The organism is Sphingobacterium litopenaei (genome assembly GCF_014692495.1).
Classification (GTDB): Bacteria; Bacteroidota; Bacteroidia; order Sphingobacteriales; family Sphingobacteriaceae; genus Sphingobacterium; species Sphingobacterium litopenaei.
Map to the genome: position 1 here is coordinate 173,014 of NZ_JACOIJ010000001.1, position 57,671 is coordinate 230,684.

Consider the following 57,671-nt stretch of genomic DNA (forward strand, 5'->3'; position numbering starts at 1 on the left):
AAAAAAATAATTGATAAATAGTAGAAACGTAGATAAATGAGCAAGGGAAGATATTTATTTCCAAATGACTATATGGCTGATCCATCAGCTCACGTCTTCAATGGTAAGATTTATATATATCCGTCGCACGATTGGGAGAGCGGTGTACCTGAAAATGATAATGGCGATCATTTTAATATGAAAGACTACCATGTCTTTTCGATGGAAGATATTGAATCTGAAGTGGTGGATCATGGTAAAGTATTAGGTGTAGAGGATATAGCTTGGTCGGGTAGACAATTGTGGGATTCGGATGTAGCACAAAAGGATGGAAAATACTATATGTATTTTTCTATGAAAGACAAGACGGATATCTTTCGTCTTGGAGTTGCGGTTAGTGACAAACCAGAAGGACCTTTCATTCCACAAGAGAATCCAATTAAAGGAAGCTACAGTATTGATCCATGTGCTTTTCAAGATGATGATGGTTCTTATTATCTTTATTTTGGAGGAATTTGGGGGGGGCAGTTGCAATATTACCGCAATAATAAGCTGATTGATGGTTCGGTATTACCACACTTTGATGAAGATTCATTGACAGCAAAAGTTGCAAGACTAACAGATAATATGTTAGAATTTGCTGAAGAACCAAAAAATGTACTGATTCTTGACGAAGAAGGCAATCCATTGAAACAAGGCGATACCGAAAGACGTTTTTTCGAAGCTTCGTGGATGCATAAATACAATGGTAAGTATTATTTTTCTTATTCAACGGGAGATACTCATTTGTTGTGCTATGCGATTGGCGACAATCCATACGGTCCCTTTACCTACCAAGGGGTTATACTAACACCTGTTGTGGGATGGACAACACACCATAGTATTCTTCAATTCAAAGATAAATGGTATTTATTCCATCATGATTCGGTGCCTTCGGGTGGTAAAACATGGCTAAGAAGCATGAAAGTTATCGAACTGCAATACGATAACGAAGGGAAAATTATTACCATCGAGGGTCAATAGTGATTCAAAATTGAGTAGAAGAAGTAAGCCTGCTTACTTTTTCTACTATTTATTATTTGCATTTTCTTTCTGTAAGAAAATTAACCAATCTAATCTACCTTTTTTATGTCGTTGCGCAGAGCTCATATTGTATATATTCTTTTTATTCTAATCTGTACCCAAACTTTTGCGGAAGATGGAAGTCAATTGTGGCTACGTTTTGAAAAAGTTTCAGCAGAAATTTCAGCTAAAAGAACTATTAAAACAAAATCCGTTGATCCTACAGTTTTACTGGCCAAACAAGAATTGGAAGATTATTGGAAAGGAAATAATGTAGAACTATTGATAGACCGAAAATTAACGAAACTGAAAGACGGCTTTAAAATCACTTCATCAGGAAGTAAACTGCAAATCGTTGCTAATAAGCCTGCAGGTCTTTTATATGCAGCGTATCATATATTGCAAAAGCAAAATGAGGGTGCTGAAATAACCCATTATAATGTAGAAGAAATCCCATCTTATGATATTCGTATTCTAAATCACTGGGACAATCTCGATCGTACAGTGGAACGTGGTTACGCAGGATATTCTTTATGGAAATGGGCTGAATTACCACAAGTTTTGAGTCCTCGCTATGAAGAATATGCACGTGCCAATGCATCAATTGGTATTAATGCGACGGTCTTAAATAATGTAAACGCGTCACCTCAGATATTGACGCCCGAATATTTAACCAAAGTCAAAGCCCTAGCCGATATATTTAGAAAATATGGCATCAAAGTGTATTTGTCTGTGAATTTTTCTTCTCCTAAAGTCATTGGAGGATTGGAAAATTCAGATCCGTTGAACAAAGACGTTCAGTTGTGGTGGAAGAATAAAGTGAAAGAAATTTATCAGCTGATTCCCGATTTTGGCGGGTTCTTAGTGAAAGCCAATTCAGAAGGTCAGCCCGGACCTCAAGATTATGGACGTACACATGCGGACGGAGCGAATATGTTAGCAGATGCGATTAAGCCTTACAGCGGAATGATTATGTGGCGTGCTTTCGTGTATAATCCAACGAAAGAAGATCGTGCAAAACAGGCTTATCAGGAGTTTGTTCCTTTGGACGGACAGTTTCGAGATAATGTAATTATTCAAATAAAAAATGGTCCAATTGATTTTCAACCAAGAGAGCCGTTCACACCTTTATTTGGAGCAATGCGAAATACAGCGCAGATGGTTGAATTTCAGATTACGCAAGAATATTTAGGGTTCTCCAATCACTTGGTATACTTAGCACCATTATTCAAAGAAACACTGGATAGTGATGCGTATGCAGATGGTGCGGGAACTACTATTGCTAAAATTACAGATGGTACTGTTCGTAAGATTTCGAAATCAGCTATTGCTGGAGTTGCAAATATTGGAGAAGATGTGAATTGGACAGGACATCATTTTGCGCAAGCCAATTGGTTTGCGTTTGGAAAATTAGCCTGGAATCATCAACTGAGTTCAGAAGATATTGCCAAAGAATGGCTGAAGCTCACTTTTACAAAAGATGAAACTTTTGTAAAAGATGTCACTGATATGATGTTGACTTCTCGTGAGACTGTAGTGAATTATATGATGCCACTAGGTTTACATCACATTTTTGCTTTCGATCATCATTACGGTCCCGAACCTTGGGGCAATATGCCTGGGGGAAGAGCAGATTGGATGCCTTGGTATTATCATAATGCTAATGAGAAGGGGGTAGGTTTTAATCGAACTACCTCAGGTAGTAATGCTGTAGTGCAATATAATGAGCCTTTGCGATCCTTATTCAATGATATTCAAACCTGTCCCGAAAACCTCATATTATGGTTTCACCATGTTTCTTGGGATCATAAAATGAAAAGTGGACTTACTTTATGGGAAGAGATATGCACACATTATGATCGCGGCGTGCAAGATGTGCGAGCGTATCAGCGTCTTTGGGACAAGATGGAGTCCTATGTGGACGCCCAAAGATTTAAAGAAATACAAAGCAAACTTAAAATACAAATTAAAGATGCTGTTTGGTGGAAAGATGCCTGTTTACTCTATTTTCAGACGTTTTCGAGAAAGCCTATTCCTTATTATATTGAAAGGCCTATTCATGAGCTGGAAGAGTTAAAGAAAATAAAACTTCCTCTAAAACATCATAACTAATCAACCATGAAAAGACTTAGTTTTATTCTTAATATCTTTTTTGCCTGTGCACTATTGCTAGGTTGTGCAAAATCTTCCGATGAAACTCAAAATGTAGATTTGAGATTCAAAGAAGAAGAACTTTTGTTAGATTCCCAAGCAGGAATAGCAGCATTGACTATCATTTGGAGCAATACAGAATGGGAAATTAGTACGCCAACAGATGGTTTTCTTTCAGGATTTAATTTCTTAAAAGGGGGGAGTTTTACGCATAGTAATCAAACTCGTGTTCAATTCAATTTTTCTGAAAACAATACCAATTCGGAGCGTGTGCAGACTATTCAGCTTAAAAATGTCTTAACAAGTGAAACTACGCAGATTACAGTAAAACAATCGCCTAAACCGCCGATTGTGCTTGAAGTAAAGTCGTCTACAACTTATCAACAGATAACAGGTTTCGGTGGAATGCTTAATCCAGCTTTATGGCAAGGAGGAAACCAATTAACTAACGCAGAGATAGAAAGATTGTACGGGGCCAATGGTCTTGGATACAAAATGCTGCGTATGATGATTTATCCAAACTCCAATGATTGGAGTAGAGATTTAGCTGTTGCACAAAAAGCACAATCTTTGGGGGCAAGAATATTTGGTTCTCCTTGGTCGCCACCAGCTCATATGAAGAGCAGTAAACAGCAGGGAGGTGGAAATGGCGGTTATTTATTGCCTGAATATTATGCGGATTATGCCAAACATTTGAATGCTTTCGTTGATTATATGGCTGCTAATGGTGTGACCATAGAAGCTGTTTCTATACAGAATGAACCAGATTGGGATCCAGAATATGATGCATGTGTATGGACAGGTCAGCAAATTTTGGATTTTATAAAAAATCATGGAAAAGATATCAAAGTCAAAGTAATAGCTGCGGAAGCGGTGAATTTCAAAAAGGAATTTACGGATCCTGTATTAAACGATCCTATAGCGCGTGAACATTTGGATATTGTTGGAACACATCTTTATGGTGGGGGAATTGGCGATTATCCTTTGGCAAGACAGTACAATAAGGAAATCTGGATGACAGAGCATTTGTTGAATAACAATTCTGCGAATGATTGGAGCTGGAATGATGCCTTGATTTTTGCTAAAGAATTGCACGATTGTATGGAAGCTAATTTTAATGCCTACATCTGGTGGTATTTGAAAAGACATTACAGTATGCTTGGAGATGGCGAATATGGCACAACAAAAAGTGAAGTGTTGAAACGTGGCTATGTACTGTCGCATTATGCACAATATGCTTCAGAGCGTAAGAGAATAGCTGTAGATAAAGTTCCAAATAATAACAATATTCTTTTGACAGCTTATGAAAGCGTTAACGATTATACTTTGATTATTCAAAATCAAGGTGACGCTATCATACCATCTGTTCAATTTGATTTTCCACAAGCGTTTAATAGTGTGAGTGCTGTGGAAACTAATTCTACCAAAAATATGGAAGCTGTAACGGTCAGCGCGATAAAAAATAATCAAGCTGTATCGTTGACAATTAATCCTAAATCCATTCTCTCCGTAAAAATTAAGAAATAAATTATGTATAATCTTCGATTTCTATTTACACTTTTAATCCTATGTAATTATGCTTTTGTAAAAGCCCAAGTGGCCATTATAGAAAGCCCTGATAAACAATTGCGGGTGGATGTACACGTGGATGCAAATAAAGCTTTCTATACCGTAATATTTCAAGGAAAGACTATTTTGGAAAAGTCCCCACTTGGCTTTAAAACCAATGAAGGCGATTTTTCTTCAGGTATTACCTTTGAAGGAAGTAAATCTTCGGTAGTAGAAAAACAGTATGCACAAGATCGAATAAAGGTTTCAAATGTAAATTATAAAGCCAATTCACTAACGGTTAGTTTTTCAAATACGGATAAAAAATCCTTTGCTGTCACATTTCAAGTAAGTAATAATGATATTGCATTTCGATATGATCTGCCTACTTGGAAAGATACGCGAAGTGTAGTCATTCACGAAGAGAACACAGGTTATAAATTTCCATCGACTACAACAGCATTCATTTCTACGATGATGAAACCAATGACAGGTTTTGCACGTACGGCTGTGAGTTACGAAAGTGGATATAGTATTGATTCGCCCATTTCTGCAGCTAAAAGTCAATATGGTTTTGTTTTCCCAAGTTTATTCAAAGTCGGAGAGAATGGCTGGGCTTTACTTTCGGAAACGGGGGTAACAAGTGCTTATTGTGCCTCTCATTTAAGTGAGATTTCTGCCGAAGGCATCTTTTATGTGGCTTATCCACAACAAGAACATAACAACGGTTTTGGTAGTACTGGAGCAGCACTTTCTTTACCAGGATCGACTCCTTGGCGGACAATTACAGTAGGTAAGAATTTAAATCCTATTGTGCAGACCACCATTCCTTTTGATGTGGTGGATCCCTTGTATGCCCCATCACAAAACTACAAGTTTGGTAAATCTACATGGAGCTGGATTGTATGGCAAGACCAAAGTATGAACTGGGATGATCAAGTAAAATATATTGATTTAGCATCGGCTTTAAACTATCCTTATATATTAATTGATGCACTTTGGGACACAAATATTGGAAGAGATAGAATGGAGAAATTGATTCAATATGCTAACTCCAAAAATGTAGATGTGTTTTTATGGTACAATTCCAATGGTACTTTCAATGATGCACCACAAGGTCCTAGAAACCGTATGCATACAGCTATCGCGCGGAAGCAAGAAATGAAATGGCTTCAGAAAATCGGCGTGAAAGGATTAAAAGTAGATTTCTTCGGTGGAGATAAACAAGAAACTATGCGTCTGTATGAAGATATTCTTTCCGACGCAAATGATCATGGTTTGATGATTATTTTCCATGGAGCTACTTTACCGAGAGGTTGGGAACGACTGTATCCAAATTATGTAGGGAGCGAAGCAGTTCTTGCCTCGGAAATGTTGATATTCTCACAATATGCTCGCGACAATGAAGCGATTTTTGCCACCTTACATCCTTTTATTCGCAATGCAGTGGGTAGTATGGAGTTTGGAGGAGTCTTTTTCAATAAATTTCTGACTAAGGATAACAAAAGTAGAAATAAGCGACTTACGACGGATGCCTTTCAAGCAGCGACAGCGATTTTATTTCAAAATCCTATACAGCCTTTTGCGCTTACACCAAATAATTTGACAGATGCGGAGCCTTTTCTCATAGATTTTATGAAAGAAGTACCGACTACTTGGGATGAAACATTATATCTCGATGGCTATCCCGGTCAATATGTAATTCTTGCCAGAAGACATAAAGAGAAGTGGTATATAGCTGGGGTGAATGCTAAAAAAGAAGTAATCAAACTGAAAGTGAATGCGTCCATGCTAAAAAGTAAAACACTAAAACTGATTACAGATGATCAAAATAATAGCCCTAAACATCAAGATATTAAAATAGATAAAAATGGTCAGTTTGAAATTTCTATTCAGCCAAATGGAGGTTTTGTAATTCATTAATTAATATAAAAAATCGTCACTATGAATAATTTGAGAAGATTGTTAAAATATATTCCTTTGCTATCAACCGTATTTGCTTTCGGTTGCCAACAATCTAAACACGGAAATTCTAACACAGAACCTGGAGAACCTTTATTTAGTAATTTCACCTATGTCGGAAAAGATAAAATTTACGAACAAAATCCACTTCAAGAAGGACAATTTTATAGTCCAATATTGCAAGGATGCTATCCAGATCCTAGCATTGCTCGTAAAGGAGACGATTATTATTTAGTGAATTCTTCTTTCGCAATGTTTCCTGGAGTACCTATTTTTCATTCCAATGATTTAGTTAACTGGAAACAAATAGGTCATGTTTTGGATCGTGAATCGCAATTAAAAGTGCAAACAGCAGGAATTAGTGAAGGCATTTATGCACCTGTAATTCGTTATAACCCGAACAATGACACATTCTACATGATTACCACTCAATTTGCTGGAGGTATTGGCAATATGGTGGTAAAAACGAAAGATCCTAAAGAAGGCAATTGGTCTGATCCAATTAAACTTAATTTCGAAGGTATTGATCCGTCATTGTTTTTTGATGATAATGGTAAAGCTTACGTAGTTCATAATGACGCTCCTGATCCCGGAAAAGAATTATATACTGGACATCGCGTAATTAAAATTTGGGATTACGATGTGGAAAAAGATCAGATTATAGCAGGAACAGACAAAATCATCGTAGATGGAGGAGTCGATATTTCCAAAAAGCCGATATGGATTGAAGCGCCACATATTTATAAAAGAAATAATAAATATTATCTTATGTGTGCAGAGGGAGGCACAGCAGATGATCACAGCGAAGTTATTTTCGTGAGTGATAATCCTCGAGGTCCTTATAAACCTGCTGCCAAAAATCCAATATTAACTCAGCGTCATTTGGACAAAAGTCGCCTTAATCCTGTAGAATGGGCAGGTCATGCTGATATTGTCGAAGGGCCTGACGGAGGGTTGTATGCTGTATTCTTGGCCATCAGACCTAACGAAAAGAACCGAGTAAATATAGGACGTGAGACTTTCATGTTGCCAGTAGATTGGTCAGGTGAATTTCCTGTTTTTCAAGGAGGTTTGGAAGCATTCAAACCCACTATTCCTATGCCGAATGGTGTAACAAATAAAATGAATACTTCTGATTATTTTCCGAATGGAAATTTCATTTTCAATGAAAAGTTTAATGATAATGCTTTTGATCATCGTTGGGTGGCTTTAAGAGGACCTCGAGAATCATTTTCTGAATTAACGGAAAAGGGTTTAAAAATAAAACCTTTCGAAGTTTCGATAAAAGAGAAGAAACCAATTTCGGCTCTATTCCATCGTCAACAGCACAATAGTTTTTCTGTGGAGGTAGAGATGGATTATACCCCAACTTCGGATAAAGATCTTGCAGGTATTTCAACATTACAAAGCGAGAATTTTCATTATGTATTCGGAGTTACCAAATCGGGTAACGATAGCTACATTGTGCTCGCTAGAACAGAGAAAGGCGAAACAAAAATTTTGGCATCTAAAAAATTTGATAATAATTCTCCTGTAAAATTAAATGTTAATGCTGCTGGCGATTATTATACCTTCAATTTTTCGCAGAATGGTAAGGAGTACGAAAATCTAGGAGGTACTGTTTCTGGCGACATTTTGTCCACCAATATAGCAGGCGGATTTACTGGTGCTTTAATCGGTTTGTATGCCACCAAAAACAATGATATAAATCTCTAATTCATAATTGTTAGTATAGTTAAGCTCGCGATTCATTTGATTCTTAAGTCCCCTAAGATGAAAGTGAATCGCACTTTTTTGTGAATTACTCTCAACTTTTCAGGCTGTCTATAAATTTTTCAAACTCATTTTTTCTATTCATCAACACAGGTCCATGACCAAAACAAATAATCTTTGGATGCAAAGTATTCAGCTTTTGCAGGGATTGAATATTCTGGTTTTGATTAGATGTGAAAAGGGAAGGCGGAAGTTGTAACCCTACTACCGTAGTTAATAAATTCATATTGCAAAGAGCATCTCCAATTATTAAAGTACCATCTCTTTCTCTATAGAAGGACAAATGTTCTGCTGTATGACCAGGTGTCTCTATTACTTCAAAATCGCCAATAACATCCCCATTTTGGAGTATTTGTGTAACAGGATAACCAGCTCCTGCCCAGTATTTTTGTTGAAGTTTTGCTATCATTCCGCTAGGTGAAGGATAATCCGCTACGACGAAACCAGTCTCGGCTTTTTGTACTTCTTCTTTATGGCAAAGTAAAGGAACGTTTAATTCACTACATATACGTGCGCTACAGCCTTGATGATCTGCATGCGCGTGAGTTAAAACATGTGTATGTATTGGGTTTTTATCAAAGGCTTTACGGATCTTTTTATATCCGCATTGTATGCCAGAATCGAATAGTATGCCATCCGCTATATAGCAATTGATACTATTTCTGGGCAGAACAGAAATTTGTAAGAGATCTTGGTTGATTTGATTCATTTGGTTTTAATTTCAATAACAATATAAGTGTTTTAAGGTGAATTACTGTTTCTTGCGGTAGGTACTTGGCGTTTCTCCAGTGAGTTGTTTAAATAACCTAATAAAATAGGAAATATTATCAAAACCTAATTTATAAGCTATATTCTTGAGGCTCATATCTTCCACTAAAATAAGTAATTGAGCTTTCTCAATTTTCTTCTGATTGATGTACTTTGCTGGAGTACAGCCCATTTGTTTTTTAAATAAACGAATCAAGTGGTCTTTTGTGAGATTCGCTAAGTTGGCTAACTCTTCAATGCTAATGGAATGCTCTATTCTTTCATGAATATAAGTTATTACGCGATGTATTCGGTTGTCATGTATATCTGTTTTAACCGTTGCATGATCCAAAAATCTAGAAAGTAAGATATTAATTATGGATTGAGATTCTAGTTTGATGGCTGGATGATTTTCGTAATTGAGCGAAATATTCTTAATGAGTTCTTTTGAACTTTCGTAAGAAGAAGGATCATATTTTGTCAATTCTCGATTTGGGTTGATAAAATATAACCTTTGAATTAATTGCGCAATTAAAGGATCTGCTTCTATTTCAACAGGGAATTTATATAGGTCGAAAATGCTGGAATAGTGTTGTAAATTTTCATACAAATGGATATAAAAAACATGAAATTCCTGATCACAACTATAACTATGCTGTGTATAGGATGGAGTGAGATACAGATGATTTTCTCTGAGTTCGATAGATTCTTTATGGTGCAAAATCACCGCTTTTCCTTTGACAACAAAATGTATGCGAACAAAAGGACTATTAATTCCTTGATAATTCCAGTCAGCAACATGCTCTGCATATCCAATATTTAACAAGATGAAATCTAAATTATCAATAGCGCCTTTAAGAGACATTGTTCTTCTGAGTAAGTTTCTATGGTTTGCTCTAATTTATATATAATATCTCAGAAAGTCGATATAGTGCAATTATTAGTCGATAGTATTAAACGATTTAACGTCTTTAATACCTTACTTTGAATAGCGACATTTACTTATATCCAATTATAAAATCAATAATATCCAACAGTAACAAAAAAAGATATATGTTTTGCTTTTAATTCTAATTCAAGACCATATCGATATACTGTAATTAATGGGAGAAAAATGATTTGAAGAAATTAAATTATGAATAGAAGAACCGCAATAAAATCATTAGGAGCAATACTACCAACCTTATTTTTAAGTAAATCTTTTCCCTTATTAGCGAATGATAATTGGGGAAAAGCACCTTTTAATCCTACTTGGTCATCGTTAGAAAATTATAAAGTACCTCAATGGTTTCGTGACGCTAAGTTTGGCATTTGGGCACACTGGGGACCACAATGTCAGCCTGAACGTGGGGATTGGTATGCGCGGGGAATGTATCAGGAAGGATCGGATCAATATAAATATCACGTGGAGAAATATGGACATCCGTCTAAATTCGGTTTTAAAGATGTGATTAATCAGTGGAAGGCTGAACAATGGAATCCAGAAGAGCTTATGGATTTGTATAAGCGCACCGGAGCACAGTATTTTATGACATTGGCAAATCACCATGATAATTTGGATTTATATAAAAGTTCTCATCACCGTTGGAATAGTCTGAATTTTGGGCCTAAAAAAGATATTGTAGGAGGATGGCAAAAAGCAGCTCGCAAGCGAGGGTTACGCTTTGGGGTGAGTGTGCATGCTGCACATGCTTGGACTTGGTATGAAACAGCACAAAGATCAGATAAGGAAGGTCCATACAAAGGAGTTTCTTATGATGGTAAATTGACTAAGGAAGACGGTAAGGGTACTTGGTGGGAAGGTTACGATCCGCAAGAATTATATGCACAAAACCATGAATTGAGCAAAGATAGTTTGAATGACCACTCGGTTCATGAGCAATGGCACTGGGATGTCAAGACTGGAGTAAGTGTCCCAACTCCAGAGTACTGTGCTAATTTTAAAGACAGAACAATAGAGTTAATAGATAATTACAAGCCTGATGTGGTTTATTTTGACGACACGGCCTTGCCGTTATGGCCAGTAAGTAATGTGGGACTCGAAATTGCAGCGCACTTCTACAATAAAAGTATAAAAGATAATAAAGGTAAACTGGAGGCTGTTATTACCGGGAAAATTCTAAACGAGCAACAACGTAAATGTATGGTTTGGGATATCGAACGTGGACAAAGCAAGCGAATAGAACCCGAACCTTGGCAAACTTGTACCTGTATAGGATCCTGGCATTACGACCGTCGTGTATATGATAGAGGAAATTATAAGTCTGCAAAAACTGTAATCCATATGCTCGTGGACGTAGTCAGCAAAAATGGTAATTTATTATTAAGTGTTCCATTACGTGGTGATGGTTCTGTGGATGATAAAGCACGCAAAACTGTAGAGGGAATTGCCGATTGGATGCAAGTAAATAGTGAGGGTATTATCGGATCACGACCATGGCATACATTTGGTGAAGGGCCAGCTATAGCACATGCTCCTGAATTACATGCGCAAGGATTCAATGAAGGTCGAGGAAAACCGCTTACTGCTGAAGATTTCCGTTTTACGCAAAAAGGAAAATCCTTGTATGCTTTTATTATGGGTGAACCCAGCACAAATCAGATTAAAATACAATCATTAGGAACAAATTCTTCAAAAGGATTAAAAATTAAAAAAGTCGAATTGCTGGGCTATAAAAAGTCGTTAGCATTTAAACAAGAAGGTGATAACTTACAAGTAGAATGGCCTCAGGATATTAAGAAGAATGAAATTGCACACGTGCTAAAGCTTTCATAATGAGTAAGAGAGAAATTATTTTTTATTATCTTCATGTTTTACCAATAGACCACCAACATGAAGAACATAAATAATAACATATTCCTTGTTTTAGTGTTTATTTTAATTCAACTTCCAGTTTTTTCGCAACAATCTAAAAAGGAAAAGCTGGAGGTGGAAGTATTACATGAAGCTCTTCATAGTATTTTAGATGTTAATACTCAGGTGGAGGTTCTTGTCGAAGGTTTGCGTTGGACAGAAGGTCCTTTGTGGGTAGAAGCAGAGAAAATGTTGTTGTTTTCTGAAATTCCTTCCAATACGGTCTATAAATGGACTGAGCAAAAAGGGAAAGAACTTTATTTGAATCCGAGTGGCTATACTTCTAATGCTAATCCTTCTACACGAGAACCTGGAAGTAATGGTTTGTTACTGGATAAAGAGGGAAACCTAGTATTGTGTCAACATGGAGATCGTCGAATTGCACGGATGAAAGGTTCGTTGAAGACTCCAATTCCTATTTACAAAAATGTGGTGGATTCATACGATAATAAACGCTTAAATAGTCCCAATGATGCGGTTTACAATCCTGATGGCGACTTGTTCTTCACCGATCCGCCTTATGGCTTACCCACTCAAAGCGATAATGATCCATCTAAAGAAATTCTCTTCAATGGTGTTTTTTTATTTCAAAAAGATGGTAAATTAACGCTTCTTACCGATAAATTATCACGGCCTAATGGTATAGCATTATTTCCTAATTCTAATAAATTGCTAGTAAGTAATTCGGATGTTAAAAATGCAGCATGGTATATCATAGAAACTGAATCAGATACCGTACGGACGTCAGTTTTTTATGATGCCACACCCTTATTGGATGGCTCTCCTGGTTTACCTGATGGTTTAAAAATTAGTAAGAATAATATCGTGTTTGCCAGTGGTCCGGGCGGTGTTTGGATTTTTGATTCTACAGCCAAATTACTTGGAAAAATAAAATTCAAGATGCCTGTTTCTAATGTGGCTTTGTCAGACGATGAAAAATATATGTATTTAACGAATACAGGACGTGTCATTCGAATTGCTTTAAAATAATTGTTTATTACTCCCTAAATCTTTATGAAACTGCTTAGTTGCGAAAACCCGCATAACTTCCAATTCCACGAAACATCAATTCCTTCTTTAGAGGATGGACATTCACTACTTCAAATAAAGAGAATAGGGGTGTGCGGAACGGATATTCATGCTTTTGAAGGCACACAGCCTTACTTTAATTATCCGCGTGTCTTAGGGCATGAACTAGCTGCTGAAATTGTTGAAACTACTTCTGATAATTTAAAAGTAGGCGAATACGTAACGGTTATGCCGTATAAGTCTTGTGGCAAATGTGTAGCATGCAAAAGGGGTAAAAATAATTGTTGTGTTTCGATGCAAGTATTAGGGGTTCATATTGATGGCGGAATGGCGGAGTACATTACTGTGCCTAATGATTTGATTATAAAGGGGCAAGGATTAGAATTGGATGAATTAGCTTTGGTAGAGCCTTTTGCAATTAGTGCGCATGCTATTGCCCGGGCAGATTTGCAAAAAGATGATTTTATTTTGGTAGTAGGAGCTGGACCAATAGGGCTAGGTTTAGTTGAGTTTGGTCGAATTACAGGTGCTATAGTTATTGTAATGGATGTGAACAAAGAAAGGTTGGCTTTTTGTAAGGGTAAATTAGAAGTGAAGCACACTATTCATATTGGAACGGATGATCCTTATGAGCGATTAAAAGAAATTACAAACGGTGATATGCCCACAGCAATCTTTGATGCAACTGGTAATCTAAATGCTATTGAACAATCTCTGGAATATTTAGCTCACAGTGGTACTTATGTGCTTGTAGGGATACAGAAAGAACGTTTTAGCCTCAGCCATCCAGAATTTCACAAAAGAGAATCTACGCTTATGAGCAGCCGCAATGCAACCAAATTGGATTTTGATTTCGTGATGGAGAGTATAAAAAATAAAAAAATAAATCCGTTATTATTTATAACCCATCGTATTCCTTTCGAGGAGGTAATAGAAAGGTTTAGTATTTTTAATACTCCTTCAGAAAATGTAATTAAAGCGGTTATAGAACTATAAATAGACTTACTTTAGTTTTTTAGCTGATTTGGTAAGTAAGATAATTCCTAGCCAATAAGAAGGAATAAAGGTCATCGCTATATTTATAAAAATCGAATTAAATGTGTTCATGCCTAAGATTATATTGGGCAAGCAAAATAGTACACCAATTAGGGATAATAAAGTTACGGCATAAAATTTCCAAGACTTGATTTTTCCTTTATAAACATAGGCTAATCCGATTAGTACAGGAATAAAATAGATTAAAGATATGGTCAATGTTTCCAATCTACTACCATTCGTTTCGGAAAAGGATTTAGCATGAATTAAGGTCATCAGATTATTTCCAATATGATAAGCTAATAAAAGACTGCCTACTGTTAGTATTGATCTTACAATAAATGTTTTGAAGGGGAGAAGTGTTTTAACAAATACGAATAGGAGTGATATAAGTGCTATAATAATATATCCTTGTCTCAGATAAGATACTAATACTAAGTTATAATCTTTGGGATTGTGTGTAGAAATTTCCAAATAAAGAGGCAGCATCATGCATAATCCACATATAAAAAGCAACCATCCTTTTTTATTAGAATTGTAGGAACGATGTGACATGATTAATAATGTAGAACAGATAATTTTAATACTAGAAATTATCAGAATTAAACAAAAAATATCATCTAATACATAACCTTTGGGTACAATTATATCTGCGATAGGTATAAAAGGAAGAATTATAAGTAATACGATTATTAAATAATTTAAGCGTCTCTTCATATGATTGAATTAATTCTGAATACTATTAAGTACCCAAATATGATCCCTAATGGAATTTATGTTTGTTTTATTAGTTTTTAAAGTATTAGTTATCGAGGTTCTAATGTAAATGATTATTAATACAGTAGAATATTTTTAGCGGGTTAAATATAAGGATAGAAAATATCTTTTAATTAAATTAAAAGGGCGAAAGCTAAGGTTTTAATAATTTTGTAGAATATTATCCATACTCCTAGTAGAGGAATATTATTTTTACTTGGATAATTTTTATCTTAAAACAGCTTAGTTGTAATAAAGGGTGAGAAAATTATTTTTTTATTAAACTATTTAATTCGTTGTTGATTTTTACTAAAAAGGATTGTTTTATCTAATCGAGATAGTCTGGTCTTATCCTGTTTTGCGCTCATAATCCAATGCGTAATAACCTTCCGATAGGATGGTGGTTGGTTATTGAAGAAGTTCCAAGCCGAGTGGTCTTGTTTGAATAAATTCTCATATTCTTCTGTTAATACGGATAGCTCTTTTTCATGAGAATATATTCGGGAGTTTTCTTCCTTCCTTATCTCAAAAATTTTTAAACCAGCTGGTTGGAGTAAACCTGCTTTCTTTAGTTTTTCGATTTTTGCTATATTGATATTGCTCCAGATGCTATTAGGCTTTCTAGGGGTAAATCTGATGCTATAACTTTCTTGATCTATGGATTTTCGAATACCATCGATCCATCCATAACACAGGGCTTGATCAACAGATTCAGACCATGTCATACTTGGTTTTCCACTTTTCACCTTATAGAATCCGACTAATAATTCTGTTTGCTTTTGGTGGTTTTTATCCAGCCACGCTCTGAATTGTTCTTGATTTTCGAAGAAAATGGGCGTCATAAGTAAGGAGTGCTGAAAAATTTCTTTTAATGTTGAGTTGCAAATAAGGATATTATACTTTCCCTTTATATCTAGGGTCATAATCCAGCATCCACTCAATGCCATATTTATCTCTAAACATTGCAAAATAAGAGCCCCAAGGACTTTCATCCAAAGGCATTTCTATTTCTCCTCCTTCGGATAGACCCTCATAAATTTTCTCCGCTTCTTCTTTGCTTTCTGCGCTTACCACTATTTTACTTCTATTTTCCCTTTCATTGGTTCTTCCCAATATTTCGGGTACATCGTTAGCCATTAAAACGCTCTCACCAATAGGTAGCGCAATATGCATTATTTTGTTTTCCTCATGTGGAGCTATGGGAAATGTTTCACTAGCCATATCCTTAAAGCGGGTGATATTTGCAAATTCGCCTCCAAAGACAGATTGGTAAAATAGAAAAGCTTCTTCAGCATTTCCATTAAAATTAATGTGAGGATTGATGTTTGCCATAGTTAAAGCTTTTAAGTCGGAATTAGTACGATAAATTTAAGGAAAAATAGGGATCAAGCAGAATTCTTGGGGGGAGTGTTAAAAATTTCTTAGTTTAGCATCCTTAATACAGATATCCCTTGCAAGAAGCCGAACGTAAATTACTATCTTTATTGCTGCCCGAAGGGCTTTTGGAATACTTTCAGATTTTAGAAGTCGATCAAGTTGACAATCAACTCCATATTTATTTAGATGAGCTTAATATTGCTCCGACAGGCTATGAGAACAGCAAGTTGGAATCAAAGGGGTTTATGCCTTCCACTGAAATTTCAGACTTTCCCATTCGAGGTCAGAAAGTTGCGCTACATATCCGCCGTCGTCGCTGGACGGTACTGGATACCGGAGAGATCACACGAGATTGGAACCTGGTGCGTGAGGGTGCTCGAATGACGACGGAATTCGGGATTTTTTTAAAGAAGATATTTGGATAATCATCCTGTAAGCGCCCAATTGGTCGGTCTTTTCTTCCAGATGGACGGCAAGCAACTACAGGATCAATACAAGAATCACCTCAGTGATTTCCATGATTGGGACCAAAAGTCTCATGCCGAGAACTGGACATTGTTCCCTGAAAACATCTCGGAACACCTGAGCATCGATGAGACCAGTTTCAGCAACGGCTATACCGTGCCGGACAAGGGCGGAGCAAAGCCGACTGGCTTGTGGGCATCAATGCCTCGCAGGCATTGAGTATTTCGGCAGGGCGTGGCGTTTACTCGCTTGGTAGAGTACAAACGCCAACGCTTGCCCTCATCTGCAAGCGGTATTTGGAAAACAAAGACTTTGCCGTCAAGAAATACTTTCAAATCCAGTTGGAACACCGCAAGGAATTTACAGACTTTAAGAGCCTTTCAAAGACCAAATGGGATGACAGGAAACTCGCTGACGATACGCTGAAATCTATTCAGCGTAACGGAACAGCAACCGTTACGGCAGTGGAAACCAAAACAGCTACGGAGCAACCGCCTTTGCTGTTCGACCTTACGGGATTACAGAAAGAAGCCAATAAAAGAGCATCCTACACTGCCGAGGAAACATTGAACATTGCCCAAAGCCTATATGAAAAGAAATTTATCACCTACCCCTGTACAGGGAGCAAGTACATCCCCGAAGATATGTGGTCGGAAATCCCTGCACTGGTAAGGAATTTGGAAGCACGGGCTTCCTGCAAAAAAGCGGTCGGAAAAGTGAAATGGGGGCGTTTCAACAAACGCATCGTGAATGATGTAAAGGTCACAGACCACCACGGTCTGCTGATTACCGAAAAAATCCCGTCCGAATTAACGGCACACGAAAACGTTATCTATGATATGATTGCGTACCGCCTGTTGGAAGCCCTTTCGCCTGCCTGTACCAAAGAAATAACCGACATCGAATTGCAGGCTCTGCACTATGACTTCACATTGAAAGGGTGTAAAATCCTCGAAGCCGGTTGGCGTGGCATCAAAGAAAAATTTACCGATGAGGACAGCGAGCCTTTGCAGGAACTGCCGGAATTAAAGGTCGGCGATGAGCTGAAAATCAAAGAGGCATCCGTACTGGAAAAGAAGACCAAACCGCCCGTGCTTTACACCGAGGCAGGTCTGTTGTCCGCAATGGAAAATGCCGGAAAGGAAATTGACAACGAGGACGAACGGAAAGCCCTAAAAGACATCGGTATCGGTACACCTGCCACAAGAGCCTCTATTATAGAAACGCTTTTTAAGAGGGATTACATTCAGCGTGAAAAGAAATCCCTTATCCCTACCCATAAGGGATTGCAGGTTTACGGGGCTGTAAAGGACAAAAAGATTGCCGATGTAGCCATGACCGCCGAATGGGAAATGGCATTGCAGAAAATTGAAAACAACGAGGCGGATGCTGGTGCTTTTCAGCGTGAAATGGAAGCCTATGCCACTTCCATTACACGGGAGCTTTTGGACACGGGCATTGTCAATGAAAAGCAACCCGAACTGACCTGCCCCAAATGCAAGAGCCGTCAGCTATTGGTTTGGAACAAGGTTGTAAAATGCCCCGATGAGGCTTGCAACTGGCTTCAATTCCGTACCGTGTGCGGAGTGCCGTTGAGCGTTGCCGATATAGAAAACCTCGTGACCAAAGGAAAGACCAACCTTATCAAAGGCATGAAAAGCAATTCGGGCAATAAGTTCAATGCCTATATCGTCATGAACGATAAAGCCGAAACTTCCTTTGAGTTTGAAAACAGGAAACCAAACAGGAAATAAAATAAATGCTTTGTTTTCTGAACGGCATACAGCGTGAGGGATAGAAGCGACATCCTTTTGCGGTCCTGCAAGATCCGCAAAAGATATAGCGGATAGCCCGACCCGTCTGCATTTTTTCGTTAGCCTGGGCATGAGGCTAAAATGCAGACGGTGGCACGCCCAAATCCTACTTTTCGTCCTGCTCGTCCATTCTACGCATAAGTTCTTCCCGAAGCGCATCAAGGAATTTTGTACGGTTCATCTTCCGGTTTCTCAACTCCAAATAAGCCTGATAAAAATTGCCCAAATCAACATCAAATGTGCTTTCAAAATATAGGGCTACTTCCCTTATATCGTTGTTCCCGTTGTCAAATACATTTTGATAGTGCAGGGCATAAATCAGTTCTATCAATGCCACTTTACTTCCTGTCCATTTCAGCTTCTTTTGGATTTTCGATTTATCTTTTTGGAATTTGTTATACAACTGGTCTTCGATGTAAACCTGTATCAAATCATTGGCTATTATCTTGGCGACCTTATAATCATGTGAAGTGGAAAAGGACTGGTCAGATTGAAAATAATAAGTGTCCAACCACAGCTTTATATCATGCTTCCCCCTTAAAAACATTCTATCGTCAAGTAACGAATTGTTGCTACGGTAATACTTATAGAAATCGAGGTTGTTGTTAAAGAACCTCTTAAGTTTTTTCAGTTCTTTGTTGAGGTATTTCCTTATGGGCTTTGCTCCATAGGGCTTTTTTGTTTCGATTTTGTAGATGGCATTGTAGTAAATGAGTTTTGCTACAAAGGCAGGTTTCTGATACTTGAAAAAACGGATTTCCTCATCCGTGTTCCTAAACCCTCTTTTCAGAACATACTCTTTCAGTTTGGACAGGCATTCAAGGATAAGGTGTATAACGGCTTCTATCCGTTGTATGGAACAATCGGTTTCAATCTCCAATTCGTTGATGGCTGTTTCCAGTTTATGTAGGGTTTCATTATAGAATTTATTCATCTGTTTATTTTGAAATAGATGTTATTGGTTAATACAGAAAAGCTAACACTGTTCGTATTAGCTTATGATGCAATTACTGCTTAAAAAAATTTAACCTCTACCGTATTGATGATGGAACGATAGATAGATTTTTGTTGCATACTTTAAAGGGTTGTAGTATGATGCAGGTTAGTCTTTGCGAATTACACCTGCATCACCTCCTTTTTTTTACCGATATTTTTTTACGGTTATGCAGTTTACAACCCTTAGTTATTTAATTTTAATAAGTCAATGCCAGCCCCACACCAAAGCCCATATCGCTATCATAGTGGGTACGTATACCTATATTCTTATTAATGATATACCTAAGTTCTCCCATATACTCTAAGTCGGTATTCACCATAAAACCACCTCTTAGTCTTTTTGAAATTGGTATATCTTCACGCATTAACTGCAATCTCACAATTCCATCATGATATACTTCTGCCTGAAAATTGACGAGCATAGGTAACGTATACATAAACCCTAAACTGAACGCCCTGCGGGTATCTTTCTTGTTGGTTTGTCCAAATATGTTCTTTTCGTGTTCATCTTCTCCCATTTTACGGTAGCGGTAATCAAAACCTACAAAGGGCATGAACCATTGCATCTTTCCAATGTATCTACCTAAATGGGTTTCTACTTCATAACCGTGCATACTATTATAGCCTAAACGCCATTCTGTTCCTAATTGGTAGCGTGCATTCATTAGCATAGCTTCTCCATCATTACCATTGGTTGCAAAATCGTTTTGTGCCATAAAATGAGGCATATTACTTTCTCTTTGCAATTCTTTATAGGCTTTTGCCTTGTCGGGTAGATAGGGGTTATTGTAGTCTCCAACTTCAAAGACCCTGTTCATTCCCGCCATCATGTGATATAATATATGGCAATGAAAGAACCAATCACCTTCCTCATTTGCTAAAAACTCAATGGTATCTGTTTCCATAGGCATGATATCCAACACATTTTTAAGCGGCGATTTTTCGCCTTTTCCGTTTATCACCCTGAAATCAAATCCGTGAAGATGCATTGGATGCCGCATCATTGAATTATTATAAATGGTAATCCGTAGAATTTCTCCTTTTTTTACAGGTATTTTGTCAGTTTCCGAAAGTATTTTATTATCCATGCTCCATACATAGCGGTTCATGTTGCCAGTAAGTGTGAATTTCAACTCTTTTACAGGCGCATCATTTGGAAGAGAGGTGTTATAAGGTGATTGCAACATAGCATAATTTAATGTTTTGATGTCTCCCAAGGCATTAGCGTTGTAACGGTTAGCGTCGTTATCCATATCCATACCCTCATGCTTACTGTGGTCTGCTTTTTTTGTTGCATCTCCGGTAATTTCGGGATACATCACTACATTCATGTCCATTTGGTTAAGGCTCATCTTCATGCCCATATCGTCCAAATCGCCATTCATTTTCATCATATCGTTCATCATCTTCATCCCCTCGAAATACTTCAATCGTGGGAGTGGAGAAATAAGCTGTTTGACCCCATCACCTATAAAGTAACTCGCAGATTGTGTCCTGTCTTCGGTTGTTGCTAAGAACTCGTAAGCCAAACCATCTTGAGGGATAGTCACTACAATATCGTAAGTTTCAGAAACGGCAATGATTAACCTGTCCACCTCTACAGGCTCAACATCATTCCCATCATTCGCTACTACTGTAATTTTTCCTCCAGCATACCGTAGCCAGAAATAGGAAGACGCCCCTCCATTGGAAACACGCAATCTGACTTTGTCGCCTGCTTTTAGCTTTTTACCATCAATTGTTTTCAAATCGGTGCTATGGCTACCATTTATTAGGATTTTATCATAGTAAACGTCACTGACATCCATCGCCAGCATCCGCTTCCACTCGTTTTTTACCTTTACCCCTAATTTTCCCTCCTTAATAGCTTCAACATATGATTGTGTTGCGCCTTTCTTAATGGCCGCCCAATCATTTGCATTGTGTAGCATACGGTTGATATTATCGGGGTTAAGATTTGTCCACTCACTTAATATAATTGGAACGGTCGGCAAATCGTCAATTCCTTTTCTGAATGTCTTATCATCGCTTCTTTTCTTCATGATAAAACTTCCGTACATGCCAATCTGCTCCTGCAATCCTGAGTGGGAATGGTACCAGTGCGTACCATGCTGGATAATCGGAAAACGGTAGGTGTAGGTTGTGCCCGGTGCGATGGGTTTTTGTGTAAGCCAGGGCACACCGTCTTCTTTATTGGGCAGGAACACGCCATGCCAGTGAAGTGATGTGCTTTCTTTCAATTGGTTGTGCACCACTATTTCGGCAGTGTCGCCCTCGGTAAAGGTAAGGGTGGGCATGGGGATTTGCCCGTTTACGGCAATTGCCCTTTTTTGCTTACCTGCATAGTTGACAAGCGTATCTTTTACATACAGCTCGTAATGCACCACTCTCTGTGCAAACAGCGTTTGCGTGCAAAGCAGTATCAGCACTGTTTGCAAAATTCTTATAGGTATTTTATTATATCTGTTCATGATTTGAAAAATTTTATTTAATGCTGTCTTCCATTGTGCTAAACCACGCTATCAAAACCTGCTTATCCTCCGGTGACAATACTGCATTGCGATGAATTAGTGTGTATGATGACAACGGCATTTCCCCGTCCTTAACCTGCCCGGCCATAGCCCTGAACTTGTTTCGCTGCCTGCGGACAGAATAGTCGCCAAATTCGCTAAAGTTGAGTTCCTCTTTCCCCTTTTTTATATGCTCTGCCATGTACCATGCGCCGGGCTGGATACGGCTGTACCACGGATAATGGGTATTGTTGCTATGGCAGTCATAACAGGACTGAACAAGGATAGTCTTTACATTTTGGGGTACGGCGTACACCCTTTCGATATGGGTGGCTGGCACTTCAACCGCCTGGTTCCGTAAGGGCTGAAAGAACTGTATGGCAATCAGGACGACAGCCAGCCCCAATATGATTTTCTTCTTTATGGTCATAATTATTTTATTGTGGCTTCATCTTTTTGTGTCTACTGTTTTTTCACATACTTGGCATAATTCTCCTTGTTTTCAAAATAAGAAACTTCACCGTTATTTCCTGTCACAGCAATCACCGCATTAGCTTTGTCTACCTGCTTATGGGAATAGGGGTCTATCGCCATCCGCACGGTCACATCTTTTGGAATACGTTCCTTACACATTTCGCAACATCCGTAATAGGTTTTACCATCAAATTTTACTTCAAACTGCTTTTTGCCGATATAGGCATCGTTGACCATGCAGACTTCATCCGATGGAACCAATTCACCTGTTTGGGTAGTATGTCCGTTGCTTTCCGGAGTTGCCTGCGAATGCTGCTGTTCCGCTTCATCCTTATTTGACCCCGCCTGACCGCAAGCGGTGAATAGCAGGGTTAATAAGGAAATAAAGCCAATTATTATTTTGTTCATGTCCAAACTTGTTTTTTTAAATTTTATTATTTACTTTCTTCAAACTCTTTTAGCTTGCGCTTCATTAGTTCAATTTCTTCCGCTTGGGTTTTAAGTATATTTTTTTGCAGCTCTATCAGTTCCGGGTCGGTCAGGTGTGCCTTTTCGGACATCAATATGGCTGCTGCGTGATGGGGTATCATACCCTTTGCAAACTGCTTGTCCCCGACATTGATTTGTTCCCTGATACCAAACCATGAAAAGATGCCAACAGCAACCGAGATGATGGCAATCGCCCAATTCATCTTCCTGTTGGGGTACATTACTTTCATTATCGCTAATTCGATAAGCAGCATTGCCGAGGTCATCAGCAGGGTCATGTACAAATTGTTGATATTGGGTATCAGGTTCTGCCACCCGTCAATCATGGCGTACATGATAAAATACATCACTGCGAACATTGCGACAGCCATCACCGCAAAGCGTTTGTACATGGCCGAAGCATGTTTTGTATTGTGCGTGCCATGCTCCGAGGAATGACCCGCATGGTGACTGTTTTGCATATTTTCCATAACCCGAAATTTATTTGCTGTTAATTGTTTTTTCCACCTTACCGCAGGTCAGCATTTTAGAACCGTAGTAAGGGTTTTTGATTTCCTTGTTTTCGCTGAACCAAACAGCACCCTTACCGTCATTGAACATCGGGCAATGGTCCTGATACAATGTTTGCGATGTACCGAACAAATCAATCAGGTCTTTCAAATCTTCGCCAAGCGAGGCCAAATGTTCCCGCTGGTGGTGAATGTTGCCGACATTTTCCCCGATATGTTCTGCGTGTTCTTTAGCATCGTCCGCTATGTCCATGTACTTTTTGTGCTTATCAGCAGGAACGGCTTTCATGTCCACTTTATTCAGGGTAGCTAACAGCTTTTTCCCTGAACTGGCGGCAGCTTTGTCATCGTCCGAAACAAGGGCGTTCTTTAATGACAGATAATCGGTAACTATGGGCGCAATAGAAAAGTTTTTTGCTTCTTCTTTTCCTGTTGCTTTTGCTTCCTGACCGCTCGGAGTTTCACTCACAACGTGCGCAGCTACCGTATCATCCTCTTTTGGTTGGGAAGCTGACTGTTCTTGTGATACAACAGCAGTATCACTTGAAGACTGCTCGTTTTTGTTGGATGCCTGATTGCATGATACTGTTACAAATGCCATGATAACAGCAATGATTGATAATGTTAGATTTTTCATTTTTATTTATTTTTTGATTTTTAAAAAACTTGCGTTAATAGCCACTACAATGGTGCTTACACTCATCAGCACAGCACCCATAGCGGGACTTAAAACAAAATTCGGATAGAGTACGCCTGCCGCAAGCGGTATTGCCACCACGTTGTAGCCAACCGCCCATATCAGGTTCTGTACCATCTTTTTGTAGGTAAGTTTGCCGAAGTCAATCAGTTTGACCACATCCCTCGGGTCGCTGTCTACCAATATGATATCCGCTGTTTCGGCAGCCACGTCCGTACCGGAACCCACGGCAATTCCAACATCTGCCTGTGTCAGTGCAGGTGCATCATTTACACCATCACCAGTCATTGCTACGATTTCGCCTTTTGCCTGAAACTCCTTTACTTTCTCCTGCTTGTTATGCGGAAGCACATTGGCCAAATACCCGTCCATACCCAATTTTCCGGCTACGGCAGCAGCAATCCTGTCGTTATCCCCCGTGAGCAGAAAGGACTTGATGCCCATTTTTTTGAGTTCCTCAATCGCCTGTGCCGACCCCTCACGGATGCTGTCTGCCAAAGTAATGAGTCCGATTACCCGGTCATCAATGAGAACAAAGTTTACTGTTTCGGCTACCTGATTAATTTCGGCTGGAATTTCCGGCAAAGAAAGGTGGTTTTCGGTGAAGTAATTCGGGCCACCAGCTACAACACTCTTTCCGTTTACAACACCTTTTACACCTATACCCTGCATATAGCTAAAGTTTTCAGACTTCCATAACGCAAGCCTCTTTTCTTTCAATGTAGCCATAATGCCTTTCGCGATATGGTGTTCCGAATTTTGCTGTACTGCGGCAGCATACTGGATAACTGCATCGGCATTGTATTCGTCCGTAAAGGGAATAACCTTTTCCACGGCATGGGAACCTTTGGTGAGCGTTCCGGTTTTGTCAAAAATGATGGTAGATAGCTTACGGGTGGTTTCAAATGCTGTGCGGTTGCGGATGAGCAGACCATTGGTCGCCGATAGCGTTGTGGAAATGGCGACCACCAACGGGATAGCCACGCCCAATGCGTGCGGGCAGGCCGTTACCATTACCGTCACCATTCTTTCAAGCGCAAAGGCAATATCTCCACTGCTTGCATACCAATAGGCAAATGTGCCTATGCCCACGGCAATGGCAATAAAGGTGAGCCATTTGGCAACTTTGTCCGCAAGGTTTTGCGTATTGGACTTAGTAGCTTGTGCCTCCTGCACAAGATTGATAACCCTGTTCAGGTAGCTGTCTTTTCCAACGGCTGTTACCTTAACTTTCAGCGCACCATCGCCATTGATAGAGCCTGCGATGACCTTTCCGTCCTTTTCCTTTTTTACGGGAACACTTTCTCCGGTAAGCATACTCTCGTTGATATATGAAAGCCCATCCAGAACCAATCCGTCGGCTGGAATTTTTTCACCCGGTTTTATGATAGCCGTTTCACCGCTTTGCAGGTCTTCGAGCTTTATCTTTACAGCTTCTCCGCCTCGTTCCACGGTAACATCGTTGGGCAGTAACGCTACCAATGACTGTAATGCCCGTGAAGCAGCCATTTGGGAACGCATTTCCAGCCAATGCCCTAACAGCATGATGTCAATTAGGGTTGCCAGTTCCCAAAAGAAATCCATACCCTGCAAGCCAAATACAACGGCTACGGAATAGACATAGGCTACGGATATGGCGATAGCAACAAGTGTCATCATCCCTATGGCTTTGGCTTTCACCTCGCCAATCATTCCCTTTAGGAATGGTAAGCCTCCATAGCAATAAATCACCGTACCCAATGCCAGCAACACATATTTATCGCCATTGAAAGCAAGCGAGAAACCTAACCATTGCTGTATCATGTGCGACAGGAGCAGTATAGGGATTGTAATGACAAGGCTTATCCAAAAACGAGTGAGGAAATCACCTGTATGATGTCCCTCATGTTTATTAAAGTTTTCGTCAGCATGGCCATGTTGAGAATGCCCGGAATGCCCATGTTCTGATGTGTGTTCATGAGAAACTGACGCACCGCCAACGGGAACCAATGCCATGCCACAGAGCGGGCATTTGCCCGGTTCGTCTTTTAGCACCTGTGGGTGCATAGGACAGGTATATTTTTTCATAACAAGGGGTTTTAAAAGTTATGTTGCACTTAATTTTTTTGCCATCTCATGGGTCATTTCTTCGGCATAAGTACCATAGGCATCAACAAGTACGCCTTTATTCTTACTATCATTAGACGATATGGCATAAATTACGGCATTGTTATCAGGACTGCTGTCGAGGCTTTCAAACCTATGAGTTTCCGTAACCGTAAAATCCTCCGGTTTTAGTTTCAGGCTCCTTGACGCACAGTAAAGGCAGTCCGGCAACAGACTAAAGTCCATACTGTACCCACGCTGTCTTAGGTCTTTAAGTGCCTGCACCATGTCATTGTACTGTACCATAGCTTTCAGACCTGTTATTTAATGGTTTCGACCGTACTTCCGCAGGTGAGCATCTGTGAGCCGTAATATGGATTTTTAACCGCATTCTCTTTACTTAGCCAATTGGCTCCCTTACCTCCATTGTACATAGGACAGTGCTGGTAATAAACGGGGGTGTCCTGTTTAGACACTTTAGCCAGTGTGTAGATGCTTCCCGAAAGTGCCGCAAAAGCACTTCTTTGTTTTGCAACGTCTTTTGATTTTGAAATGCTTTCCGCATTGGCCGTTAAGTCCTGCATTACTTTCATCCAAGCCGTATGTTCCTCTGCCGATAGCTTATTCATATCGACTGCTTTAAGGGATGCGGCCAATTCAGCGGCATTGGCAGATGCGGTCGCCGCATCGGTTTTTATCAAAGCGTCTTTCACTGAAAAGTAGTTGTCAAATACAGCTTTTAGCTGTGATCGGTTTTGGGCTGCATCTTTGTTAGCGGATGCTGCCATTTGGCCATGGTCGTGATTGCCATGTCCGGCATTCATGTCCATTCCCGCCTCTTTGTTTTTGGCAACCGTCTTCACGGGTCTATCATACTGGCAGCAACCAGCCAGTTTAGCATATACGTCATCCGGCGCACGGAACTTCTCACTGTCATAACCAGCCAAAGCAATACGTTTCAGAATTTCATCCTGATTTGTTTTGTCGCCGTCATAGGTGAGCGTAGCCATCTTGGTATCTTTGTTCCAGTCCACGCTGGCTACCTTTTTTACGTTACCTGCTTTTTCGATGGTGGTTTTGCACATACCACAATTGCCGTAAATCTTTACGGTTTCTGTTTTCGCATTCTTGATTTGTGCGAAGCCGTTTATTGATGATAGTAACACGGCGATTACCATCACTATTTTTGATAATGATTTCATAATAATTGCATTTTGAGAAACGGGGGATTGATAAACCCGTTTCTGTTTTAAATTTTAAGTAAATGATACAAATAGGGGATTTGCAAAAGCCGGAACAGCTTCTGACAGGACACACCTATGGCTATCAGGCCATAGTTTTAGCTTATTTTAGGCGGTAGCCAAATGGAGAAAAAGCCCGAAGAATAGTAGGCTTCTTTGAAACCGAATTTTTGCTTTTTAACTGCTGCTAAGTGATTTTTTGCCTTTAATTCGATTATGGTTGGGACATTTAGGGAAGTGGTTGAAGCACCGCACCTGCAAGAGCTGTGTGAACAGCCGCCCCCGCATTTGTCACTTTTGCATTTTTTACAGGATTTGCCCTTGCAACCTTTTTTATGTTCTGATTTTTTGGATTTCTCCTTTGAGCAGGAAGACTGCTCGGTCTTTGTTGAATTTTTGGAACAGGCATAGCTCTGACTTGGCATCATAAAGAAAACCAAACAGAACAATGTCAAAATGCCTATATGTATTCTATAATTTTTCAACGCAACAAAGTTACAAATTAGATTGGTTTTTTATGTGATTTTTAAGATTTTTTTGCTTATCTGAGCAAAACCACCTATCCACTTTTCCAGGATTTACAAAATACCCTTTTTTCGCCAACCACAATAAAAAATTGGCCGGAAAAAGGGCATTTCTAAAACAGCTTGCTTATCACTTGAAAATATAACGACTTATTCTACTAACTTCAATATCCTATATGCCCCTCTTGCCACAATTACAAATACAATTGCTCCGATAATCAAATCGGGGTAGCTTGAATTAAGCCAATGAACCAAGAGACCTGCAACGATAACGCCCGAATTGATAATGACATCGTTCGATGTGAAAATCATACTTGCCTGCATGTGGGCTTCCTTACTTTTGTTCTTTTGTAACAGGTAAAGACAAAGCACATTTGCCATTAGTGCCAAAACTGAAACGATAATCATCGTTTGAAAATCGGGCATCTTTTCAAAACCTAAAAAACGTCTTATTACTTCCACAAAACCGATAACAGCCAACAAGATTTGGAAGTACCCTGCAAATTTGGCTATGTTGTTTTTTCTTGCGACCGTACCCCCTACAGCAAACAGAGCCAAAGCGTAGACGATACTATCGGCAAGCATATCCAAGCTATCCGCTACCAATCCCATTGAGTTGGAAAAAATACCGAACAACATTTCCACTCCAAAGAAAACGAAGTTGATAACCAGTACCGTCCAAAGTAGCCTCCGTTGTCTATTGCTTGTATCCGTTTCAATAACTCCGTCAGTTTCTTCGGTTGAAATCAACGTTGTATTTAGGTTCAAAGTTTCCAAAGCCGATAAAATCGGCTCGGGGTTTCCACTATGATAAACATTCAATTCCCTATTGGGAATATCAAATTCCAATGACTTTACCGTATCAAAATCCTGCAATTTCATACGGATTAATTGCTCCTCACTGGGGCAATCCATTTTGGTAATATTGAATATGGTTTTGTTCATATTTTAAAGTTTAAATTTTATTCCACCATTAATTACAAATCCGTCCAACGGTGCATAGATGTCTCTAAAAACAGGGTTGGTTATTGTGCCTGTATAGATGTTGTCAAAACGTGTCTGCCTTGTATCAAGGAAGTTTTCAAAGTTGATATACAAAGAGAAACGTTCCCAAATCTTTTCAGCCATAAAGCCACACATCCAATAGTCCTTTCCAGTTGTACCGTCATTCAACTTTTGAGGGCTGAAATAATAGGCTTCCAAACCAATCTTCCATTTACCCTCTATTTCGTACATCAGTACGGAATTAACACGGTGTTTTGGGGTCAATGGATTTTCGGTACTTGTTCCGTTTTCCAGCAATCGGGTATCGGTAAATGTGTAGCCCAAAAATAGTTTCAAATCATCATAGCCGATTTTCACATTGGTTTCTGTTCCCTTGGTATGGATGTAACCCGATGAATTGATAAACTGATAAGTATTTGTTGCCATATTTTGAAGCAACAATGGATTGTCTAAATAGGTGTAAAAGAATAAATGGTTGATGCTGAACGTCCAGTCATCGCCCATATTCGTGCGGTAATTGATGTCTGCATTTGCACCGTAGCTCTTTTCTAATTTATTGGTATTATCATCAATAGGCATAACGTTTTGATATTGTATGCGTTCGCTTTCTTCGGTAAAAATGGTTGGTGTTTTATACCCAAATCCACCCCCGATGCGTGAAGTCAATCCGTTTGCAATATGGAACAATGCCGATACTCTTGGTAGAAAAACAGCCCCGTAATCCACCACGTAATCCGTTCTTAAACCTGTTTCCAATTGAAACCAGTCCGTAGCCCTAAAAGAATTTTGAACGAAAGCCCCGAATGTCGTTTGATTGTAATCCCTTAACGGAAATGAGGTAATTTGTTTTTCTTTGAAGTTATCCGTCCAAATATTAACACCTGTTATCCATTCAGACTTTTCTTTGCTGTGGGTATAGCTCGCTTCCGTAAAAGTGGCTGTTTGCGTTCCCTCAAACTCGTAATTGGGAATAGCTGTATTACGGTTAAAATAACTTACGCTGTTTTTGACTTGGACAAAACTGTTTTCATTTACTGTATGGTCAAAAACAAATTGTGTGGAATAACGCTGTGTTTTGTTTTCCTCGAAAAACTGGTGTGTGTTGTCCGCTTTGCCCTTTATATAAAGCATGTCGCCACCCAAACGGTTTTCAATGGTGGCGTTGATGCCAAAGTTCATTTTAGTTTTATCATTGAAGTAAACAAATAACTTGGGGTTCAATACATACCTTTCAAATTGGGGAATGGCAGAAAGTCCGATTTGTGCAGGGTCGTAAGCTACGTTTCGGTTGTGCGAAGCGAATATTGTTGTTCCGATTTTATTAAACTTTTGTCCGTAAAAACCGTTGATGTCCAATCCTCTGCCCGATGTTCCGTTTAAATGAAAACGCAAATCCCTTTCTTCCGTTGGTGTCTTGGAAATTAAGTTTACCAAGCCTGCTATTGCTCCACCACCGTACAGCGTAGATGTTGAACCCTTAATAACTTCAACCTGCTTTAAGTCAAGCGGTGGAATTTGCAACAAACCTAACCCACTTGAAGCACCGGAATAAATCGGGAAACCGTCTTTTAAAATTTGCGTATATCGCCCGTCAAGTCCTTGAATACGAATACTTGCATTGGCACTTGTGGGTGAGGTAGTTTGGACATGAATACCTGTACTCTCGCTCAAAAGCATACGAATATCCCCTGCTTTCATATTTCCTTTTTCGTCCAATTCTTCACCTCCGATAAATTCAATACGGGTAGGAATATTTTGTATGCTTCTCGTGCTTCTGGTAGAGGATATGACAATTTCGTCTAACTCCTCTGAACTTTCTTTGAGTAGGATTTCAATAACACTGGTGTCCTTTAATGGAAATTCTAATGTATCAATACGTTCATTGAAGCCTATATAACTAAAATGTATTTCCTGTAATCCATTAGGAATATTGAATAATGTAATTTGCCCGTTCTCGTTAGATGTTGCTCCAATTGAAGTGCCTTTTATAGATGCCGTTACGCCAATTAAAGGTTCTTTCGTTCCACTGCTTTTTACGACAGCGGTTAATGTATTTTGTGCATATACACAAAGGTTTAGTGCCATGAAAAATGACACAATGAGTATTTTTTTCATTGTAAAAATGATGCTTAATGTGAAGAAATAAACAATTACGATGCAAAGCATCGTTACTAACTAACTTGTGCCGAAGCACTATACATTAAGCGATTTGTGGTGGATGCCAAATAGAATAGGGGAAGTCAGAAATAGGTGACGTAGTTATTACTCCTAATTTCTTTTCAGGTAATTGGAAAGAGTTAGCAATTGAAAAATAAAATGACGTTATTACAAACCCCGTACAGGTATTACATTTAGAAAAAGGGGAGCAACAATCCATCCCGCAATCATCGTTGTCTTGTTCTTGACTATCTGATGTTTGGTATGCGAGGTCAAGGCATTTATCTACCATAAAGCAAGGTGCTGTTGATAACACCAACACCATTAAAGCTAATATGAATGATAAATATTTCATTATGCAAAGGTAAAAAAAATTAGTTTTCAAATCTCTACTCTTATTTCATCCCTTAAAAAAAACCTTTTCTATGTGTAATACTTTCCCTTTAACCACAAACTTGCTCGTACCAATAGTATCAGTACCGGAACTTCCACCAGTGGGCCGATTACGCCCACAAAAGCCTGTGGTGAATGAATGCCAAAAACAGCTATTGCTACGGCTATTGCCAATTCAAAATTATTTCCTGTGGCTGTAAATGCGATGGATGCGTTTTTGTCGTAAGGAACATTTAAGAATTTGCTGATAAAGAAGCTCACGAAAAACATCAGTACAAAATAGATGATAAGCGGTATAGCTACTTTTACTACATCCATTGGCAACTCCAATATTTTATCACCTTTCAGACTGAACATCAATACTATGGTGAACAATAAAGCATATAATGTAATGGGTGATATTTTGGGAACGAATTTGCGGTTATACCATTCTATACCTTTTGACTTTACAAGTGCGTAACGACTTATAAAACCTGCTAAGAAAGGAATACCTAAGTATATCAATACGCTTTCGGTTACATCTTTCATTGATACGCTTACATTGAAATTGGCTAAGCCTAATTTATTGGGTAATACGTTAATAAATAGCCAAACAAAGAAGCTGTAACTTATTATCTGAAAGATACTGTTCAATGCGACTAATAATGCCGTATATTCTCTATTCCCTTTCGCCAAGTCGCTCCATACTATGACCATAGCGATACATCTTGCCAAACCGATTAATATTAAACCCGTCATATAATCGGGTTCGTTTCGTAAAAACAAAACGGCTAAACCAAACATCAATACTGTACCGATTACCCAATTCAGTAATAAAGATATGCCGATTACTTGCGTGTCTTTAAATGCTTTGGGCAACAATGAATAATCCACCTTAGCCAAAGGTGGGTACATCATCAATATAAGCCCTATCGCCAAAGGAATATTGGTAGTGCCTACGGATAAGGCATTTGTAACATTGGAAATGCTCGGAAAGAAATACCCTAATACTATTCCTGTCGCCATTGCAAGGAATATCCATAACGTTAGGTAACGGTCAAGAAATTTTAGTTTTGGTTGCATCGGCTAACTTTTAATCATTGAAAAAACATAGAACATTTCCTGCGCTATCTGCAAACTCCTTTCAGCATATACCTGTGCCTGTTCGGGTGAGCCGACCGAAATCTTGGGGTCTTCAAATGTGATGGGTATTCTCTTTTCCGCTCCGGCAATGAATGGGCATCCACCGTCCGCCTGCGAACAGGTCATAATGGCGACAAATGCCGATGCAGGGTTGAAAGGACTATCGTATTTTTTTGAAAACCCAATGACTGGCAAAGCATTATCGCTGTATTTTATCGCATATACAGGATTATCGGTTTCCGCAATCTTGAAAATATGAAAACCTTGATTGGTCAATGTTTCCGCCACTTTCGGGAATAGTGCTGTTTCTTCTGTACCGCCCGAATAACAATGTACGTTCGGGATATTGAAGTATGCACTTGCCAACTGCGCCCATACCTGTGCTAAATGGCTTCTTCGTGAATTATGGGTACAGATAAAATTGAGGTTTATATCCTCACCGCTGTTTGCTTTTTGCCGTACAAAATCTATCAGCGGTTGCAGTGTGGTTTTACGTTCCTCTTTTACGGTTTGGACGTCAATAATCCCGTTTATGGTTTCAGCTAAATTTTTATACATTACGATTTGTTTTTAGTGTTTAGCAACATCCCGAATTAGGTGTACAACAAGTGCTGTTCAGTTCTGATAAGTTTATTTTTTGCTTCTCGGCAGGAATGCCACAGGCATCGCTTGCCAAACAAGCCGTCTGTTTGTTCTTTAGGATGAAATGTTGACCGTCAAAGTCTAAGTCAAATTTGCCAATCGTTTCGCTTTGATATTCTACTTCGATTTCGGCATCTTCCATTCCCAGTTTTTCTTCTGATAGCTTGATAATGTTCAATAGTTTGGCGGGCTTTAACCTGTGTTCATAGTCGTTGGCATCCCACAGTTGAAAGTTTACCGCTTTCTCTATACGGACTACACCACCGCAATCAATAAAATGTTTAGTGATTTGCCCTATTTCCGTAACGTGGAAATGTACGGGAACAAATGTTCCGTTCTCTAATTGAAATTCAACATTGTCCAATGTTGGCAAGATTTCTTTGATTTTTGATAGTTTCATAATAACTGAATTTAAAAAATGAAATAGTAAACTTAATATTGCAATATAACGATGTTAAATGCTAAAAAAAACACTACGTACAGCACTTGGTAACTTGTACATTTTGATTAAAAAAAGTGTTCAATTCGGCTTGAATTTCTTTCCATATATTTTCATCAATGCAATACCGAACAGATTTGGAAGATGGTACGGGAAAAAGCCAATGGCAAAGGTCGGTTCAACAAAAACAGTTTTTGGATAGCTGTACGAAACCCGTTGTACTGTGGTAAAATAGTCATTCCTCCCTACAAAGAGGAAAAGGGATATTTAGTGCAAGGGCAACACGAGCCGTTAATCAGTGAAAAGCTGTTTGACGATATACAGGAAATTCTCGATGGTAGAAAAAGGGAAATAAAGCCTAAAATAGTGGCTATGGAAAACCTACCGCTTAGAGGGTTTATTAAATGTCCTAACCCTAATTGTAATAGGATGCTTACAGGGAGTGCATCAAAGGGCAAGATGGGGGTCTACTACAATTACTATCATTGCACTTCCGCCTGCGGAGTACGGTTCAAAGCCGAAACCGCCAATGAGGCTTTCCTAAAGCAATTACGGTATATGTCGCCAAAAGAGGGCATGGTCGAGGTTTTTATCGAAGCCTTTATAAAAGACTTCAATAATAAAACCAAAGCCCAAAACACGGAACGGGCAAATATCATAGGTGAGATTGATGCGTTGAACAAACGCTATCAAAATGCACTTTTAAAGAATGCGGATGGAGAAATGGCAGACGATGATTTCCAAGAAGTAAAGAAATTGACCAAAGGAAAGATTGAAGTTTTGGAAAAGAGATTGAACAACTTGGCAGTAGTCGGAACGGAGATTAAAGACTTGGTAGCATCTGCCTTAAAAAAGGTCGCAAACATTGATAGACGCTATGAAAACGGCGATATTGAGGAAAAAAGACTTATAGTGAGTTCGATGTTCCCCGATTTTTTGGAATTTGACGGAACACAACATCGAACTCCGAGGCTAAATTCTGTGATTGCTCTTATCTATCAGAATAACAATAAGTTACAGAGCAAAAAAAATGGGACAAGTCTTTCTTTTTTAGACTTGTCCCAAGAGGTGATCCCGCTGGGACTCGAACCCAGGACCCATACATTAAAAGTGTATTGCTCTACCAGCTGAGCTACGGAATCCTAATTCTTATTTTGAATTATCCTTCGTTGTTTGAAGTGATGCAAAGGTAGGGTTTTTAGTTGTAAATGCAAATTATGGGTAAATAAATTTTTACTTTATATCGTAAAACACTCTATCTGTGTGAATTATTTTTTTGTTCTTTTCGTACTTAGTATGAACTGAAAAGCTCATATGCTGATTTGAATAAACAAAAAAGCAGATACCAAATGGAATCTGCTTTTTCTTAACGCATATTTTTGTTTCTTAAGGTAGAGAATCGAAATCAATTTGAGGAGCACTCTGTGTATTATCAAACTTGAAGATTGTGTCTGGTTTTTCGATTTCATCAAAGAATCCACCCATTTTCAAGAAATACCCATTTGCCGTAGTACCACCTGTAGCATCTACGCGATTACCTTGTCTATATGTAGCATCGACTGTTAATCGAGCTTGAGTAACTTTATTCCACTGTCCGTTGTATGTCCATTGATTTTTGAATTGTACGTGGCGCGTCAAATAGCCTTGGTTTGGATTGAAATTCTCTAAGAAGCTATGAAAGCCTTTTAGGTACGTATTTGTTTGCGGACGTTTGAAACTTGCTATCAGAGCCCAATTGTTATTTTCAGGAGCAAAGAACCAAGCCGTGAAATCTGTATTTCCTTTGCCATCAGGTTGCCCTTTTAATAAGAATTTGTAGGTCACTCCAGCTTTCCAATTGTAGCGCAAAAAGCTTTGACCACCAGATCCTTCATTTCCAAATTCTCCAATGTATACATCCTTACCTTTTTTTAGTAATTTGATTTTTTGATCTTCTGGAATGGCATTTGGATCATCCGTGTGGAAAGGACTCCATACGGAAAACAAAATACGACGCTCAGTAGGAGAGTTTACCTGAATACCAAAATAACCTTGACCAAATCCATTTGCCATAAAGTAGGAACCTTCTACATCTTGACCTTCTGGAACTAATACTTCGTTGTAGTAATATGTTGTATTTTCACCTTGTGGACCATATCCCAAGTGACAAGATGGTCCGCGGCGTGTCCAATAAAAATTGTCTTTATCACGACAGTAAATCACTCCATCTGCTGTTGCAGAACCTTCCAAAATAATAGTTTCAATTGCTATATCTTTTGTTGAGGATAAAAAATCAACACTTTTATAGCCTTCATTTGAAATGCTGAATTTCCCTAAGTCAACAGTTTGGAATTCGTTACCCGAAATTTTTACTCTTTTAGTGCTGTTTCCTACAGCAATTTGAAGGGAAGCTACATTAGAAGAAAGAACTTTTGCTACCGCTTTTACTGTAAGATCACCTTTGCTGTTTACCTTAAAAAAGGTACTTACCTTCTTCGAATCTCCTTTGCTAATGGTTACATATTCTTTACCAACTGCGTTCTTACCTTTGGTGTAACCAATTTCGAATGAATTTCCAATAACAGGAACCGCATAACCAGATTTTTCTTTTTGAGGGGCGTGCTGTGCTGTACAACTGAAATTAACCAACAAAAGACAGCATACTATATTTAATAATCTAATCATAATTTGTATTTAGCTTACGGTGAAATTATTAAATTTTATTGAGCGAAAATGCTGTTTTAAATATCTAGAACTGTCCTAAACGATGTAATAAGGACTAAATACAGGTTTCAATCGGTTGTTTAAAATTGTAATATTTTAATAGATAATTCGAGGAGTATATCTTCAAAGTTTTCAATTGTGCTTTTTTGATGTATGGACGACCAATTTAATAAGAAGAAAGATTGAATGGAAATTTAACCTATACATATACGAAAGCATTGGTTTTTGATTTAAAATTACTCTACAAGTTACTCCTTGAAGTTTATTTTAAATGGCATCCCTGCATATGAAAAAAATTTAAATGAACCAGAATTCATGAGGTTATAGATGTTCAAAACAATAAAATGTAGCCTTATTATTTGATTAATAAATCGGTTTGAGATTCTCAAGTTGATATTCACACAATATATTTTCAATCTGTTTTAAATGTCTCATAATATGGTTGATATAAAATTTAAATGTATCACCTAGATTTATTCGAATTAATGAAGAAAGTGAAGTTTTGATTTTTGTTATGTTAAGATTAACATAACGTGCTTGCATCAGAAGATTGATCAAATCATTTTGCTGATTTAAGAACTTATCAAGGACTTCTATGGATAAATTTTGGTGGATAGGATTTTTTGATTTAAAGGTTTTCATTTTGTTAGGTTTGTCTTTTGGCAGCATACTCTGCGCAAAATAATTCCCTAGCCAACTGCTTTTAAAATCGGAATTAGGTGTAGAATTAGAATTTTGAATAGCTTCACGAATTTCTGGAAGGTAATAATCTGCATATCTGTTAAGATGTTCTATGCATTCTAATATATTCCAGGAAGATTCATTAGGACGCCATGTCAAAGTCTCCAAATCAAATGAATTAAGTTTCTGTCCTTGGTCTAATATCTTAAATGTCTGATCTATTAGTTGTTGAATTAAAAGGTCAGTTTTCATGGTAAATGGTGTAATGTGTTTATTACTAGGTGTATAAAGCTAAGTTGGATTGTTGAATATTAAAATAGCATTCACATATTTTAATGTTTTCTCTTATAATGCACTTGTACCAATCCTGTTTCAAAAGCTTTACTTTCTACTAATTCTAACAACTGTTCGGGCCTATGATCTTGAAACAAACGTGTACCCGCACCAAGTAGGATAGGGACTATAGAAATAATCATCTCATCAATGAGATCTTCCTTCAATAAAGAATTGACGACGTCAGCGCCACCATCACAATAAATATGTTTTCCTTCCCTCGCTTTCAGTTGATTGACTAATAACTTTAAGTCACCATTATAGAATATAGTTCGCCCTTCATTAGGATGTGAACTTCGTGTAATGATGTACACATCACGTTCTCCATTATCATAATGTGCTGTTCCAATATTATTTTTTACCCAATCGTAGGTCTTTCGGCCGAGAATGAAGGTGTCAATAGTTTCGGTAAATTTCGCGTAGCCGTAATCTTCGCCTTCTTTTTCAACTAATTGGAGGAAACTCAGATCGTCATTTGGTTTTGCAATATATCCGTCCAGACTACAAGCAATGAATAAGCAGACTTTTCGCATAGGTTAGTTTTTGATATCTATTTATAACGATAAATAATAATTAAATGTTACAGTACCATAGAAATTATGAAAGAATAATTTCTCTCAAATTCTCCATTTCAAAATGTGACTATAATTTTTACTCCTGAATATATTCGGAAAGTAAGCTGTAGTTTTCACTTTCATACTATTATTAGTCTCTATTATAACGAATAATTAAAATTGGTATTTTTTCAACAAGAAAAAGTTGGCATAAGACAAGACTTCATTACATGAAAAAGCTCAATCCGAAGATTGAGCTTTTATTGAAACCGATGGCTTTGAAAGCCTATATTGAATTATGATGAACGCTATTTTAGGGCTGAAGAAGCTTCTATTGTACTTTCTACTTTTTTCTCCAATTCGTCCAAGTCAAAAGGCTTGGATAAGAATGTTTCTGCTCCAGCGCGTTGAGCCAAAGATTCTACATCATTATTGGCTGAACAATATATAACAGGAATATGTTTAAAGTCAGGATGACTTTTTAACAATTTCGTTGCTTCTACGCCTCCAATCTCTGGAATCCAATTGTCCATTATTACCAAATCTGGTTCAATGGCGGTCACTTTTTCGATGATATCATGAGAGGTAGAAGATATTTCTACATCATATCCTGCGCTTTCCAGGACTATTGAAAATATTTCTAAAATAGCTCTGTCATCATCAAAAACTAATATTTTCTTATTTTTCATAGGTTATGGTAAATGTCTTATTTCAAATTATTAATAAATTGGGCCATTTGAGGAGGCTGCAGTTGGATAATATCGGGGAGTTGCTCAAGTGCATGCCTTGGCATATAATCGACCTCCGCCGAATTAGGATCTTGTATTGCTACCTTTCCTCCATGCTGTTTTATATTTTTTAAGCCTTCCACACCATCTTGGCTGGCTCCAGAAAGTAAAATTGCTGTAACGCTATTATTAAAAGTTCGCGCTGCTGATTCGAAAGTTACATCAATGGAAGGACGAGAATAGTTTACTTTTTCTGATGCATCCAAAGATATGGTGTTTTCATTTTCGAACAGCAAGTGATAATCCGCGGGAACAAGATAAATATTCCCTTCAGCAATTTCAGTCTTATCCTCAACTTCAATTACGTTGAGCGAAGTCATTGTCTCAAATAATTGACTCAATGAACTCTTAGGATAAGATTTACGATGCAAAATAATAATGATAGGAAAATGAATGTCTGTGTTTATCTCAGGCAACATTTGAAACAGCACGGAAATGCTTCCAGCTGAACCTCCAATCAATAAAACCTTTGTTTCACTATTCATTTTCTTAACTCATCTTTTGATAGATTTTGTGTCCTTTGCACTGTTTGAAACGTTTTTCCAATGATGAAAAACGAATGGTCTCCTTGTCTCCTAAAGCCAAATAGCCTAAGGTCTGCAAACTACTATCAAATAAATTGAACACCTTATTTTGTAATTCCTTATCAAAATATATTAATACATTACGGCATAATATCAATTGAAATTCATTAAACGAACTGTCCGACACTAAATTGTGTGTAGAAAATAATATTCTACTGTTCAATTCCTCTTGAAATTTCACAACATCATACATAGCCGTATAATAGCTTGAAAAATCTTTTGTTCCTCCAGCATGAATGTAATTTTCCGAATATTGTTTCATTACACTCAATGGGAAAATACCCTTTGAAGCTTTTTCTATTACCGTAGGATTAATATCAGTAGCATAAATCAATGCTTTGTGATATAAGTTTATCTCTTTCAGGAGAATAGCAATAGAGTAAGCTTCCTCACCTGTAGAACAGCCAGCTACCCATATACGTATAAACGGATAAGTACCCAATTTAGGCAAAATATCATTCCTTAACTTTTTATAAAACAACGGATCTCGAAACATTTCTGTCACATTCACCGTAATCTCTTCAACAAAACGCTGCAGATAAGTCTTATCGCTTATCACTCTATATCTCAATTCTGCAAAACTCGCAAACCTATCAACAAGACAAATTCTATTTAATCTTCTCTTGAGCGAAGCTTTACTATATTGTGAAAAATCGTAACCGTATATTGCTGATACATCTTCCAAAAGCATTTCCATTTCTTGGTCTTTGATAATATCTAGCTCCATTTTTTACATATAAATTCTAAGTATCTTCATTAAAATATCTACATCAATTGGTTTAGCTATATAATCTGTTGCTCCCGCAGCAATACATCTTTCACGATCTCCACTCATGGCCTGCGCGGTGACAGCTATTATGGGCAGTTCAGGATAATGCGTGGTTACTCTCATTACCTTTAGCGCTTGATATCCGTCCATCTCGGGCATCATCATATCCATCAATACTATGCCGATATTTTGCTGTGTTGCTAATATTTCTAGTCCTTCCTTAGCACTGGAACAAGATATAAATTTGTAGCCTTTAGCCTTTAATGTTAACTGCAAGGCGAAAGTATTGCGGTTATCATCATCCATGATCAATACCACATCTTTTTTCTCGGTCGTCATCTTTCTAATATTTATATCTCATATAACCAAACACGCAATAGGGATAAAAGTTGATCTTTATCCACAGGTTTTGATATGTAATCTGATGCTCCAGCCTGAATACATTTCTCTCTATCTCCAGTCATTGCTTTAGCAGTTACCGAAATTATAGGAAGATATTTGTACGCTTGCATATTACGTATCTTTTGGATCGTTTCGTAACCATCCATCTCCGGCATCATCATATCCATTAATACCATTGAAATATTTGGGTTGTTTTCTAGCTGATCCAAAGCTTCCTTACCATTCATGGCAGATATTACATTTACTTTATATTTTTCTAAAATTTTAGTCAATGAAAAGATGTTTCTTACATCATCATCTGCGATAAGAATTGTTTTTCCATTCAATACATCACCAAGTGCACCTAATCTGTTGGTTTTATTTTTAGGTTCACCATTTTGTTCTTCGACTAAATGTAAGAATAGTCCCACCTCATCCAAGATGCGTTGGAATGAATGTGCGGTCTTAATTACCACAGAATCTGCATAATTTTTAATCTTCAATTCCTCGGCATGGGAGAGGTTCTTGCCCGTGAAAATAATAATAGGTAAGTTTTCTAATCCTTCATGTTTTTTGATTGCTTCTAGTGTTTCATAGCCTGTTCTATCTGGCAATCCCATATCCAGAATAACACAATTTACTTTTGAATTGAGTAGTGTTTTTACGCTATCTTCGACGTTGGATTTTATTTCAGAACTTATATCATAGTTATTTAGAAAATATGACAACGCCGCCGCATGTTTAGGATTTTCTTCTACAATAAGGACTTTTTGAGCATGGCGATTCAGCGCTTCTTCGATTTTTTTAAAAATCTGTCCCATATGTTCCAGTGCTATTGGTTTATTGATAAAATCAATAGCGCCCTTCATCAAGCTTTCTTTTTTCATTTGTAAAGAAGACATGATGTGTACTGGAATATGTCTTGTCTTGCTATTGCTTTTCAATTCGTCCATGACTTCCCATCCATTTTTCACTGGTAATTGAATGTCAAGTAAAATTGCTAAAGGCTTATATTTCTCTGCAACTTCCAATACTTGATCACCACGCACTAAAACAATGCCTTTGTAGTTTTGCTGATGCGTATATTTTAATAACGCTTTAGCAAAATTGGTGTCATCTTCTACGATCAGAATGAGTTTATCACCAGGTTGCATATTGTTGCGGTCGTCTTCTATCTCTTCAGGAATATGCGAAATAGTGTAAGCTGGAACCACTTTTTCTACGACTTGGACTTCAGCTGTTTTTGAAGGTTCTTCTACAGATAATTCTGTAAAATTCTCTTCTTTTACTTCTGTAATTTTATGTGAAGGAATAGAAACCGTAAACGTACTTCCTTCTCCAATGCGGCTTTCTACACTGATTTTTCCACCTAAAAGACGTACAATCTCTCGGCTAATAGAAAGACCTAAACCTGTACCACCAAATTTACGGCGTGTAGATCCATCCGCTTGTTGGAAAGCTTCAAAAATAATTTTTTGTTTATCCTCACTAATACCAATTCCCGTATCAGAGACGGCAAATAAAATATTATTTTGACGTTGTGGATCTGCAGATATTTTTAATTTAATTTCTCCTTGTTGTGTAAATTTAATTGCGTTAGAAATAAGATTACGAAGAACTTGTTCCAAACGTAGTTTATCTGTTTCTATTGCCTCGGACAGCTCGCTGTCAATTTCGGTGATAAATGCAAGCCCTCTGTCTTCTGCCACAGGTTTAAACATTTTATGCAAATCTTGACAAGTAGAAGCTAAGGAAACAGATTCATATTCAAGTTTCATCTTTCCAGCTTCGATCTTGGACAAATCAAGAATTTCATCGATAAGGCTCAATAAACTTGTACCAGAACTTTGAATAACTTTTGCTGATTCTATTTGATCTTCGTTCAGATTTTCATCTGCATTTTCGACCATCAATCTTGATAGCAAGAGAATAGAATTCAAAGGTGTACGTAATTCATGCGACATGTTCGCTAAGAACTCAGACTTATACTTGGTGCTCAAAGCAAGCTCTTCCGCTTTTTTCTGAATCTCAGCATTGCGAATGGCAATCAAGTGGTTCTTTTCTTCCAATAATTTGGTGCGTTCTTCGAGCTCTTGGTTCGATTGCAAAAGCTCTTCCTGCTGTACTTTTAGTTCTTCTTCGGAAGCTTGCAAACGTTGGGTATAGGCTTCTAACTCATTATTTAAGCCTTCCAATTCGCTATGCTGCATTTGCAACTCTTCGGATTGTGCCTGTGTTTCTTCTAGCAACATTTGTATGCGTTGTCTGCTTTTCGCCGCTAAAATTTCTAACGTAATCAATTTACAAGCTTCTTCGAAAAATCCTAAATCTTCCTCTTCAAATTTTTTATCGGAAGCCAATTCAACTACACCAAAACATTCGCCTTTGGCTGTCAATGGCAACCAAACTAGATGCGGAAGTTTTAATTGCCCTGCGGCGAAACTTACCACATAGTCCTCAGTATTGATGTTTTCCAACACTCTAGGTTTTTTATCCAAGAACACTTGTCCCACCATTCCTTCGCCAGGTTGGTAATTTTTTGCCATTTTAGATTCTAACCCGTGCGCGCTCTTCATAATGAGCATTTTGTTCTCCAAGGTATAGAATGCACCATTCATACATTCTCCGTAATGTATCAAATGAGCTAACGCATCTTTTGCAATTTCATCTTCTGGTTTATTACCCGTTAATATCTCATTGATTTTTACTAATCCTGTTTGTTTCCACTCATTAGCACTTATTTCATTGAATGATTTTTGCAAAGCTGCTGTCATTTCGTTCAATGCAGCTGCAATTCCACCCAAATGATCTTTTTCGTCTTCGTTCGCACGGACAGAATAATCGCCTTCGGCAATTTTGCTGGCAATACGCTGGACAGTAGCCAATCTTTTGGCTAATTGTTCATCTTTATCCTGCAGTTGACGTTGTAATTGTTCACGTGCCGCAAATTCATTGCGAATTTGCTGATAAAAGAAGAATGTAATAACTAGGGAAATACCACAGGCCAACAAGATAAAAATGGACGTGTAATTAGAAGTTTTATTCATCGCCGCGCTATGCATTTGTAATGCCGCATTTTCAGTAGCTATGAGATTTTCTATTAATGATCGGCAGCTATCCATATAGATTCTACCTTCATTGAGAAGATCAAGATTTATCTGTTCCTGATTTTTTTTGGCGATTACCAGATTCTCCAATATAGATAATCGCGTATTTATCAATCGAGTAATTGAATCAACCCGAGCCGATTGTTCGGGTGAAGAATCAAGTTGCTTATTAATTTCATCTAATGACTTTGGCAAGGATTTTAAACCTCGATAAAACGGCTTTAAAAACTCTTCATTATTCGTTAATAAATAGCCACGTTGGCCCGTTTCGGCATTTAGTAAATCCACTAATGCCCGATCAGCTTGCAAAAGGGTGTTCTGCGTATTAAGTACTTTGGTGCGCAGATTGATTTGATTGCGTACACTTATAAATGACGCTATGGATGTAATTAATAAGATAATAAATGATAATCCAAAGCCAATTTGTAGCTTCTTAATCAAATGTTTAGGCATAATTTTGTTGGTTATATGGTAATGTGAAATATATGGTGCTTCCTTCGCCCACTTTACTTTCTACTCCGTAATTTCCTTGATGTTGTTTTATAATTTCTGCACAGATGTAAAGCCCTATTCCTAAGCCTTGGAATTTTAAAGAAGATTCCTCTACACGATAAAATTTCGAGAAGATATATTTCTGCTTTTCTATAGGTATTCCAATACCGAAATCTTGTACGGCTATACAAAGCTCCTTGTCCTTGACAGAAGTTTTGACTAAGACTTTTTCAGATTCTGGGGCATATTTAATAGCATTTGTCAGAAAATTCACCAAAACTTGTTCTATTCGCAATGCATCTGCCACCACAGGCTTGTCGAAAACTTCTCCTTGACGTTCAATTGTGATATTTGGACAACAAGTTTCGCGTATAGTTTCGATTGCATTGGTAATGGTTTTTTCTAAGTCAATTTCTTGCTTATTGATTTTCATCTGCCCATTTTCGATCTTAGAAATATCTAATAAGTCCGAAATGAGGCTTTCTAATTTGAGCACCTCATCCTTTGCACGCTCGATATAGGTTTTCGAAATATTAATGTCTTGTTTGCCAATTACACGCTCCAATAATTGAACATACGCCTTAATCCCCGTAAGAGGAGTCTTTAACTCGTGGCTGGCAATACTCAAAAATTCATCTTTCTTGCTTTCTATCAATTTTTGATCATTGATGTCTGTCAAGGTACCTATCCAATTACATATTTTATTGTCCTCGCGAATTGGGATAATGCGTAACAGGTGATATCGGTATTGACCAGATTCTAGTTCTTTGATTCGAATTTCTCGCTCTATAGGGCCATTAAGCTCATTGCAGTGCGTTAAAAAATAAGCCAGTTGATCTGTTTCATCGGGATGAGCAATCGGAAGCGTTTCTCCATCTGGTGCATAATTAAGCCAATTGTGATTCACATAACTTATCTTACCAGAATCATCTACAGAAAATGCAATTTGAGGCAAGCTTTCCATGATAGAACGCAAATGTTCTACTTGGATTTTTAGTTCTTCCTGTGCTTTCTTTCTACTTTCGATTTCAGATTGTAATCGCAGTTGAGCTTCATTGAGCGATTGTGTCTGCTCATAAAGTCGCGAAAAGGTTCTTACTTTGAGTAACAATATTTCAGGATCTACGGGCTTAGTGATGTAATCAATTCCTCCTGAATCATAACCTTTGGTGATGAATTGTTTGTCGGTATTATTTGCTGATAGAAATATAACAGGAATGTCTTTTGTTCGACTGTATCCAGCTAAAGATTCAGCGACTTCAAAACCATCCATTCCTGGCATTTGCACATCCAATATAATTAATGCATAATTTCTCTTCAGCACTTTGCGCAAAGCCTCTTCACCTGATAATGCAGTGTCGACCTCAAAGTTTTTAGACTCTAAAAGTGTTTTTAAGGAGTATATATTTTCTTTTTTATCATCGACAATCAAGATCATAGTAGATTTTTAAAAATATTTTTTTGCAGTAGACGGTTAATCTAGGTTTTCCAGATCTGCATTTTAATAGCAAAAATCACTCCACAATATTGAATATCGCTAAATAACGAGTAGTTTGCGAACAAATACGATATTTGTACATATAAAATACCTAATTGTAACAGGTATTAATACGGTGTGCTTTATATTTATTTGGTAGATTGTTGATTCTTCTCGCCAAGGTTGATAACCTTGACCTATATACGAGAATCCAAATTTTTCATAATAACCTATATGGTCGCTGCAGAGATGCAATTGCTTAAACCCATTTTTCAAAGGATCATCTATGGCTTTGTTTATTATCAATTCGGCATAATTATTTCCACGGTGTTGTTTTTCTATGAATAAGGCACAGAGCCAAGGATACAAATCCATTCTACTTATAAAATCATTCGTAATCAATCCTGCACAGCCAATGATCTCATCCTCCTTGAGAAGTAAGTACATTGCGGAAGAGGACTAGAGCTTTCTATGGAATGTTGAATGCAATCTTCATAAATAATACCCCAAACAGATGGCCAACTCTGTTGGAAATATGAAATTGCCTTTTCGGTATATTCTGGTTGTTCGCGGATAGAAATTATATGCATGCACTAAAATATCAATAATTCTAATCTTAATCTGATGGAATAATAATTTTATAACAAATTGAAAATATAGGTTTTCTAAACATCCATTTTTTATATCTCTCAGTTCGCTAAAATTACAAGAAATAGGAGGGATTTGGTGAGTAATAGTTACTATTGTTTTTGAACAACTAGAAATGATTTTGATTATTTAAACGAGTAGCTTGTTTCTTGTGATACAGCGCGTTAGTATTTGGATGGAATAATAATTAGCTGTAATTTTAAGAGAACCAATTATTTTATGTTATGAAAACTAAGAACCAAATTTTCATCATTTTATTTTTATTTTGGGCTATTTGTGTGGTTGCGCAAACTAATTCGACCCCACTCAAATACGGGAAATATAATTGTACTGCTAGTAAATATGTCAATGGATCTTATGAGTTTGTGCCTCGGGGATCTTTTACAATTTATAAGAACGGAACATACGCATATCAAGGGTTTGAAAAGCCTAGTAAGGGAAAATTTAGGGTTGACAAAGACGGAAATTTATTATTTGTCGGAGGATATTTTGATAAAGGAAAAGCCGAAAAAATAGATAGTCCAAATAAGTTTTTTGTTGTATTTCCAACAATTCCAGATAATCGTTGGACTTGCTCTTGTGCGGAAAAATAGAAATATAAAAACGAAAAAAGCTCAATCTTTCGATTGAGCTTTTCTTTTGTGATCCCGCTGGGACTCGAACCCAGGACCCATACATTAAAAGTGTATTGCTCTACCAGCTGAGCTACGGAATCCTATTTTTTTTTTTGAATTATCCTTCGTTGTTTGAAGTGATGCAAAGGTAGGTTTTTTCTGTTAAAGTGCAAATATTTGAAGCAGAAAAATCCTTGTTTTTTTGTAAAACTCTCACGCAAAGAGAATTATTTTTAATTATATTTTTTAGATAAAAGTCAGAATGCAATGCATGGAGGCTCTTTTTGCTAATTCCAATGATTATTTTTCAAAACTCTCTGCCAGGAAAGGAGAAAAATAAGACTCATAATTGAATATTATAATCGTCTCGCTCGAATCATTCGATCGACACCGTTGATATCTTTAAAAATTTCTAGATCTGCAAAACCTTTTTTGCGTATCAAATCTGCCGTTTCTAGACTCAAGTATTGATTAATTTCAAAATATAAACTTCCGTCCTGTTTTAAATGATATAAAGCAAAATCAGTAATGTAATCGTAGAAAAGTAAAGGAGCTGATTCTTCAACGAATAAAGCTGTATGTGGTTCGTGGTTCAATACATTGGCATGCATTTCCTGCATTTCTTTTGGTGTAATGTAAGGCGGGTTGCTCACTACAATATCAAAACCTTGAGGTTCTGAAAACATAAATTCCCACTCCAATATATCGGCAAGAATAAATTGCACAGGCTGATTTAGTTTAGCAGCATTGCGTTTTGCTACTTCAATCGCTTCAGGTGAAATATCTACTGCCCACACATTACTTTCTTTTAAATGCTTCTGAAGCGTAACGGGGATACATCCTGTTCCCGTACCGATATCGATTACTTTTACAGCAGATTTGTTTTTATAATCTTGTAAAATCAGATGAACAAGTTCTTCTGTTTCGGGTCTCGGGATTAATGTGTGACTATTTACTTCAAATACTTCGCCGTAGAAATCAGCTTTTCCAAGAATATGCTGCACAGGTTTTCCGGAATATAATTCTTCCAGTATGACATTTAGTTTTTCTTCATAAATCTCTGCTGATTTCGTTTTTTCGAGAATATATTTTGAAGATTTTATTCCTGCTATTTCTTCTACAATTAATAAGAAAATTGCTTTAATTTCACCTGCAGGATATAGCGTTGCAAGATGTTGCTGGTAGCGAAGTTCTATGTCTTTCCACGTTGTAGCCATAGTGCAAACTTACAATATTATGCGAGGCTTTTCTTTTAAATATGACAAAATGCTAAGTTTGTACTATGCAAAAAGAGGAACAATATATCAAACGTTGTTTGGAATTGGCGGAGATGGGAGCTGGGGCCGTAAGTCCTAATCCGATGGTAGGCGCAGTGATTGTACATGATGATAAAATTATAGGTGAAGGATATACTTCTCCTTATGGAGGTCCTCATGCGGAAGTTAATGCCGTCCAAAATGCAATTGCCTTATTAGGAGAGGAAAACGCAAAGTGTCTTTTCCAACAGTCGACAATTTATGTTTCTCTGGAACCCTGTGCGCATTTTGGCAAAACACCTCCATGTGCTGATATGTTGGTGTCGCTTCAGTTTCAGAAAGTCGTAGTAGGCTGCTTGGATCCTTTTGCGAAAGTAAATGGGTTAGGAATTCAAAAATTACGTGAAGCTGGCATCGAAGTGGTAGTCGGGGTATTAGAAAAAGAATGTCAATTTTTGAATAGACGTTTTTTTACTCGTATCAGCGAGTTTCGACCATACGTAATTTTGAAGTGGGCGGAAACTAAAAATGGCTTCTTTGCACCTACGGAGGCAGAACAAAAGTGGATTTCGAATACACCCAACAAACAACTGGTGCATAAATGGCGGTCGGAAGAGGATGCAATTCTCGTGGGCAAACGTACTGCTTTAGTTGATAATCCGACCTTAACAAATAGATTGTGGAAGGGTAAATCGCCGAAACGTGTATTAATAGATAAAAATCTAGAGGTTCGTGATGATGCTAATCTATTTTTAGCTCAAGATTCTGATTTGATTATTTTCAATGCTAAGAAAACAGATTGGAATGGACATTTAAAATACATCGAATTAGAAAATTTTGATTTATATCTTCCGCAAAACATATTATATCAATTGTATTTGATGGATGTGCAATCGATAATCATCGAAGGTGGGGTTAAGACTATTAAACTTTTTATGGAGGCTGGGCTTTGGGATGAAGCTCGAGTTATTGTAGGAGACACGATTTGGGAAAATGGTATTCCAGCTCCACAAATAAATGAGTCCGCGCGTGAGAAACTACTAGTTGGAAATAATGAATTAAAAATTTATTTCAAAAATTAAAATTATTTCTTTAATTTTTCGGTATGAAGTTGCCGGAAAAATTGCTTCATTTCATATGGCGCTATAAATTAATCAATCAGACTAACTTACTTACTACGCACGGTGAATCGCTGCGGATATTAGATTTTGGTCAGCTCAATACCAATGCTGGCGCAGATCTCGAATTGGCTAAAATTCAAATTCAAAATAGAATTTGGATTGGAAATATTGAATTACATGTCAGCTCTTTGGATTGGAAATACCATCATCATCATTTAGATCCGCGTTATAATTCTACGATACTACATGTCGTGTGGGAAAATCCTGAAAACATAAAAATCAAACGTTTGGATGGAACCTAAATTCCTACGTTGATCTTGAAAGATTATATAGATCAATCTCTGCTCGAAAAATACCATCATCTCATGATGAATGAGCAGTGGATTGCTTGCGAAAATCAATTACATAAAGTAACGGAGTTCACCATCTCTAATTGGCTTGATCGATTAATCATTGAACGCTTGGAATCAAAAATGGTAATGGTTAATTCGTGGGCAAAAGTCACGAGCTATGAATGGCAAAAAGTTCAATTGATTGCATTAGCAAGAGCTTTTGGGATGAAAGTCAATAATGAAGCTTTCGAGAAGTTAATGACGCAAATGAATATCAACCTGTTTTATAAATACGCGGATGATCCATTAAAATTAGAAGCTTTATTATTTGGTTGTGCAGGATTTTTAACGGGGAAAAATTACCAAGAGGATTATTTTACCGAGTTAAAAGAGGAGTATGAATATTTGAATCATTTACATGGCTTTCGAGGCTTGTCGTCTATCGAATGGAAGTTTTTGCGAATGCGCCCTTATAATTTTCCAACTTTTCGTTTGGCGCAGTTTAGTGGTTTGCTTCATAAACGAGTACAGTGGTTTGAATTTTTGCAGGTAGAGAGTTTGGAAGTTTTAAAAGAAGATTTAAACGGTATCCAAACTTCTTCATATTGGAAGAATCATTTTCACTTCCACAAATTATCCAAAGATCATAATACTACCCTCACTCGGGATTTTATAGATCATATAATTTTAAATGCTTTTGTGCCAGTATTATTCTCATATGGCAGATATGTTGGGAACCAAGGCTTACAGCAAAAAGCTTTAGACTGGTTACAAGTTTTGCCTGTAGAAAAGAACACTATAGTAAAATCATATCAAACACAAGGTATTTGTGCTAAGACCGCTGGAGAATCTCAGGCTTTGATTCATCTGTACAAACAATATTGTACAACTAAAAGATGTTTAGATTGTGCTATTGGTTACGCTTTATTGAGCCGTTAATTAGTTTAATTGTAGAATTTCTGCAATTTCTCTGAATCCTTTTTTATCGGCTAGATCGGAAGCAGATTCGCCTGTATCTGTGAGAATGGAAATATCGGCACCTTCTTCTAATAGGATTATTATTAAATCAATGTTTCCATGTTGGGCCGCGAAATGTAAGGGTGTAAACCCTCCATGTTGTCTTATATTTACTTCAGCTCCTGCTTCAATTAACATTTTACTGATGTTACTATTATTATTGCTTAGTGCTGCATGTAATGGATAAACTTGATAACCATTTTGAGAAGGAATATTAGGATCCGCTTTGTGAGCTAATAATAAGCGAACAATATCCTCTTTATTGAAATGACTAGCTATACCCAATGGAGTGAATCCATGGGTAGAGAATTCTTCAATTATATCATTTTTGTGTTCTAGCATCATTTGCACATGTTGCAATAACCCAGCCGCGCAAGCTTCATGGATGGTGATACTGTTGGTGTATTTGAGAATAACTTGAATAATCTGAGGTTTATTATAGTAACAAGCTAGGAGTAAAGGTGAAATATCATGACTTGTTTTTTGCTTGAGCAAAGAGGCATCACTTCTTAATAAATGCTCTAAGTCCAAATGATTTCCAGTCTCAATGTATTGTTCTAGATTCGTAATCCCCATAATTTCTAGTGTTTATCCTTCGAAGTAAACAAAAATATTCAAATTAATGGAACACTTAGGGTAAAAAAAATCGACTTCGTTAATAAAAGATTTACTATTTAAATTTTGAAGAAATAAAATAAATAATAAGTATTGAAAAGTTATGCAATCGGTTGCGTAAAGTGATGTTTTTTTGTAGTATTATAACTAAAAATACATATGTAATTTGTATTAATTAATACTTTTCCCTTATAGTTAACAGAACCTTTGTTACTTTTGTAATGCCCTCCCCAAGGGCATGTTTTTCATAGGTAGATGTAGGGGTCGAATATTTCTTATTCGACCCTTTTTTATTTAGCTTTGTTTTTATATGAATAAAAGGAAGATAATTGTAGCTATAACGGGCGCTTCAGGCTCTATTTATGCCAAAGTACTTTTGGATAAATTGACAACAATAGGAAGCGAGCAGATAGCTGACGTAGGTGTGGTAATGTCCGATAATGCTAAAGATGTATGGAAATATGAGTTGGGCAATGAGTCTTATAAAGATTATGCTTTTCCATTTTATTCAAAAAATGATTTTATGGCTCCCTTTGCTTCTGGATCGGCACAATATGATAGCATGATTGTATGTCCTTGTTCTATGGGTACATTAGCACGTATTGCGACAGGCACTTCTTCTGATTTGACTACACGAGCTGCAGATGTTGTTTTGAAAGAGCGACGCAAGCTGATTTTGGTTACGCGCGAAACGCCTTTAAATTTAATTCACATCAATAACATGGCTACTGTTACACAGGCCGGAGGGATTATTTGTCCTGCCTCACCCTCATTTTATAGTTTGCCTCAATCCATGGAGGATATAGCTTCAACTGTAGTAGACCGTGTGTTATCATTATTGGATTTGAAAATAGATATGTATCGTTGGGGAGAGAAATAACGATTAGCGATTAAAATCCTTTCTCTTGTAAAAGCATTTTGTGTACATTTGTCTTTTGATGAAAAAACACAAAAATATTGTCTATTTATGGAGCAACCTATGTGCGCATTTTATGGACTTTGTATATTATAGCTTGTGTTTTCCCCAACAAATAAAATTTCAAACCCCAATTTTTTTCAAGATTTAATATCCATGAGTACATTCTTAATTACTTCTGCTAAATTGATTTCACCAGGTCATGCTTTAAATGGTCAACAAGTCGATATTTTAATAAAAGATGGAGTAATTGCAGACATAGCGGATCAATTAAAGGTTTCAGATAATATTCAAACTATAAATGCTGTTGGTTCAGTTGTAAGTGCAGGATTCTTCGATTTAAATGTAAATATCGGTGAGCCTGGTTACGAAACTAAAGAAGATATTAGTACAGGTACTGCGGCTGCAGCGGCAGGTGGTTTTACGGGAATAGCTGTACATCCAAATACAAACCCTTCTATTCAAAGCAGAGCGGAAGTTTCTTTGGTAGTGAATGCCGCAAAGGGAAATTTAGTAGATGTTCATCCAATTGGCGCGATTTCCAAAAAGCGTGAAGGCAATGAGTTGGCTGAATTGTACGACATGAAAATAAATGGTGCTATTGCTTTTTGTGATGGTACGCGCAGTGTACAACAAGCGGGATTGATGGGCAGAGCATTGTTATATTCAAAAGGCTTTAATGGTTTGATTATTTCTTTCGCTCAGGATGAATCTGTGGCAGGAGGAAATCAAATGAATGAAGGTGTGATGAGCACTTATTTGGGTATGAAAGGTATTCCAAATCTAGCGGAAGCTTTAATGGTTTCTCGTGATTTATACTTAGCAGAATACAACGAAGCTCCTATTCACTTCACGACTATTTCTACAGCTGAATCCGTAGAATTAATCAAGAAAGCTAAAGCAAAAGGCTTAAAAGTGACTTGTGATGTGGCTGCACATAATCTTGTTTTTACAGATGATGATGTAATAGGATTTGATTCCAATTACAAAGTAAGTCCTCCTTTACGCACCAAAAATGACGTAAAAGCGTTGTTAAAGGGATTGAAAGAAGGAGTTATCGATGCGGTAGTCTCTCAACATACTCCTCAGGAAATAGAATTTAAAGCTGTAGAATTCCATATTGCAAAAAATGGCATCACGGGCTTGCAAACGGTAATACCTTTGTTGGTAAAAGCTGGTTTGTCAGATGAACAAATTGTTGATAAATTAGTAATTGGTTCACGCAATGTGGTAGGTTTGGAATTACCAACTATCGAAAAAGGTGCTAAAGCGAATTTGGTAGTATTTGATAGTAAAGAGAAATGGACTTTTGATGAAAAGTCAAATAAATCAAAAGGCAAAAATAATCCATTATTCGGATCTGAATTAGTGGGTAAAGTTAAATTGGTTGCGAATAACAATCAATTAATTATAAATAATTAATACTATGGACAAAAAAGTACAAAATGCGTTAGAAGCAGGTATTGCTTCTTATGCATCTATCGAAAATATTGAAAGTGGTGAATTTCTTTCGGCATCAAAAAATGCGTTTCAATTAAGTGCTCCTTTTATGGAGAAAGTGGATGCTTTAGATGCGGTTTTTGATGATTTTCAGACCTTTGAAGAGTTAAGAGAGCTAGCTTTTGATTTGTTGATGATTAATTTCTTCGCAGAAGACGTTCAAAAATTGGAAGAAGATTATTTGGATTCGGAAGAATGGGAGCAAATCGAAGAAGATACTTTGGATCGTGGAACAGAATTGTTGAATATCTTTTTGTATTTGAAAGAATGTGCTGACGATGAAATTGAAGCAGATTTGGATGATTATCTAAAAGAATTCTTATTGGTAGAAGAAGATGAGTTTCAAGATGAGCACCGTATCTATGAAAAAGTGATTGCTAATCAAATTTTGGTAGAATCCGATTATTCTGAAATCGCGAAAGTAGCAAAAACTGTAGGTCCTATGGAAGAATTGTACGAATTGTTTAATCCTATCGTTTCTTTCTTCTACGAGCCAAATCCTACCTCAAAACAACTAGATGAGTTCTCTGCGCATGCAGCTAATAAAGCGTATGAAACAGCTATTTATCAAGTTATCGTTAATTTTAACAAATAAATTATGGCTGAAGAAAAGTTCGCTGAAGCAGGTTTTGATGCTACTTATAACAAAAAAGAAAGTATCAAATATGGCTTAATCCTTGGCTTAATATCCTTAGTGTTAGGAATTGTAGTTTTGAATATTAGCAAAAGTATTCAAACTTTTTGGCTATTAACAGGCTTGTCATATGCTATTAATACCATTTTATATATGGTCATTGCGCTGGTGTTTGCTTACATCTTACGTAAAAAGAATGGAGGTTTTTGGAACTTTTCGATTGCACTGAAATCAACTTTTTTGATGTTGTTGATTTCTACTGTGCTTGCGACAGTATTCACTATGATTTATGTGCATACTATCAATCCTGGTTTACAAGAAGAGGTATTGCGCAATACGATTAATGTTACTATCGAGCAATTGGAAAGTAGTGGTGCTCCTGACGATGTAATCGATTCGAGAGTGGCTACCTTAGAAGAACAAATGAACTCTTTAGGGCAGCTTACATTAAAAGATACTTTCAGAAGTCTGATGATTTCTATCCTAATGCAATTTATCTTTTCTTTAATCTTAGCTGCTATTACGCGCAATGAGAAACTTTCTCAATCTAAGCCCACAAACTTTAATTAATCATACGAAATAAGTACGATAAAAATGGATATATCTGTTGTAGTGCCTTTGTATAACGAAGAAGAATCTTTACCCGAATTAACGGATTGGATTCGTCGCGTAATGCTTGCAAACAATTTTTCTTACGAAATTATTTTGGTGGATGATGGGAGTAAGGATAATTCGTGGAAAGTTATCTTGGATTTGAAGAAATCGCATGAGCAGATTTCTGGTATCAAGTTCAGAAGAAATTATGGTAAGTCTGCAGCATTGAATGTAGGTTTCGCGGCCACTCAAGGTGATGTAGTTATCACCATGGATGCGGATTTACAAGATAGTCCGGATGAAATTCCAGAGTTGTACGATAGAATCATGAATCAAGGAGCAGATTTAGTTTCCGGGTGGAAGCAAAAACGCTATGACCCATTGACCAAAACTATTCCGACCAAATTATTCAATTCGGTAACACGAAGTGTTTCAGGTATTCATAATTTGCACGATTTCAACTGCGGGTTGAAAGCTTACAAAAAAGATGTCGTAAAAAGTATTGAGGTATACGGCGAAATGCACCGATATATTCCTGTGATAGCGAAATGGGCTGGTTTTACGCATATTCAAGAGCAAGTAGTACAACATTATCCACGAAAATATGGTACGACAAAATTTGGTCCTGGGCGTTTCGTAAAAGGATTTTTAGACTTAATGTCTATATTCTTTGTCGGAAAGTTTGGGAAACGTCCTATGCACTTTTTCGGTCCTGTAGGTGTAGTAAGTTTCCTTATCGGTTTCTTTATTACTTTCTATTTGATTTGTGAGAAATTGATGAGTATCGCCAATGGTACGCCGTATCGCAATGTCACAGATCAACCTTTATTCTATTTGTCTTTGTTAGCTATTATGATTGGTACGCAATTGTTCTTGACAGGATTTATTGCGGAGTTATTATCTCGTAATAGTTCAGAAAGAAACAAATACCATATTGAACGTGTCGTCTAATCCTATGTTTTTCTCGATAATCATTCCATTGTACAATAGACCTGACGAAATCAAGGAGTTGCTAACTACATTGTTGGCACAGACGTATACTTCGTTTGAGGTCATCGTGGTGGAGGATGGCTCGAGTAAACCTGCAGAATATATTGTTCAATCTTTTGCCAAAAAGTTGGATATTCATTATTACCAAAAAGTAAACGAAGGACAGGGTTTTGCGCGAAATTATGGTTTTGCTCATGCCAAAGGCGATTACTTTATTGTGTTTGATTCGGATATTCTGGTGCCAAAAGACTATTTGCAAATAGTAAAAAATGCAATAGAACAAGAAAGTTGGGATGCTTTTGGAGGACCAGATGCTGCGCATGAATCTTTTACTACTATTCAGAAAGCTATTAGTTATTCGATGACTAGTCCCTTTACTACAGGAGGTATTCGCGGTAATAAAACACATGTCGGTCAATTTCATCCACGTAGTTTCAACATGGGTATTTCCCGAAAGATTTTTGAAACGATAGGAGGCTATAAATTATCGCGTCGGTCGGAAGATATTGAATTTAGTATTCGAATGATAAATTCGGGATATAAGGTCGGTTTAATACCTGAAGCGCACGTTTATCACAAGCGTAGAACGAGTTTTCCGCAATTCTATAAACAGACGAATGCTTTTGGAAAGGGGAGAATCGATATTTCTATCTTGTATCCTTCGGAATTAAAATTAGTGCACGCTTTACCGGCAATATTTACATTCGGAGTTATTACCTTAATAGTATTGAATATCATTAATTTTTCGATTTTTACGGATTTTAGACCGCTCGAGATTTTGGTGTATCTTGGTAATACATTTTTAGTGGTTTATACTGCATTATTATTTTTACATGCATTGATTACGACGCGAAGTATTTCTGTTGCAGTCAATGGAATAATAGCTGCATATACGCAGTTATTTGCATACGGAACGGGGTTTATGACAAATTATATAGATCGTATTTGGTTGCACAAAAATACATCCATGTAATAGCACTAATAAAATGTATCGTGATTTCAATTACTCAATATAATTTAGATAAAATAGAGAATCTATTATTAGATTTGGGATACAAGGTTCGTTATGAAAAAGGAAATTTCAAAACGGGTGCTTGTGTGATTCAGAATACAAAAATGATTATTGTGAACAAATTCTCCAATTTGGAGATCAAAATCAATTCATTGATTTCTTTGTTGAGAGAATTTGAGGTTTCTAAAGAAGATTTGGATGAAAAGCAATGGACATTTTATAAAACATTAATCAAAAAACAAGAGGCATAGTTTGAAGATTCGATTTTTAGGTACCGGAACTTCACAAGGTGTACCTGTTATAGCTTGTGATTGCGAGGTTTGTACTTCGAAAGATGTACATGACAATCGCTTACGTTCGTCTATTTTAATTGAATTGGACAATGGCCGAAATATCGTTATTGACACTGGTCCAGACTTTCGTTATCAAATGTTGCGTGATGGCGTAAAACATCTGGATGCAATATTGATGACACATTCGCACAAAGATCATATAGCAGGGTTGGATGATGTACGTGCATTTAATTACCAGCAACAGGAAGCTATTACTATTTATTCTAATACGGCAACTTTAGAAGCTTTGCAACGTGAGTTTTATTATGCTTTCTCTGCAATAAAATATCCTGGTGTACCCCAACTGGAACTAAAGGAAATTCAGCCATTAGATAGTTTTACTATTTTAGAAACAGAAATTCTTCCTTTCGAAGTATTGCATTACA

Annotated in this window: 55 protein-coding genes, 2 tRNA genes and 2 pseudogenes (2 of these 59 only partly in view); 24 read left to right on the plus strand and 35 right to left on the minus strand. The window is 37.4% G+C overall.

Annotated elements, in window-relative coordinates; all coding sequences use genetic code 11:
• The 6 genes from H8B04_RS00730 to H8B04_RS00755 form a co-directional block, all read left to right on the plus strand.
• A protein-coding gene (locus H8B04_RS00730; RefSeq protein WP_190301132.1) for an endo-1,4-beta-xylanase crosses the window boundary here: on the plus strand, window positions 1–10 show its 3' end. Its footprint begins 1,139 nt before the window's first position; 10 of the gene's 1,149 nt are visible here — the last part of the coding sequence; its start codon lies beyond the left edge, outside the window; the stop codon is at window positions 8–10.
• 26 nt (window positions 11–36) lie between these two features.
• A complete protein-coding gene (locus tag H8B04_RS00735) occupies window positions 37–1,002 on the plus strand; it encodes a glycoside hydrolase family 43 protein (protein ID WP_190301133.1) in 966 nt (321 codons plus the stop codon).
• A gap of 105 nt (window positions 1,003–1,107) precedes the next feature.
• Window positions 1,108–3,153: an alpha-glucuronidase gene (locus H8B04_RS00740; protein WP_190301134.1), complete on the plus strand. Its 2,046-nt coding sequence runs from the start codon at window positions 1,108–1,110 to the stop codon at window positions 3,151–3,153.
• A 6-nt stretch (window positions 3,154–3,159) separates the two neighbouring features.
• Window positions 3,160–4,719: a hypothetical protein gene (locus tag H8B04_RS00745; protein WP_190301135.1), complete on the plus strand. Its 1,560-nt coding sequence runs from the start codon at window positions 3,160–3,162 to the stop codon at window positions 4,717–4,719.
• Between the two features lie 3 nt (window positions 4,720–4,722).
• The gene (locus tag H8B04_RS00750; protein ID WP_190301136.1) at window positions 4,723–6,663 is read left to right on the plus strand and encodes a glycoside hydrolase family 97 protein; all 1,941 of its coding nucleotides are present in this window, start codon (window positions 4,723–4,725) and stop codon (window positions 6,661–6,663) included.
• A gap of 21 nt (window positions 6,664–6,684) precedes the next feature.
• Window positions 6,685–8,418, plus strand: coding sequence for a glycoside hydrolase family 43 protein (locus tag H8B04_RS00755; RefSeq protein WP_190301137.1), 1,734 nt, complete (start codon window positions 6,685–6,687; stop codon window positions 8,416–8,418).
• Window positions 8,419–8,509: 91 nt separating this feature from the next.
• Here the strand turns inward: H8B04_RS00755 and H8B04_RS00760 are convergent, their stop codons facing one another.
• Window positions 8,510–9,184: an MBL fold metallo-hydrolase gene (locus tag H8B04_RS00760; RefSeq protein WP_190301138.1), complete on the minus strand. Its 675-nt coding sequence runs from the start codon at window positions 9,182–9,184 to the stop codon at window positions 8,510–8,512.
• 42 nt (window positions 9,185–9,226) lie between these two features.
• Window positions 9,227–10,087, minus strand: coding sequence for an AraC family transcriptional regulator (locus H8B04_RS00765; RefSeq protein WP_190301139.1), 861 nt, complete (start codon window positions 10,085–10,087; stop codon window positions 9,227–9,229).
• 270 nt (window positions 10,088–10,357) lie between these two features.
• Here H8B04_RS00765 and H8B04_RS00770 point away from each other — a divergent pair, with 270 nt between their 5' ends.
• From H8B04_RS00770 to H8B04_RS00780, 3 genes are read left to right on the plus strand one after another with little or no spacing between them, the layout of a single operon-like run.
• A complete protein-coding gene (locus tag H8B04_RS00770) occupies window positions 10,358–11,998 on the plus strand; it encodes an alpha-L-fucosidase (protein ID WP_190301140.1) in 1,641 nt (546 codons plus the stop codon).
• Window positions 11,999–12,055: 57 nt separating this feature from the next.
• Entirely contained in the window at window positions 12,056–13,066 is a 1,011-nt protein-coding gene (locus H8B04_RS00775) for an SMP-30/gluconolactonase/LRE family protein (protein ID WP_190301141.1), read from the plus strand.
• Window positions 13,067–13,090: 24 nt separating this feature from the next.
• A complete protein-coding gene (locus tag H8B04_RS00780) occupies window positions 13,091–14,101 on the plus strand; it encodes a zinc-binding alcohol dehydrogenase family protein (protein WP_190301142.1) in 1,011 nt (336 codons plus the stop codon).
• Window positions 14,102–14,107: 6 nt separating this feature from the next.
• On the opposite strand, the gene H8B04_RS00785 is transcribed toward H8B04_RS00780, so the two are convergent.
• The 3 genes from H8B04_RS00785 to H8B04_RS00795 all read right to left on the minus strand — a co-directional run bounded on the left by H8B04_RS00785 (window position 14,108) and on the right by H8B04_RS00795 (window position 16,228).
• Window positions 14,108–14,857 carry a hypothetical protein gene (locus tag H8B04_RS00785; RefSeq protein WP_190301143.1) on the minus strand — a complete coding sequence of 250 codons (750 nt, stop codon included), beginning with the start codon at window positions 14,855–14,857 and terminating at the stop codon, window positions 14,108–14,110.
• Between the two features lie 323 nt (window positions 14,858–15,180).
• A complete protein-coding gene (locus tag H8B04_RS00790; protein WP_165289956.1) occupies window positions 15,181–15,738 on the minus strand; it encodes a YdeI/OmpD-associated family protein in 558 nt (185 codons plus the stop codon).
• A gap of 52 nt (window positions 15,739–15,790) precedes the next feature.
• A complete protein-coding gene (locus H8B04_RS00795) occupies window positions 15,791–16,228 on the minus strand; it encodes a VOC family protein (RefSeq protein ID WP_165289957.1) in 438 nt (145 codons plus the stop codon).
• 119 nt (window positions 16,229–16,347) lie between these two features.
• On the opposite strand from H8B04_RS00795, the gene H8B04_RS00800 reads away from it, so the two are divergent.
• Genes H8B04_RS00800 through H8B04_RS00810 form a run of 3 tightly spaced genes read left to right on the plus strand, consistent with a single transcriptional unit; the run spans window position 16,348 to window position 18,492 of the window.
• Window positions 16,348–16,698, plus strand: coding sequence for an ISAon1 family transposase N-terminal region protein (locus H8B04_RS00800; protein ID WP_190301144.1), 351 nt, complete (start codon window positions 16,348–16,350; stop codon window positions 16,696–16,698).
• Window positions 16,691–16,957, plus strand: a complete 267-nt coding sequence (locus tag H8B04_RS00805; protein ID WP_223815187.1) for a hypothetical protein — start codon at window positions 16,691–16,693, stop codon at window positions 16,955–16,957. Before H8B04_RS00800 ends, H8B04_RS00805 begins: the two co-directional genes overlap by 8 nt.
• Entirely contained in the window at window positions 16,930–18,492 is a 1,563-nt protein-coding gene (locus H8B04_RS00810; RefSeq protein WP_317170627.1) for a type IA DNA topoisomerase, read from the plus strand. The genes H8B04_RS00805 and H8B04_RS00810 overlap by 28 nt, the downstream gene beginning before the upstream one ends.
• Before the next feature lie 166 nt (window positions 18,493–18,658).
• Here H8B04_RS00810 and H8B04_RS00815 read toward each other — a convergent pair whose 3' ends face one another.
• From H8B04_RS00815 to H8B04_RS00890, 16 genes are all read right to left on the minus strand, one after another.
• Entirely contained in the window at window positions 18,659–19,486 is an 828-nt protein-coding gene (locus tag H8B04_RS00815) for an RteC domain-containing protein (RefSeq protein WP_188753283.1), read from the minus strand.
• A 259-nt stretch (window positions 19,487–19,745) separates the two neighbouring features.
• Window positions 19,746–22,019, minus strand: a complete 2,274-nt coding sequence (locus H8B04_RS00820) for a multicopper oxidase family protein (protein ID WP_028069432.1) — start codon at window positions 22,017–22,019, stop codon at window positions 19,746–19,748.
• A 13-nt stretch (window positions 22,020–22,032) separates the two neighbouring features.
• Window positions 22,033–22,488, minus strand: a complete 456-nt coding sequence (locus tag H8B04_RS00825; RefSeq protein WP_028069433.1) for a heme-binding domain-containing protein — start codon at window positions 22,486–22,488, stop codon at window positions 22,033–22,035.
• Between the two features lie 32 nt (window positions 22,489–22,520).
• Entirely contained in the window at window positions 22,521–22,940 is a 420-nt protein-coding gene (locus H8B04_RS00830) for a hypothetical protein (protein WP_188753284.1), read from the minus strand.
• Window positions 22,941–22,966: 26 nt separating this feature from the next.
• A complete protein-coding gene (locus H8B04_RS00835) occupies window positions 22,967–23,491 on the minus strand; it encodes a DUF305 domain-containing protein (RefSeq protein ID WP_002993268.1) in 525 nt (174 codons plus the stop codon).
• 10 nt (window positions 23,492–23,501) lie between these two features.
• Window positions 23,502–24,167, minus strand: coding sequence for a DUF3347 domain-containing protein (locus H8B04_RS00840; protein WP_159638873.1), 666 nt, complete (start codon window positions 24,165–24,167; stop codon window positions 23,502–23,504).
• A gap of 6 nt (window positions 24,168–24,173) precedes the next feature.
• The gene (locus H8B04_RS00845; RefSeq protein ID WP_190301145.1) at window positions 24,174–26,294 is read right to left on the minus strand and encodes a heavy metal translocating P-type ATPase; all 2,121 of its coding nucleotides are present in this window, start codon (window positions 26,292–26,294) and stop codon (window positions 24,174–24,176) included.
• A gap of 18 nt (window positions 26,295–26,312) precedes the next feature.
• Entirely contained in the window at window positions 26,313–26,618 is a 306-nt protein-coding gene (locus H8B04_RS00850; RefSeq protein ID WP_028069437.1) for a hypothetical protein, read from the minus strand.
• A 14-nt stretch (window positions 26,619–26,632) separates the two neighbouring features.
• Window positions 26,633–27,514 carry a DUF3347 domain-containing protein gene (locus H8B04_RS00855; RefSeq protein ID WP_188753285.1) on the minus strand — a complete coding sequence of 294 codons (882 nt, stop codon included), beginning with the start codon at window positions 27,512–27,514 and terminating at the stop codon, window positions 26,633–26,635.
• 268 nt (window positions 27,515–27,782) lie between these two features.
• Window positions 27,783–27,962, minus strand: a complete 180-nt coding sequence (locus tag H8B04_RS00860; RefSeq protein WP_081817834.1) for a hypothetical protein — start codon at window positions 27,960–27,962, stop codon at window positions 27,783–27,785.
• Window positions 27,963–28,227: 265 nt separating this feature from the next.
• Window positions 28,228–29,022 carry a cation transporter gene (locus H8B04_RS00865; protein ID WP_013407368.1) on the minus strand — a complete coding sequence of 265 codons (795 nt, stop codon included), beginning with the start codon at window positions 29,020–29,022 and terminating at the stop codon, window positions 28,228–28,230.
• 3 nt (window positions 29,023–29,025) lie between these two features.
• Window positions 29,026–31,197 carry a TonB-dependent receptor gene (locus H8B04_RS00870; RefSeq protein ID WP_190301146.1) on the minus strand — a complete coding sequence of 724 codons (2,172 nt, stop codon included), beginning with the start codon at window positions 31,195–31,197 and terminating at the stop codon, window positions 29,026–29,028.
• A gap of 85 nt (window positions 31,198–31,282) precedes the next feature.
• Entirely contained in the window at window positions 31,283–31,594 is a 312-nt protein-coding gene (locus H8B04_RS00875; RefSeq protein WP_081817835.1) for a hypothetical protein, read from the minus strand.
• Between the two features lie 68 nt (window positions 31,595–31,662).
• Complete coding sequence (arsB, locus tag H8B04_RS00880) at window positions 31,663–32,694, minus strand: ACR3 family arsenite efflux transporter (RefSeq protein ID WP_028069441.1); 1,032 nt, start codon at window positions 32,692–32,694, stop codon at window positions 31,663–31,665.
• A gap of 3 nt (window positions 32,695–32,697) precedes the next feature.
• A complete protein-coding gene (locus H8B04_RS00885; protein ID WP_190301147.1) occupies window positions 32,698–33,312 on the minus strand; it encodes an arsenate-mycothiol transferase ArsC in 615 nt (204 codons plus the stop codon).
• 19 nt (window positions 33,313–33,331) lie between these two features.
• Entirely contained in the window at window positions 33,332–33,796 is a 465-nt protein-coding gene (locus tag H8B04_RS00890) for a DUF6428 family protein (RefSeq protein WP_190301148.1), read from the minus strand.
• Between the two features lie 255 nt (window positions 33,797–34,051).
• Between H8B04_RS00890 and H8B04_RS17230 the strand changes: the two are divergent.
• Window positions 34,052–34,117 (plus strand): annotated as a pseudogene (locus tag H8B04_RS17230) (hypothetical protein); the annotation flags it as partial.
• Window positions 34,118–34,904: 787 nt separating this feature from the next.
• On the opposite strand, the gene H8B04_RS00900 reads toward H8B04_RS17230, so the two are convergent.
• The 11 genes from H8B04_RS00900 to H8B04_RS00950 form a co-directional block, all read right to left on the minus strand.
• Window positions 34,905–34,977, minus strand: a tRNA-Lys gene (locus tag H8B04_RS00900).
• A gap of 244 nt (window positions 34,978–35,221) precedes the next feature.
• Window positions 35,222–36,499 (minus strand): DUF3472 domain-containing protein, encoded by a 1,278-nt coding sequence (locus tag H8B04_RS00905; protein WP_190301149.1) that lies wholly within the window; start codon window positions 36,497–36,499, stop codon window positions 35,222–35,224.
• A gap of 402 nt (window positions 36,500–36,901) precedes the next feature.
• Window positions 36,902–37,471: a DinB family protein gene (locus tag H8B04_RS00910; RefSeq protein WP_190301150.1), complete on the minus strand. Its 570-nt coding sequence runs from the start codon at window positions 37,469–37,471 to the stop codon at window positions 36,902–36,904.
• Window positions 37,472–37,551: 80 nt separating this feature from the next.
• A complete protein-coding gene (locus tag H8B04_RS00915; RefSeq protein WP_190301151.1) occupies window positions 37,552–38,085 on the minus strand; it encodes a dihydrofolate reductase family protein in 534 nt (177 codons plus the stop codon).
• A gap of 329 nt (window positions 38,086–38,414) precedes the next feature.
• Window positions 38,415–38,795, minus strand: a complete 381-nt coding sequence (locus H8B04_RS00920; protein WP_190301152.1) for a response regulator — start codon at window positions 38,793–38,795, stop codon at window positions 38,415–38,417.
• 17 nt (window positions 38,796–38,812) lie between these two features.
• A complete protein-coding gene (locus H8B04_RS00925) occupies window positions 38,813–39,379 on the minus strand; it encodes a chemotaxis protein CheB (protein WP_165290969.1) in 567 nt (188 codons plus the stop codon).
• Window positions 39,380–39,383: 4 nt separating this feature from the next.
• On the minus strand, window positions 39,384–40,205 hold the full coding sequence (locus H8B04_RS00930) for a CheR family methyltransferase (RefSeq protein ID WP_165290970.1): 822 nt from the start codon (window positions 40,203–40,205) through the stop codon (window positions 39,384–39,386).
• 3 nt (window positions 40,206–40,208) lie between these two features.
• Entirely contained in the window at window positions 40,209–40,586 is a 378-nt protein-coding gene (locus tag H8B04_RS00935; protein WP_165290971.1) for a response regulator, read from the minus strand.
• 11 nt (window positions 40,587–40,597) lie between these two features.
• Window positions 40,598–44,188, minus strand: a complete 3,591-nt coding sequence (locus H8B04_RS00940) for a response regulator (protein WP_165290972.1) — start codon at window positions 44,186–44,188, stop codon at window positions 40,598–40,600.
• Window positions 44,181–45,665 carry an ATP-binding response regulator gene (locus H8B04_RS00945; RefSeq protein ID WP_190301153.1) on the minus strand — a complete coding sequence of 495 codons (1,485 nt, stop codon included), beginning with the start codon at window positions 45,663–45,665 and terminating at the stop codon, window positions 44,181–44,183. Before H8B04_RS00945 ends, H8B04_RS00940 begins: the two co-directional genes overlap by 8 nt.
• Before the next feature lie 99 nt (window positions 45,666–45,764).
• Complete coding sequence (locus H8B04_RS00950; protein WP_223815188.1) at window positions 45,765–46,151, minus strand: GNAT family N-acetyltransferase; 387 nt, start codon at window positions 46,149–46,151, stop codon at window positions 45,765–45,767.
• Window positions 46,152–46,576: 425 nt separating this feature from the next.
• On the opposite strand from H8B04_RS00950, the gene H8B04_RS00955 reads away from it, so the two are divergent.
• On the plus strand, window positions 46,577–46,945 hold the full coding sequence (locus H8B04_RS00955) for a hypothetical protein (RefSeq protein ID WP_190301154.1): 369 nt from the start codon (window positions 46,577–46,579) through the stop codon (window positions 46,943–46,945).
• 49 nt (window positions 46,946–46,994) lie between these two features.
• Here H8B04_RS00955 and H8B04_RS00960 read toward each other — a convergent pair.
• Together H8B04_RS00960 and prmC are read right to left on the minus strand one after the other, a co-directional pair.
• Window positions 46,995–47,067: transfer RNA gene (locus tag H8B04_RS00960), tRNA-Lys, on the minus strand.
• Between the two features lie 255 nt (window positions 47,068–47,322).
• A complete protein-coding gene (prmC, locus tag H8B04_RS00965; protein WP_190301155.1) occupies window positions 47,323–48,183 on the minus strand; it encodes a peptide chain release factor N(5)-glutamine methyltransferase in 861 nt (286 codons plus the stop codon).
• A 65-nt stretch (window positions 48,184–48,248) separates the two neighbouring features.
• Here prmC and ribD point away from each other — a divergent pair, with 65 nt between their 5' ends.
• Together ribD and H8B04_RS00980 are read left to right on the plus strand one after the other, a co-directional pair.
• Window positions 48,249–49,304 (plus strand): bifunctional diaminohydroxyphosphoribosylaminopyrimidine deaminase/5-amino-6-(5-phosphoribosylamino)uracil reductase RibD, encoded by a 1,056-nt coding sequence (gene ribD, locus H8B04_RS00970; RefSeq protein WP_190301156.1) that lies wholly within the window; start codon window positions 48,249–48,251, stop codon window positions 49,302–49,304.
• 23 nt (window positions 49,305–49,327) lie between these two features.
• A pseudogene (locus H8B04_RS00980) lies at window positions 49,328–50,614 on the plus strand (DUF2851 family protein).
• Here the strand turns inward: H8B04_RS00980 and H8B04_RS00985 are convergent.
• Window positions 50,615–51,268 (minus strand): ankyrin repeat domain-containing protein, encoded by a 654-nt coding sequence (locus H8B04_RS00985; RefSeq protein ID WP_165290992.1) that lies wholly within the window; start codon window positions 51,266–51,268, stop codon window positions 50,615–50,617.
• Window positions 51,269–51,617: 349 nt separating this feature from the next.
• Between H8B04_RS00985 and H8B04_RS00990 the strand changes: the two genes are divergently transcribed.
• The 8 genes from H8B04_RS00990 to H8B04_RS01025 form a co-directional block, all read left to right on the plus strand.
• Complete coding sequence (locus H8B04_RS00990; protein WP_190301159.1) at window positions 51,618–52,187, plus strand: UbiX family flavin prenyltransferase; 570 nt, start codon at window positions 51,618–51,620, stop codon at window positions 52,185–52,187.
• Between the two features lie 192 nt (window positions 52,188–52,379).
• Window positions 52,380–53,645, plus strand: a complete 1,266-nt coding sequence (locus tag H8B04_RS00995; protein WP_190301160.1) for a dihydroorotase — start codon at window positions 52,380–52,382, stop codon at window positions 53,643–53,645.
• Between the two features lie 4 nt (window positions 53,646–53,649).
• On the plus strand, window positions 53,650–54,318 hold the full coding sequence (locus H8B04_RS01000; protein WP_190301161.1) for a hypothetical protein: 669 nt from the start codon (window positions 53,650–53,652) through the stop codon (window positions 54,316–54,318).
• Between the two features lie 3 nt (window positions 54,319–54,321).
• A complete protein-coding gene (locus H8B04_RS01005; RefSeq protein ID WP_190301162.1) occupies window positions 54,322–54,927 on the plus strand; it encodes a DUF4199 domain-containing protein in 606 nt (201 codons plus the stop codon).
• 24 nt (window positions 54,928–54,951) lie between these two features.
• Complete coding sequence (locus tag H8B04_RS01010) at window positions 54,952–55,902, plus strand: glycosyltransferase family 2 protein (RefSeq protein WP_165290997.1); 951 nt, start codon at window positions 54,952–54,954, stop codon at window positions 55,900–55,902.
• A gap of 4 nt (window positions 55,903–55,906) precedes the next feature.
• Window positions 55,907–56,914 carry a glycosyltransferase gene (locus H8B04_RS01015; protein ID WP_190301163.1) on the plus strand — a complete coding sequence of 336 codons (1,008 nt, stop codon included), beginning with the start codon at window positions 55,907–55,909 and terminating at the stop codon, window positions 56,912–56,914.
• Between the two features lie 20 nt (window positions 56,915–56,934).
• Window positions 56,935–57,204: a hypothetical protein gene (locus H8B04_RS01020; RefSeq protein ID WP_165290999.1), complete on the plus strand. Its 270-nt coding sequence runs from the start codon at window positions 56,935–56,937 to the stop codon at window positions 57,202–57,204.
• Between the two features lies 1 nt (window position 57,205).
• Window positions 57,206–57,671, plus strand: the 5' portion of a protein-coding gene (locus H8B04_RS01025) for an MBL fold metallo-hydrolase (protein ID WP_190301164.1). It continues 305 nt past the right edge of the window; 466 of the gene's 771 nt are visible here — the first part of the coding sequence; its start codon is at window positions 57,206–57,208; its stop codon lies off the right edge, out of view.

Excerpts from the sequence above, each read along its gene's own strand:
- H8B04_RS00780 (WP_190301142.1), top strand. The coding sequence starts at position 13,091 with ATGAAACTGCTTAGTTGCGAAAACCCGCATAACTTCCAATTCCACGAA.
- H8B04_RS00850 (WP_028069437.1), bottom strand. The coding sequence starts at position 26,618 with ATGGTACAGTACAATGACATGGTGCAGGCACTTAAAGACCTAAGACAG.
- H8B04_RS00905 (WP_190301149.1), bottom strand. The coding sequence starts at position 36,499 with ATGATTAGATTATTAAATATAGTATGCTGTCTTTTGTTGGTTAATTTC.
- H8B04_RS00860 (WP_081817834.1), bottom strand. The coding sequence starts at position 27,962 with ATGCCTGTTCCAAAAATTCAACAAAGACCGAGCAGTCTTCCTGCTCAA.
- H8B04_RS01015 (WP_190301163.1), top strand. The coding sequence starts at position 55,907 with ATGTTTTTCTCGATAATCATTCCATTGTACAATAGACCTGACGAAATC.
- H8B04_RS00840 (WP_159638873.1), bottom strand. The coding sequence starts at position 24,167 with ATGAAAAATCTAACATTATCAATCATTGCTGTTATCATGGCATTTGTA.
- H8B04_RS00920 (WP_190301152.1), bottom strand. The coding sequence starts at position 38,795 with ATGAAAAATAAGAAAATATTAGTTTTTGATGATGACAGAGCTATTTTA.
- H8B04_RS01005 (WP_190301162.1), top strand. The coding sequence starts at position 54,322 with ATGGCTGAAGAAAAGTTCGCTGAAGCAGGTTTTGATGCTACTTATAAC.
- H8B04_RS00760 (WP_190301138.1), bottom strand. The coding sequence starts at position 9,184 with ATGAATCAAATCAACCAAGATCTCTTACAAATTTCTGTTCTGCCCAGA.
- H8B04_RS00815 (WP_188753283.1), bottom strand. The coding sequence starts at position 19,486 with ATGAATAAATTCTATAATGAAACCCTACATAAACTGGAAACAGCCATC.
- H8B04_RS00745 (WP_190301135.1), top strand. The coding sequence starts at position 3,160 with ATGAAAAGACTTAGTTTTATTCTTAATATCTTTTTTGCCTGTGCACTA.
- H8B04_RS00785 (WP_190301143.1), bottom strand. The coding sequence starts at position 14,857 with ATGAAGAGACGCTTAAATTATTTAATAATCGTATTACTTATAATTCTT.
- H8B04_RS00755 (WP_190301137.1), top strand. The coding sequence starts at position 6,685 with ATGAATAATTTGAGAAGATTGTTAAAATATATTCCTTTGCTATCAACC.
- H8B04_RS00915 (WP_190301151.1), bottom strand. The coding sequence starts at position 38,085 with ATGCGAAAAGTCTGCTTATTCATTGCTTGTAGTCTGGACGGATATATT.
- H8B04_RS00885 (WP_190301147.1), bottom strand. The coding sequence starts at position 33,312 with ATGTATAAAAATTTAGCTGAAACCATAAACGGGATTATTGACGTCCAA.
- H8B04_RS00955 (WP_190301154.1), top strand. The coding sequence starts at position 46,577 with ATGAAAACTAAGAACCAAATTTTCATCATTTTATTTTTATTTTGGGCT.
- H8B04_RS00790 (WP_165289956.1), bottom strand. The coding sequence starts at position 15,738 with ATGACGCCCATTTTCTTCGAAAATCAAGAACAATTCAGAGCGTGGCTG.
- H8B04_RS00845 (WP_190301145.1), bottom strand. The coding sequence starts at position 26,294 with ATGAAAAAATATACCTGTCCTATGCACCCACAGGTGCTAAAAGACGAA.
- H8B04_RS00820 (WP_028069432.1), bottom strand. The coding sequence starts at position 22,019 with ATGAACAGATATAATAAAATACCTATAAGAATTTTGCAAACAGTGCTG.
- H8B04_RS00775 (WP_190301141.1), top strand. The coding sequence starts at position 12,056 with ATGAAGAACATAAATAATAACATATTCCTTGTTTTAGTGTTTATTTTA.
- H8B04_RS01010 (WP_165290997.1), top strand. The coding sequence starts at position 54,952 with ATGGATATATCTGTTGTAGTGCCTTTGTATAACGAAGAAGAATCTTTA.
- H8B04_RS00795 (WP_165289957.1), bottom strand. The coding sequence starts at position 16,228 with ATGGCAAACATCAATCCTCACATTAATTTTAATGGAAATGCTGAAGAA.
- H8B04_RS00875 (WP_081817835.1), bottom strand. The coding sequence starts at position 31,594 with ATGAAATATTTATCATTCATATTAGCTTTAATGGTGTTGGTGTTATCA.
- H8B04_RS00890 (WP_190301148.1), bottom strand. The coding sequence starts at position 33,796 with ATGAAACTATCAAAAATCAAAGAAATCTTGCCAACATTGGACAATGTT.
- H8B04_RS00995 (WP_190301160.1), top strand. The coding sequence starts at position 52,380 with ATGAGTACATTCTTAATTACTTCTGCTAAATTGATTTCACCAGGTCAT.
- H8B04_RS00910 (WP_190301150.1), bottom strand. The coding sequence starts at position 37,471 with ATGAAAACTGACCTTTTAATTCAACAACTAATAGATCAGACATTTAAG.
- H8B04_RS00950 (WP_223815188.1), bottom strand. The coding sequence starts at position 46,151 with ATGTACTTACTTCTCAAGGAGGATGAGATCATTGGCTGTGCAGGATTG.
- H8B04_RS00835 (WP_002993268.1), bottom strand. The coding sequence starts at position 23,491 with ATGGAAAATATGCAAAACAGTCACCATGCGGGTCATTCCTCGGAGCAT.
- ribD (WP_190301156.1), top strand. The coding sequence starts at position 48,249 with ATGCAAAAAGAGGAACAATATATCAAACGTTGTTTGGAATTGGCGGAG.
- H8B04_RS00935 (WP_165290971.1), bottom strand. The coding sequence starts at position 40,586 with ATGACGACCGAGAAAAAAGATGTGGTATTGATCATGGATGATGATAAC.
- H8B04_RS00735 (WP_190301133.1), top strand. The coding sequence starts at position 37 with ATGAGCAAGGGAAGATATTTATTTCCAAATGACTATATGGCTGATCCA.
- H8B04_RS00870 (WP_190301146.1), bottom strand. The coding sequence starts at position 31,197 with ATGAAAAAAATACTCATTGTGTCATTTTTCATGGCACTAAACCTTTGT.
- H8B04_RS00930 (WP_165290970.1), bottom strand. The coding sequence starts at position 40,205 with ATGGAGCTAGATATTATCAAAGACCAAGAAATGGAAATGCTTTTGGAA.
- H8B04_RS00945 (WP_190301153.1), bottom strand. The coding sequence starts at position 45,665 with ATGATCTTGATTGTCGATGATAAAAAAGAAAATATATACTCCTTAAAA.
- H8B04_RS00825 (WP_028069433.1), bottom strand. The coding sequence starts at position 22,488 with ATGACCATAAAGAAGAAAATCATATTGGGGCTGGCTGTCGTCCTGATT.
- H8B04_RS00765 (WP_190301139.1), bottom strand. The coding sequence starts at position 10,087 with ATGTCTCTTAAAGGCGCTATTGATAATTTAGATTTCATCTTGTTAAAT.
- H8B04_RS00940 (WP_165290972.1), bottom strand. The coding sequence starts at position 44,188 with ATGCCTAAACATTTGATTAAGAAGCTACAAATTGGCTTTGGATTATCA.
- H8B04_RS00770 (WP_190301140.1), top strand. The coding sequence starts at position 10,358 with ATGAATAGAAGAACCGCAATAAAATCATTAGGAGCAATACTACCAACC.
- H8B04_RS00740 (WP_190301134.1), top strand. The coding sequence starts at position 1,108 with ATGTCGTTGCGCAGAGCTCATATTGTATATATTCTTTTTATTCTAATC.
- H8B04_RS00865 (WP_013407368.1), bottom strand. The coding sequence starts at position 29,022 with ATGAACAAAACCATATTCAATATTACCAAAATGGATTGCCCCAGTGAG.
- arsB (WP_028069441.1), bottom strand. The coding sequence starts at position 32,694 with ATGCAACCAAAACTAAAATTTCTTGACCGTTACCTAACGTTATGGATA.
- H8B04_RS00925 (WP_165290969.1), bottom strand. The coding sequence starts at position 39,379 with ATGAATAGTGAAACAAAGGTTTTATTGATTGGAGGTTCAGCTGGAAGC.
- prmC (WP_190301155.1), bottom strand. The coding sequence starts at position 48,183 with ATGGCTACAACGTGGAAAGACATAGAACTTCGCTACCAGCAACATCTT.
- H8B04_RS00855 (WP_188753285.1), bottom strand. The coding sequence starts at position 27,514 with ATGAAATCATTATCAAAAATAGTGATGGTAATCGCCGTGTTACTATCA.
- H8B04_RS00830 (WP_188753284.1), bottom strand. The coding sequence starts at position 22,940 with ATGAACAAAATAATAATTGGCTTTATTTCCTTATTAACCCTGCTATTC.
- H8B04_RS01000 (WP_190301161.1), top strand. The coding sequence starts at position 53,650 with ATGGACAAAAAAGTACAAAATGCGTTAGAAGCAGGTATTGCTTCTTAT.
- H8B04_RS00750 (WP_190301136.1), top strand. The coding sequence starts at position 4,723 with ATGTATAATCTTCGATTTCTATTTACACTTTTAATCCTATGTAATTAT.
- H8B04_RS00990 (WP_190301159.1), top strand. The coding sequence starts at position 51,618 with ATGAATAAAAGGAAGATAATTGTAGCTATAACGGGCGCTTCAGGCTCT.
- H8B04_RS00985 (WP_165290992.1), bottom strand. The coding sequence starts at position 51,268 with ATGGGGATTACGAATCTAGAACAATACATTGAGACTGGAAATCATTTG.